Origin of the sequence: Streptomyces sp. NPDC001787 (assembly GCF_040297465.1) — a bacterium.
In the GTDB taxonomy this organism is placed as follows: domain Bacteria; phylum Actinomycetota; class Actinomycetes; order Streptomycetales; family Streptomycetaceae; genus Streptomyces.
In genome coordinates this window covers 56,521-114,191 of record NZ_JBEOZE010000019.1, presented here as the reverse complement: position 1 = coordinate 114,191, position 57,671 = coordinate 56,521, and the positions used below count along the sequence as shown (strand labels likewise).

The 57,671-nt window shown below is 71.6% G+C and carries 46 protein-coding genes (1 of these 46 running past the window's edge); 17 read left to right on the top strand and 29 right to left on the bottom strand.

The genetic code is table 11. The features are described 5' to 3' along the window. The 3 genes from ureG to ABT170_RS24745 form a co-directional block, all read left to right on the top strand. Positions 1–337, top strand: the 3' end of a protein-coding gene (ureG, locus tag ABT170_RS24755) for an urease accessory protein UreG (RefSeq protein ID WP_351870840.1). It extends 341 nt beyond the left edge of the window; only the last 337 of its 678 coding nucleotides appear in the window; its start codon lies beyond the left edge, outside the window; the stop codon is at positions 335–337. Beyond that, complete coding sequence (locus ABT170_RS24750) at positions 334–1,119, top strand: urease accessory protein UreD (RefSeq protein ID WP_351870837.1); 786 nt, start codon at positions 334–336, stop codon at positions 1,117–1,119. Before ureG ends, ABT170_RS24750 begins: the two co-directional genes overlap by 4 nt. A 156-nt stretch (positions 1,120–1,275) precedes the next feature. Continuing rightward, a complete protein-coding gene (locus tag ABT170_RS24745; RefSeq protein ID WP_329943096.1) occupies positions 1,276–2,856 on the top strand; it encodes an alpha/beta hydrolase in 1,581 nt (526 codons plus the stop codon). 107 nt (positions 2,857–2,963) lie between these two features. On the opposite strand, the gene ABT170_RS24740 is transcribed toward ABT170_RS24745, so the two are convergent. The 7 genes from ABT170_RS24740 to ABT170_RS24710 form a co-directional block, all read right to left on the bottom strand. Then, positions 2,964–4,016, bottom strand: coding sequence for an NAD-dependent epimerase/dehydratase family protein (locus ABT170_RS24740; RefSeq protein WP_351870834.1), 1,053 nt, complete (start codon positions 4,014–4,016; stop codon positions 2,964–2,966). 64 nt (positions 4,017–4,080) lie between these two features. Beyond that, complete coding sequence (locus ABT170_RS24735) at positions 4,081–4,791, bottom strand: lysophospholipid acyltransferase family protein (protein WP_351870831.1); 711 nt, start codon at positions 4,789–4,791, stop codon at positions 4,081–4,083. Positions 4,792–5,037: 246 nt separating this feature from the next. Beyond that, positions 5,038–5,208 carry a hypothetical protein gene (locus ABT170_RS24730; protein WP_266928956.1) on the bottom strand — a complete coding sequence of 57 codons (171 nt, stop codon included), beginning with the start codon at positions 5,206–5,208 and terminating at the stop codon, positions 5,038–5,040. 66 nt (positions 5,209–5,274) lie between these two features. Next, positions 5,275–6,225, bottom strand: coding sequence for a cytochrome c oxidase assembly protein (locus tag ABT170_RS24725; protein WP_329943099.1), 951 nt, complete (start codon positions 6,223–6,225; stop codon positions 5,275–5,277). A gap of 109 nt (positions 6,226–6,334) precedes the next feature. After that, on the bottom strand, positions 6,335–7,360 hold the full coding sequence (locus ABT170_RS24720; RefSeq protein ID WP_329943100.1) for a 6-phosphofructokinase: 1,026 nt from the start codon (positions 7,358–7,360) through the stop codon (positions 6,335–6,337). 140 nt (positions 7,361–7,500) lie between these two features. Beyond that, entirely contained in the window at positions 7,501–8,229 is a 729-nt protein-coding gene (locus tag ABT170_RS24715; protein WP_266928953.1) for a type 1 glutamine amidotransferase, read from the bottom strand. 34 nt (positions 8,230–8,263) lie between these two features. Then, a complete protein-coding gene (locus ABT170_RS24710; protein WP_266928952.1) occupies positions 8,264–9,502 on the bottom strand; it encodes a MurT ligase domain-containing protein in 1,239 nt (412 codons plus the stop codon). A 114-nt stretch (positions 9,503–9,616) separates the two neighbouring features. Here ABT170_RS24710 and def point away from each other — a divergent pair, with 114 nt between their 5' ends. Then, positions 9,617–10,162, top strand: a complete 546-nt coding sequence (def, locus tag ABT170_RS24705) for a peptide deformylase (RefSeq protein ID WP_329943101.1) — start codon at positions 9,617–9,619, stop codon at positions 10,160–10,162. A 120-nt stretch (positions 10,163–10,282) separates the two neighbouring features. On the opposite strand, the gene ABT170_RS24700 is transcribed toward def, so the two are convergent. Then, positions 10,283–10,933, bottom strand: coding sequence for a TetR/AcrR family transcriptional regulator (locus ABT170_RS24700; RefSeq protein ID WP_329943102.1), 651 nt, complete (start codon positions 10,931–10,933; stop codon positions 10,283–10,285). 173 nt (positions 10,934–11,106) lie between these two features. Here ABT170_RS24700 and ABT170_RS24695 point away from each other — a divergent pair, with 173 nt between their 5' ends. Beyond that, positions 11,107–12,336: an acyl-CoA dehydrogenase family protein gene (locus tag ABT170_RS24695; protein ID WP_351870825.1), complete on the top strand. Its 1,230-nt coding sequence runs from the start codon at positions 11,107–11,109 to the stop codon at positions 12,334–12,336. 76 nt (positions 12,337–12,412) lie between these two features. Here ABT170_RS24695 and ABT170_RS24690 read toward each other — a convergent pair whose 3' ends face one another. The 5 genes from ABT170_RS24690 to ABT170_RS24670 form a co-directional block, all read right to left on the bottom strand. Next, positions 12,413–12,901, bottom strand: a complete 489-nt coding sequence (locus ABT170_RS24690; RefSeq protein ID WP_329943104.1) for a glutathione peroxidase — start codon at positions 12,899–12,901, stop codon at positions 12,413–12,415. Between the two features lie 350 nt (positions 12,902–13,251). Further along, positions 13,252–13,797 (bottom strand): GNAT family N-acetyltransferase, encoded by a 546-nt coding sequence (locus ABT170_RS24685; protein ID WP_351870822.1) that lies wholly within the window; start codon positions 13,795–13,797, stop codon positions 13,252–13,254. A 59-nt stretch (positions 13,798–13,856) separates the two neighbouring features. Continuing rightward, positions 13,857–14,552: a hypothetical protein gene (locus ABT170_RS24680; RefSeq protein WP_351870819.1), complete on the bottom strand. Its 696-nt coding sequence runs from the start codon at positions 14,550–14,552 to the stop codon at positions 13,857–13,859. A gap of 92 nt (positions 14,553–14,644) precedes the next feature. Then, positions 14,645–15,517, bottom strand: coding sequence for an acyl-CoA thioesterase (locus ABT170_RS24675; RefSeq protein WP_351870816.1), 873 nt, complete (start codon positions 15,515–15,517; stop codon positions 14,645–14,647). A 64-nt stretch (positions 15,518–15,581) separates the two neighbouring features. After that, positions 15,582–18,095 carry a DEAD/DEAH box helicase gene (locus tag ABT170_RS24670; RefSeq protein WP_329943108.1) on the bottom strand — a complete coding sequence of 838 codons (2,514 nt, stop codon included), beginning with the start codon at positions 18,093–18,095 and terminating at the stop codon, positions 15,582–15,584. A gap of 138 nt (positions 18,096–18,233) precedes the next feature. On the opposite strand from ABT170_RS24670, the gene ABT170_RS24665 reads away from it, so the two are divergent. Both ABT170_RS24665 and ABT170_RS24660 read left to right on the top strand, forming a co-directional pair. Continuing rightward, positions 18,234–19,025: a metal-dependent hydrolase gene (locus tag ABT170_RS24665; RefSeq protein WP_266928939.1), complete on the top strand. Its 792-nt coding sequence runs from the start codon at positions 18,234–18,236 to the stop codon at positions 19,023–19,025. Positions 19,026–19,127: 102 nt separating this feature from the next. Beyond that, a complete protein-coding gene (locus tag ABT170_RS24660) occupies positions 19,128–20,663 on the top strand; it encodes an ATP-dependent DNA ligase (RefSeq protein ID WP_351870812.1) in 1,536 nt (511 codons plus the stop codon). Between the two features lie 93 nt (positions 20,664–20,756). Here ABT170_RS24660 and ABT170_RS24655 read toward each other — a convergent pair whose 3' ends face one another. The 6 genes from ABT170_RS24655 to ABT170_RS24630 all read right to left on the bottom strand — a co-directional run bounded on the left by ABT170_RS24655 (position 20,757) and on the right by ABT170_RS24630 (position 31,350). Beyond that, positions 20,757–22,118, bottom strand: coding sequence for an NAD(P)/FAD-dependent oxidoreductase (locus ABT170_RS24655; RefSeq protein ID WP_351870809.1), 1,362 nt, complete (start codon positions 22,116–22,118; stop codon positions 20,757–20,759). 171 nt (positions 22,119–22,289) lie between these two features. Continuing rightward, positions 22,290–24,071, bottom strand: a complete 1,782-nt coding sequence (locus ABT170_RS24650) for an ABC transporter ATP-binding protein (protein ID WP_329943111.1) — start codon at positions 24,069–24,071, stop codon at positions 22,290–22,292. Next, on the bottom strand, positions 24,068–25,948 hold the full coding sequence (locus tag ABT170_RS24645; protein WP_329943112.1) for an ABC transporter transmembrane domain-containing protein: 1,881 nt from the start codon (positions 25,946–25,948) through the stop codon (positions 24,068–24,070). Before ABT170_RS24645 ends, ABT170_RS24650 begins: the two co-directional genes overlap by 4 nt. Before the next feature lie 198 nt (positions 25,949–26,146). Next, positions 26,147–27,598 (bottom strand): Gfo/Idh/MocA family protein, encoded by a 1,452-nt coding sequence (locus ABT170_RS24640; RefSeq protein WP_329943113.1) that lies wholly within the window; start codon positions 27,596–27,598, stop codon positions 26,147–26,149. A gap of 319 nt (positions 27,599–27,917) precedes the next feature. After that, complete coding sequence (locus tag ABT170_RS24635; protein WP_351870805.1) at positions 27,918–30,848, bottom strand: FAD-binding and (Fe-S)-binding domain-containing protein; 2,931 nt, start codon at positions 30,846–30,848, stop codon at positions 27,918–27,920. Between the two features lie 58 nt (positions 30,849–30,906). Beyond that, positions 30,907–31,350 (bottom strand): MarR family winged helix-turn-helix transcriptional regulator, encoded by a 444-nt coding sequence (locus ABT170_RS24630; protein ID WP_329943115.1) that lies wholly within the window; start codon positions 31,348–31,350, stop codon positions 30,907–30,909. 105 nt (positions 31,351–31,455) lie between these two features. On the opposite strand from ABT170_RS24630, the gene ABT170_RS24625 reads away from it, so the two are divergent. Continuing rightward, positions 31,456–33,261, top strand: coding sequence for an ABC transporter ATP-binding protein (locus ABT170_RS24625; RefSeq protein ID WP_351870802.1), 1,806 nt, complete (start codon positions 31,456–31,458; stop codon positions 33,259–33,261). A gap of 384 nt (positions 33,262–33,645) precedes the next feature. Next, positions 33,646–34,497 (top strand): endolytic transglycosylase MltG, encoded by an 852-nt coding sequence (gene mltG, locus ABT170_RS24620; RefSeq protein ID WP_329943117.1) that lies wholly within the window; start codon positions 33,646–33,648, stop codon positions 34,495–34,497. A gap of 100 nt (positions 34,498–34,597) precedes the next feature. Here the strand turns inward: mltG and ABT170_RS24615 are convergent, their stop codons facing one another. The 6 genes from ABT170_RS24615 to ABT170_RS24590 form a co-directional block, all read right to left on the bottom strand. After that, the gene (locus tag ABT170_RS24615; protein ID WP_351870798.1) at positions 34,598–35,701 is read right to left on the bottom strand and encodes an NAD(P)-binding domain-containing protein; all 1,104 of its coding nucleotides are present in this window, start codon (positions 35,699–35,701) and stop codon (positions 34,598–34,600) included. A 76-nt stretch (positions 35,702–35,777) separates the two neighbouring features. Beyond that, positions 35,778–36,986: an LLM class flavin-dependent oxidoreductase gene (locus ABT170_RS24610; RefSeq protein WP_329943119.1), complete on the bottom strand. Its 1,209-nt coding sequence runs from the start codon at positions 36,984–36,986 to the stop codon at positions 35,778–35,780. After that, the gene (locus ABT170_RS24605; RefSeq protein ID WP_351870795.1) at positions 36,983–38,011 is read right to left on the bottom strand and encodes an ABC transporter substrate-binding protein; all 1,029 of its coding nucleotides are present in this window, start codon (positions 38,009–38,011) and stop codon (positions 36,983–36,985) included. Before ABT170_RS24605 ends, ABT170_RS24610 begins: the two co-directional genes overlap by 4 nt. 96 nt (positions 38,012–38,107) lie before the next feature. Then, positions 38,108–38,887: an ABC transporter ATP-binding protein gene (locus tag ABT170_RS24600; RefSeq protein ID WP_351870792.1), complete on the bottom strand. Its 780-nt coding sequence runs from the start codon at positions 38,885–38,887 to the stop codon at positions 38,108–38,110. Then, positions 38,860–39,759 (bottom strand): ABC transporter permease, encoded by a 900-nt coding sequence (locus ABT170_RS24595; RefSeq protein ID WP_351870790.1) that lies wholly within the window; start codon positions 39,757–39,759, stop codon positions 38,860–38,862. Before ABT170_RS24595 ends, ABT170_RS24600 begins: the two co-directional genes overlap by 28 nt. Positions 39,760–39,984: 225 nt before the next feature. Then, the gene (locus ABT170_RS24590) at positions 39,985–40,068 is read right to left on the bottom strand and encodes a putative leader peptide (RefSeq protein ID WP_350692898.1); all 84 of its coding nucleotides are present in this window, start codon (positions 40,066–40,068) and stop codon (positions 39,985–39,987) included. Positions 40,069–40,160: 92 nt separating this feature from the next. Between ABT170_RS24590 and ABT170_RS24585 the strand changes: the two genes are divergently transcribed. The 8 genes from ABT170_RS24585 to ABT170_RS24550 all read left to right on the top strand — a co-directional run bounded on the left by ABT170_RS24585 (position 40,161) and on the right by ABT170_RS24550 (position 48,186). Further along, positions 40,161–40,583: a YjbQ family protein gene (locus ABT170_RS24585; RefSeq protein ID WP_329943123.1), complete on the top strand. Its 423-nt coding sequence runs from the start codon at positions 40,161–40,163 to the stop codon at positions 40,581–40,583. Between the two features lie 393 nt (positions 40,584–40,976). Next, entirely contained in the window at positions 40,977–41,318 is a 342-nt protein-coding gene (locus tag ABT170_RS24580; protein WP_329943124.1) for a class I SAM-dependent methyltransferase, read from the top strand. 13 nt (positions 41,319–41,331) lie between these two features. After that, positions 41,332–41,580 (top strand): CDGSH iron-sulfur domain-containing protein, encoded by a 249-nt coding sequence (locus tag ABT170_RS24575; protein WP_329943125.1) that lies wholly within the window; start codon positions 41,332–41,334, stop codon positions 41,578–41,580. After that, entirely contained in the window at positions 41,561–42,631 is a 1,071-nt protein-coding gene (locus ABT170_RS24570; RefSeq protein WP_351870785.1) for an iron-containing redox enzyme family protein, read from the top strand. Before ABT170_RS24575 ends, ABT170_RS24570 begins: the two co-directional genes overlap by 20 nt. Before the next feature lie 300 nt (positions 42,632–42,931). Beyond that, positions 42,932–45,205, top strand: a complete 2,274-nt coding sequence (locus ABT170_RS24565; RefSeq protein WP_351870782.1) for a serine/threonine-protein kinase — start codon at positions 42,932–42,934, stop codon at positions 45,203–45,205. A gap of 139 nt (positions 45,206–45,344) precedes the next feature. Continuing rightward, entirely contained in the window at positions 45,345–46,028 is a 684-nt protein-coding gene (locus ABT170_RS24560; RefSeq protein ID WP_329943128.1) for a response regulator, read from the top strand. Between the two features lie 2 nt (positions 46,029–46,030). Next, a complete protein-coding gene (locus tag ABT170_RS24555; protein WP_329943129.1) occupies positions 46,031–47,551 on the top strand; it encodes an ATP-binding protein in 1,521 nt (506 codons plus the stop codon). Then, positions 47,548–48,186: a hypothetical protein gene (locus ABT170_RS24550; RefSeq protein ID WP_351870777.1), complete on the top strand. Its 639-nt coding sequence runs from the start codon at positions 47,548–47,550 to the stop codon at positions 48,184–48,186. The genes ABT170_RS24555 and ABT170_RS24550 overlap by 4 nt, the downstream gene beginning before the upstream one ends. A gap of 205 nt (positions 48,187–48,391) precedes the next feature. Here ABT170_RS24550 and ABT170_RS24545 read toward each other — a convergent pair whose 3' ends face one another. The 4 genes from ABT170_RS24545 to ABT170_RS24530 all read right to left on the bottom strand — a co-directional run bounded on the left by ABT170_RS24545 (position 48,392) and on the right by ABT170_RS24530 (position 57,640). Further along, a complete protein-coding gene (locus ABT170_RS24545) occupies positions 48,392–51,736 on the bottom strand; it encodes a S8 family peptidase (RefSeq protein WP_351870774.1) in 3,345 nt (1,114 codons plus the stop codon). Between the two features lie 482 nt (positions 51,737–52,218). Continuing rightward, entirely contained in the window at positions 52,219–53,088 is an 870-nt protein-coding gene (locus ABT170_RS24540; protein WP_351870771.1) for an NAD-dependent epimerase/dehydratase family protein, read from the bottom strand. A gap of 25 nt (positions 53,089–53,113) precedes the next feature. Then, positions 53,114–55,336: an FAD-dependent oxidoreductase gene (locus ABT170_RS24535; protein WP_351870768.1), complete on the bottom strand. Its 2,223-nt coding sequence runs from the start codon at positions 55,334–55,336 to the stop codon at positions 53,114–53,116. Between the two features lie 12 nt (positions 55,337–55,348). After that, on the bottom strand, positions 55,349–57,640 hold the full coding sequence (locus ABT170_RS24530; RefSeq protein WP_329943134.1) for a hypothetical protein: 2,292 nt from the start codon (positions 57,638–57,640) through the stop codon (positions 55,349–55,351). Positions 57,641–57,671: the final 31 nt, after the last annotated feature.

The following is a 57,671-nucleotide window of genomic DNA, read 5'->3' as shown; positions in this document are numbered from 1 at the left end:
GGGCCCGCTCGATCTGATCCTCGTCGAGTCCGGTGGCGACAACCTCACCGCCACCTTCTCCAAGGGGCTGGTCGACGCCCAGATCTTCGTCATCGACGTGGCGGGCGGCGACGACATCCCGCGCAAGGGCGGCCCCGGCGTCACCACCGCCGATCTGCTGGTGATCAACAAGACCGACCTCGCCCCGTACGTCGGCTCGGATCTGGAGCGGATGGCCCGGGACGCCGCCGAGCAGCGCGGTGAACTCCCCGTCGTCCTCACCTCCCTGACCTCCGCCGAGGGCGTCCGCCCGGTCGCGGACTGGGTACGGGCGCAGCTCGCCGCCTGGACCGCGTGAGCGTGCGGGCGACGGCCCGGATCGTCGCCGTCACCGATGCCAGGGGCGCCACCGTGCTCCCCGTGCTGGAGAGCGACGGGCCGCTCGCCCTGCGCCGCACCCGGGCCGTCAGCGGCTCCGGCGCCAGGGTCACCGTCGTCGGCGCGATGAGCGCGCCGCTGGGCGGGGACCGCCTCACCGTCGAGGCGCGCGTCGAGGCGGGCGCCCGGCTGACGGTCGACTCGGCGGCAGCCACGGTCGCGCTGCCGGGAACCGGGCCGGACGCCGAACCCGCCGGATACACGGTGGAGTTGGCCGTGGGGGAGGGAGCGGAACTGCACTGGCTCCCGGAACAGCTCATCTCCGCGTACGGCAGCGAGCTGCGTCTGGGGACCCGGGTCGAACTCGCCGCCACCGCGCGGCTGGTGCTGCGCGAGGAGCAGATCCTCGGCCGCCACGGGGAGGGCACCGGAGCGCTCACCACCCGGCTCACCGTCCGCCGGGCGGGCCGCCCCCTGCTCGACCAGCAGCTGGCCTACGGCCCCGGGGCGCCCGGCGGCTGGGACGGTCCGGCCGTCCTGGGCGGCCACCGGGCGGTCGGCCAACTCCTGGTGGTGGACCCGTACTTCGATACCGCCCCGGTCCGGCCGCGGCTCATCGGCGACACCGCCGCGCTCACCCCGCTGGCCGGCCCCGCCGCGCTGGTGACCGCCGTGGCCGCCGACGCGCGGCTGCTGCGAGGCGTGCTGGACGAAGCGCTGGACGACCTGCTGAAAGGGCCGCCGTCCCCTCGTGGGGCGTGAGTCCGCTCAGCGGGACCGGGGTCACCGGTTATTGGTTCGGTAAAGAAACACGCGTACGCACTGTTCTCAGGAACCCCACAGACGAAAGGATCCCGGGGAAGTCCCGATGAACTGCGTTGCCACCGGCGGCGCATCGGATAATGGGGGAGGTTCCACTTGAGACGCACAGCAGTGCTCGGCTCGGCCGGCGCTCTGGTCGCGGGCACGCTCATAGCGGGCGCGATCGCCGCACCCGCGGCCACTGCCGACGGACGCCACCACAGCGGCGGCTCCGAGGCGCGCGGCGTCAGGATCGCCGCGGAGCGGGCGGCCGCGGCCGGGATCGACTGGACGGACTGTCCGGCCGACTGGGCGATCGCCCGGCCCATCCAGTGCGGATGGGTGACCGTACCGCTCGACTACGCGAAGCCGAACGGCAAGAAGATCAAGCTCGCCGTCGACCGCCACGTCAGCACCGGCACGAAGGCGGAGCGCCAGGGAGCGCTCCTCTACAACCCCGGGGGCCCCGGCGGCTCGGGCATGGCGTTCCCGAAGCGGATCGTCAACAAGAACCCGCTGTGGACCAAGGCCGCGGCGGCGTACGACTTCGTGGGCTTCGACCCGCGCGGTGTCGGTCACTCCGCGCCGATCTCCTGCGTCGACCCGCAGGAGTTCGTGAAGGCCCCGAAGGCCGACCCGGTCCCCGACAGCGAGGCCGACAAGCGCGCCCAGCGCAAGCTCGCCGCCGAGTACGCGGACGGCTGTGCCGAGCGCAGCGGCGACATGCTGCCGCACATGACCACCCCCAACACCGCACGGGACCTGGATGTCATCCGCGCCGCGCTCGGTGAGAAGAAGCTCAACTTCCTGGGCGTCTCCTACGGCACCTACCTCGGTGCGGTGTACGGCACGCTGTTCCCGGACCATGTGCGCCGCATGGTCGTCGACAGTGTGGTCGACCCGTCGAAGGACAACATCTGGTACCAGGCCAACCTGAACCAGGACATCGCCTTCCAGACCCGCTGGAACGACTGGAAGGCGTGGGTCGCCAAGAACGACGCCGCCTACCACATCGGCGACACGCCCGAGAAGGTCGAAAAGGCCTGGCTCAAGCTGCGCGCGGCAGCCAAGAAGAGCCCGATCGGCGGCGTCGTCGGACCCGCCGAGCTCATCAGCTTCTTCCAGAACGCGCCGTACTACGACTCCACCTGGGCGCTCGTCGCCCAGACCTGGAGCGACTACCTGGGCGGAGACACCCAGGCGCTGATCGACGCCGCCGCCCCCGATATGTCGGACATCGCGGGCAACATCTCCTCGGAGAACGGCAACGCCGTGTACACGGCCGTCGAGTGCGCGGACGCCAAGTGGCCCACCAGCTGGCGCAAGTGGGACCGCGACAACACCAGGCTGCACAAGGACTACCCGTTCATGACCTGGGCGAACGCCTGGATGAACCTGCCCTGTGCGACCTGGTCCTCCAAGCAGCGGACCCCGCTGAACGTCAAGACCGGCAAGGGGCTGCCGCCGGTCCTGATCGTGCAGGCCACGCGTGACGCCGCCACTCCGTACCAGGGCGCCGTCGAGCTGCACAAGCGGTTCAAGGGCTCGCGTCTCATCACCGAGAAGGGCGCCGGTTCGCACGGCGTCACCGGCCTGGTCAACCCCTGCGTCAACGAGCGGGTGGACACCTACCTGCTCACCGGGAAGACCGACCGGCGCGACGTGACGTGCACCCCGCACGCCACGCCCAAGCCGTAACGTCCCGGCACCACCGGGGCGGGCGGCCGGAGCGTTTCCCTCCGGCCGCCCGTTGGTCCCGTCCCCGACCCGACCCGGTCCCCGTCCCGCCCCGTCAGGAGCCGGTCTCAGGCCGTCCCGGCGTCGTACCGGGCCAGCCAGGCGTCCTCCGCCGCGTAGTCGAAGAGCCCCGTGCCGTAGTTCCGGGCCATCTTGGGGAAGGCGTCCGTCCACTCCCGCCCGGACAGCCGCGCGGACAGCCATTCGACCGTCCCGGGAAGCGACTCGGCATAGCCCGTCACCGGGCGGTAGCCCAACTCGCACTCCGCCGCCGACATGTCGTACACCACCGGATGCTCGATGCTCCACGGGCTGTCCCCGACCCCGTCCGCGCCGGGCGCCCCCGCCATCAGCACGGTCTCCGTCTCCACGCCCAGCACCTCGTCGACCGCCGCACCGATCTCCGCGACCGTCGGGGCCTGCGGGTCGCCCGCGTTCAGTACGCGTGAGCCCGGCCGCGACGCGGCCAGCCGGATCAGCTCGGCCACATTGGACGCGTGGACCGGATGGAAGACACTCCTCCCGCCGAACGACAGCACCCGGCGCCTGCGGCCGTCCAGCACCCGCTTCACGAAATACAGCTCGCGCGGGGTCCGGCAGTACGGTCCATGGATCGCGCCCGCCCGCAGCAGGGTCACGGGCAGCTCCCCGCCCGCCGCCAGCAGCAGACTCTCCAGCTCGACCTTCCGCGTCCCGTACGTCGTGTCCCCGGGTGCCACCGTGCGCTGTTCCTCCGGGATGGGCACCGGATAGACCGGGGCGCCGTCGGGTTCCCCCTGGGTGTCGAAACCGCGTCCCCGCTCGTCCTCGTACACCGCACCGCTGGAGATGACGACCGCCGAACCGATCCGCCCGGCCAGCCCCGTCAACTGCCGGGCGTGCGCCGCGTCGAACGCCACCATGTCCACCAGGACGTCGCACCCCGGGCCGAGCGCCGCCGCGAGCGCGCCCTCCTCATTCCGGTCGAGGCGTACGGTCCGGATGCCGTCCGCCCACCGCTCGTCACGGCCTCCGCCGAGCGAGGCGGCGGTGACCTCCCAGCCGTCCTCGGCCAGGGCCCGTACGGCCGCCCGCCCGATCTGTCCTGTCGCTCCGAGTACCCACGCGTTTCCCTTGATCATGGGAGGAACGCTAGGCGCGTTCGGGTGTGCCGGCGGGCGGACTTCGCCGCTCGCGAATTCGCCGTCAGCGTCGCAGTTTCGGGAACCTTTTCGGCTGCGCCGGCTGCCCGGCCTTCACCTTGGCCGCGTACTCGTCCACGTACTCCTGGCCCGAGAGGCCCAGGATCGCGTACATGATCTCGTCGGTGACCGCCCGGATCGCCGCCTTCTGGTCCTCCAGGCCCGCGTAGCGCGAGAAGTCCAGCGGCTCACCGAACCGGATCGTGACCCGCCTGATCCGGGGAACGACCTGACCGGGCGGCTGGATCTCGAACGTCCCGACCATCGCGCACGGAATCACGGGCACCTGGGCCTTGATCGCCATCACCGCGACCCCGACCTTGCCCTTGTACAGCCGGCCGTCGTGCGAGCGGGTGCCCTCCGGGTAGATCCCCAGCAGCTCCCCCTTGCCCAGCACCCCCAGACCCTCACGGATCGCCGCCCGCCCGGCGTCCTTGCCCGACCGGTCCACCGGAATCTGCCCCGCGCTGCGGAAGAACGCGGCGGTCAGCCTCCCCTTCACGCCCGGCCCGGTGAAGTACTCGGCCTTCGCGAGGAAGGTGATACGACGCTTGAGGATCGCCGGCATCAGGAAGTGGTCGGAGAACGACAGGTGATTGCCCGCGACGATGGCCGCGCCGTCGGCCGGAATGTGCTCCAGACCCTCGATCCGCGGCCTGAACAGCAGCCGCAGAATGGGCCCCAGCACGGCATACTTCAGGACGTAATAGAACACGGAGGGTGTGCACCTCGCTCTGCCGGGGACGGTGTCAGGGCTGTGGTACCAGGTCGTCGTGGTGCGGAGGACCGTCGCTCCAGGGTCCCCGGTGGCGCGGAACGACTGTACTCACCGGTCACTCCCAGCTCCTGCCCCTGGCTCCGCGGGGCATGTCTCCCACCCCGACGGGGGATGCCGCCCGGAGACGGCCCGCGGCCGGGCGGTGCGGCGCGCACACCCGAGTACCGCCCGCTCCGGAGCAGGTCATGGCCGGTCCGGAGTGTCAGGGGTGGCGAGCATCCCGAGCGTGATGAGACCCAGCACCACCCACCCGAACCAGAGCCAGCCGTTGCTCCCCAGAGCCACCGTGTACGCGGTCACCGCCACCAGTGCTCCGACGGTCATGACTCCCATGGTCTTCGTCGATCCGGACATGAGCGCACGCTCCTCATCGGCCGGGCGGCCGTTGAGCCCATCGTCACCCCGTGGACAGGCCCCGCGCTACTGTCCGCGTGCCTGCAAAGACGCGAGATACGCGTTGTACGCGGCCAGCTCCTGGTCGCCGTCCCGGTCGGCGGCCCGGTCCGCGCGCTTGGCGACCCGCTGCTCGGAGCGGTACCACTGGAAGACCAGCGCGATGAGCACCAGTACCGAGGGGATCTCGCTGAACGCCCACGCGATGCCGCCTGCCCAGCCCTGATCGCTCAGCGCCTCGATGCCCAGCGAGGCCGGCGGGTTCCGGTAGGTCTCCACCATGGGCGTGGTCGCCATCATCAGGGCGATACCGAAGAACGCGTGGAACGGCATGCCCGCGAACAGCTCCAGCATCCGCATCACATAACCCGGCCGGTGCGGACCCGGGTCGACACCCATGATCGGCCAGAAGAACACCAGGCCGACGGCGAGGAAGTGCACCATCATCGCGATGTGACCGGGCTTGGATTCCATCAGGAAGTCGAAGAGCGGGGTGAAGTACAGCCCGTAGAGGCTGGCGATGAACAGCGGAATCGTGAATGCCGGATGCGTGATGATCTTCATGTACCGGCTGTGCAGCAGCATGAGCAGCAGTTCGCGCGGCCCGGTACGGCCCCGTCCCGCCACCGGCAGCGCCCGCAGCGTCAGCGTCACCGGAGCGCCCAGCAGCAGCAGGATCGGCGACAGCATGCTGATCACCATGTGCTGCACCATATGCACGCTGAACATGACCATGCCGTAGTCGTTGAGCTTGGTGCACATCACCAGGGCGATGCTCAGCACACCGACGACGAAGAAGACGATGCGGTTGACCGGCCAGCCGTCACCGCGCCTGCGCAGCCGCACCACGGCGTATCCGTACAGGGCGAGGGCGAGGACGCAGCCGGTCAGGAAGAACGGGTCCGCGGAGAATTCGAGCCCACGGCCCAGCGTGAACGGCGGCAGATCCATGTTCATGCCGTGCCCGCTGTGATCCATCTGTTCACTCCCGATGGGGACGTCCCCGTTTCGTGCCGGTTGTCCGGTCCAGAGTAGAACTGCCCCCGGCCGCGGTCGCGGCCGGGGGCAGTTACTCGGATCGTGCCGCTCAGAGCACGCACTCCGCCTCGGCGTAGCGCTCGGCGGGAACCGTCTTCAGCGTCTCCACGGCGGCCGCCAGCGGCACCATGGTGATGTCCGTGCCGCGCAGCGCCGTCATCATGCCGAACTCGCCCCGGTGCGCCGCCTCCACCGCGTGCCAGCCGAAGCGGGTGGCGAGGACGCGGTCGTACGCGGTGGGCGTGCCGCCGCGCTGGACATGGCCGAGTATCACCGGCCGGGCCTCCTTGGAGAGGCGCTGCTCCAGCTCGATGGAGAGCTGTGTGGCCACTCCGGCGAAGCGCTCGTGACCGTAGATGTCCTTGGCGCCCTGCTCGAACTCCATGGAGCCCGCGCGCGGCTTCGCGCCCTCGGCGACCACGACGATCGCGAACTTCTTGCCCGCCGAGAAGCGCTTACCGACCACGTCGGTCAGTTCGTCGATGTCGAAGGGGCGCTCGGGGACGACGATGGCGTGCGCCCCGGCGGCCATGCCCGAGTGAAGGGCGATCCAGCCGGTGTGCCGCCCCATGACCTCGACGATCAGTACGCGCTGGTGCGACTCGGCGGTGGTCTTCAGCCGGTCCAGCGCCTCGGTGGCGACCCCGACGGCCGTGTCGAAACCGAAGGTCACGTCGGTGGAGGCGATGTCGTTGTCGATGGTCTTCGGCACCCCGACGATCGGCAGACCCGCCTCGGAGAGCAGATGGGCCGCCTTCAGCGTGCCCTCGCCGCCGATCGGGATGATCGCGTCCAGACCGAGCTCGGAGACATGGCCCCGGGCCCGCTCCACACCGTCACGCAGATGCGCGGGCTGGACCCGGGAGGAGCCGAGGATGGTGCCACCGAGCGCCAGGATGCCGCCCACCGCGTCCAGATCGAGCTTGCGGTAGTCGCACTCCAGCAGTCCCTTCCAGCCGTCGTGGAAGCCGATGACCTCGTCGCCGTGGTCGACCACCGCGCGGTGCACGACGGAACGGATGACTGCGTTGAGGCCGGGGCAGTCGCCGCCGGAGGTGAGCACACCAATTCGCATTGCCCGGGAAACCTTTGCAACGTGGGCCGACGACCGGACCACGTCGTCCGGTTGGATCCCCGCCACCCTACCGGCGCAGGGTGGCGGGACCGAACCGGATGTCCGCCTGCTGGACTTCGCTCAGTTGAGCAAAAAACGCCTCAGGCGGGCTGCGTCGCCGAAGCGATGCGCTCGGAGCGCAGCGCGTCGTACCAGCGGTCGTCCGTCGGCGGCAGCGCGTTCACATCGAGGGCCAGCTTCAGCAGCAGGTCCGCGATCAGCGGATTGCGGGCCATCACCGGACCGTGCATGTACGTGCCGAAGACGGTGTCGTTGTACGCGCCCTCGGTGCCGTCCCCGGTCCCGTTGCCCCGGCCGAACTGGACCCGGGCGAACGGACGTGCGGTGGGGCCGAGGTGGGTGACGCCCTGGTGGTTCTCGAACCCGGTCAGGGGCGGCAGCCCCAGATGCGGGTCGATGTCCGCCAGTACGTCGCCGACGCACCGGGCGCCCTCGCCACGGGTGGAGACCACGTCGAGCAGGCCGAGGCCGGCCTCGCGCTCACCGAGGTCGTTGACGAACTCGTGCCCCAGGATCTGGTAGCCCGCGCACACCGAGAAGATGATCGCCCCGTTGGACGCGGCCCGGCTCAGCCCGCCGTCCCGGCGCAGCCGCTCGGCGGCCAGCCGCTGCGGCCGGTCCTCGCCGCCACCGATCAGATAGATGTCGCCGGAGGTCGGGACCGGCTGGTCGCTGCGCACGTCGACGCGCTGCACGTCCAGACCGCGCTGCCGGGCCCGGCGCTCCACGACCAGGGCGTTGCCCTGGTCGCCGTACGTGCTGAGCAGGTCGGGGTAGACCCAGACCAGACGCAGACCGTTGTTGCTCATGCTTCGTCCTCTCCGGAGGTGGCCGGGGCCGGGGTCAGTTGCCGACACGACGGCGCAGATCCTGGAAGGCGGTGTAGTTGGCGATGACCTCGATACGGCCGGGCGGAGACAGCTGGACGGCCTCGTCCAGGGTCTCGCAGACACGGAAGTCGAGACCGGCGACCTCAAGCCGGACCGCGAGGTCCAGCTTGCGGTCGCCGAGCACGAAGATCGGGTGGCCGGCGAGCTGCGTGTAGTCGACGTCCCACAGCCACGAGGTGTCCGTGCCGTCCGCGCCCCGGGCGTTGACGGAGAGGATCACCGGGGTCGGCGGCGGATCGATCAGGGAGAACGTCTCCAGCCAGCCCGCCGGGTTCTTCGCCAGCAGGAGCCGCAGCTCACGGCCCTGGAAGGAGACCACGTCATAGCGGCCCGCGACGGCCTGCACCTGGTACATGCGCTCCAGGGCGACCTGCGGCGGCACCCCGAAGACGGCCGCGACGGCGGCCGAGCTCGTGGCGTTCGCCTTGTTCGCCCGGCCGGGCAGCTGGAGGTGGATCGGCCACGCCGAACCGTGCGGGTCCAGCACGTAGTCGCCGTTCAGCGCCCAGCTCGGGGCGGGGCGGCGGAAGCCGCACTGCCCGCAGAACCAGTCGTCCCCGGGGCGCTGCATCACACCGCCGCAGGACGGGCAGGACCACGCGTCGTCCTTCCACGCCTGGCCCGCCGCCACCCACACCACATTGGGGGAGGAGGACGCCGCCCACACGATCAGCGGGTCGTCGGCGTTGGCGATGATCACGGCCTTCGAGCCGGACAGTCCCTCGCGCCAGTGCTCCGCGAGCATCCGGGTCTCCGCCGCGCGGTCCAGCTGGTCGCGGGAGAGATTGAGCAGTGCGATCGCCTTGGGCGTCGTGTCGCGCGCGACACCGGCGAGGTACTTCTCGTCGACCTCGATCACGCCGTACTTCGCGTCCGAGCCGCCGGCCAGTGCCGAGGTGATGCCCGCGGGCATGTTCGCGCCCAGCGCGTTCGACACGACGGGCCCGGCGGCCCGCAGTGCCTCGGCGATCAGCCGGGTGGTGGTCGTCTTGCCGTTCGTCGCCGACACGAGGATCACGTCCAGGTGCTGCGCCAGCCGCCCCAGCAGGTCGGGGTCGAGCTTGAGCGCCACCCGGCCGCCGATCACCGATCCGCTGCCGCGCCCCGCGGCGCGCGACACCGCCGCCGCGGCCTTGCCCGCCGTCACGGCCAGCTTGGCCCGCGGCGACAACGGCTCCGTGTTGCCTGCCATCGTCCTAGATCCTCCTTGCATCGGTCCACGCCCAGCCTATCGATGTCCGCTGCGACGGCCGCACCGCGGCACCACGGGAAGTCCGTGGCCGCGGCGGAACGTACGCTTGCCGCCATGCGAAACCGCCCGATCCCCGGCAGTTCCGGACTCATCCGTGCCATGAGTCTGCTCGGCGACCCGGTCCTCCACAGCGTCTGTGAGGACGTCACGGACTTCGGGCCCTCGCTCGCCGGGCTGGTCGAGGACATGTTCGCCACCATGTACGCGGCGCAGGGTGTCGGGCTCGCCGCCAATCAGATCGGCGTCCCGCTCAAGGTGTTCGTCTACGACTGCCCGGACGACGACGAGGTCCGGCACCTGGGACACATCGTCAACCCGGAACTGGTCGAGGCGGACGGCATTACCGTACGCGGACCGGAAGGGTGTCTTTCACTTCCGGGCATCGAGGCGGGCACGCCGCGCTTCGACCGCGCGGTCGTCGAAGGGGTCAGTGTGACCGGCGAACCGGTGCGGATCACCGGCACAGGGTGGTTCGCCCGCTGCCTCCAGCACGAGTGCGACCACCTCGAAGGCATGGTCTACACCGACCGGCTGACCGGCCTGCGCCGCTCCAGGGCGCTGCGGGCGGCCCGGCGGGCGCCCTGGGGCAGCGGCGCCTGAGCCGGGGCGCGCCGTACGGAGGGCGTGCGTTCGGGGCGGGCGGCCGGGGCGAGAGGCAGGGGGGGGCGGGAGCGGCGGGCACGCGGACGGCGTGCGGGCGGGCTTCGGCGGCGCCGGAGGTCAGAAGCCCGGCCCGCCGGGCCGGTCGCCCGCCGCGGCCAGCCGGCCCCACAGCAGATCGGCCAGGCTGCGCACCAACTGGGCGCGGGAGCAAGGCCGGTCGCCCAGCCACCAGTCGCCCGCGGCGTGCATCATGCCGACGATGCCGTGGCCCCAGATGCGGGCCACCTGCTCGCTGTCCGGCCCCAGGTCCACCCGTTCGGCGATCACCTTGCCGAGTTCCTCGCCGAGGCGGCGCAGCAGCGGGGCGGAGTGCCGGCCGACATCGAAGCCCTGCTCGGGGGAGGGCGCGGCGTCGTCGGACGGGTGCATCAGGAAGCGGTAGACCTGCGGGCGGGCCTCGATCGCGGCGAGATAGGTGTCGAGTGTGGCCTCCACCCGTTCGCGGCGTTCGGCCGGTGCGTCGAGGGCCGCCCGCAGCGCGCTGAGCAGGGCGTCGGTGTGCCGTTTGGCGAGTGCGCGGTAGAGCCCGCCCTTGTCGCCGAAGTGCCGGTAGAGGATGGGCTTGGTGATTCCGGCCTCGGCGGCGATCGCGTTCATCGATGCCTTGGGGCCGTCCCTGAGCACCACTCGGTCCGCGGCCTCCAGCAACTCGCGGCGGCGGCGTTCGGCCGCGCTCCGCTGTCGCTCGGCCTGTCGTGCGGTCTCCATGCCGTGTCTCTCCCCACCCCTGGCCTTGCATTTCTTCACGCCCGGGCAACGTAACACCCTGCCCCGCGGGCGTGCCGGGCGGCTTCCGGGCGGTTGACAGTGGCTACTTGCCGGTAACAGACTGTTGTTACCGCAAGTAACGCATGTTTTCGCAGCAGCGCATGGAGGGGAACATGGCCGAGTTCACGCTTGAGCTCAACGACGACCAGAAGCAGGTCCGTGACTGGCTCCACGGCTTCGCCGAGGATGTGATCCGTCCGGCCGCTTCGGAGTGGGACGAGCGTGAGGAAACGCCCTGGCCCGTCATCCAGGAGGCGGCCAAGGTCGGCATCTACTCCCTCGACTTCTACGCCCAGCAGTTCTTCGACCCCACGGGCCTCGGCATCCCCATGGCCATGGAGGAGCTCTTCTGGGGCGACGCGGGCATAGCCCTGTCGATCGTCGGTACGGGCCTGGCGGCCGTCGGCGTCCTCGCCAACGGCACCGAGGAGCAGATCGGCACCTGGATCCCGCAGATGTACGGCGACCCCGGCGATGTGAAGGTCGCCGCCTTCTGCTCCTCCGAGCCCGACGCGGGCTCCGACGTCGCCTCGATGCGCACCCGCGCCGTCTACGACGAGGCCAAGGACGAGTGGGTCCTCAACGGTACGAAGACCTGGGCGACCAACGGCGGCATCGCCAACGTCCATGTCGTCGTGGCCGTCGTCGACGCGGAGCTCGGCTCCAAGGGGCACGCGTCGTTCATCGTGCCCCCGGGCACCGCCGGGCTCTCGCAGGGGCAGAAGTTCAAGAAGCACGGCATCCGCGCCTCGCACACCGCCGAAGTGGTCCTGGAGGACGTGCGGGTGCCCGGACACTGCCTGCTCGGCGGCAAGGAGAAGCTCGACGAGCGTCTCGCGCGGGCCCGTGAGCGGGTCAGGGCGGGTGGCGGCGAGCGGGTCAAGAACGCCGCCATGGCCACCTTCGAGGCGTCCCGTCCGGCCGTCGGCGCCATGGCCGTGGGCACCGCCCGTGCCGCGTACGAGGTCGCCCTCGACTACGCGAAGACGCGCACCCAGTTCGGCCGCCCGATCATCGACAACCAGGGCGTCGCCTTCCAGCTCGCCGATATGCGCACGCAGATCGACGCCGCGCGGCTGCTGGTCTGGCGCGCCTCCTGGATGGCCTCCGCCGGCAAGCCGTTCACCTCGGCGGAGGGCTCCATGTCGAAGCTCTACGCGAGCGAGACCGCGAAGAAGGTCACCGCCCAGGCGATCCAGATCCTCGGCGGCAACGGCTTCACCCGGGAGTACCCGGTGGAGCGGATGCACCGGGACGCGGCGATCTACACCATCTTCGAGGGCACCAGCGAGATCCAGCGCCTGGTGATCGCCCGGACCCTCTCGGGCATGCCGATCCGCTGAAGCGGGCCGTGCGGGCCGGACGGCCCGGCCGCGGACCGCGCGGGGCACCTGCCCCCGCGCGGCCCGCGGCGTCGGGTCAGGCCGGGAGCTGGGCCTCGATGGCCGAGACGACCTCGGGGGCCTCCGGATCGGTGCCGGGACGGATCCGGGCCACCGGCACACCGGCCGGTGAGATCAGGAACTTCTCGAAGTTCCACTGCACATCACCGGCCTCGCCCTCCGCGTCCGCGAGCGTCGTGAGTTCCGCGTACAGCGGGTGCCGGCCCTCCCCGTTGACGTCGAGCTTCTCCATGAGCGGGAAAGTGACCCCGTACGTCGTCGAGCAGAACGTCCGGATCTCCTCCGCGCTGCCCGGCTCCTGGCCCGCGAACTGGTTGCAGGGCACGCCGACCACGGTGAAGCCGCGCTCCCCGTACTGGTTCTGGAGCCGCTCCAGGCCTTCGTACTGCGGGGTCAGTCCGCATTTGGAGGCCACGTTCACCAGCAGGACGGCCTTGCCGTCGAAGGCGCCCAGGGTGGTCGGCTCGCCGGTCAGGGTGTGCAGCGGGATGTCGTGCAGCGTCATGCGATCGCTCCTTGTTTCCAGTGCGCGGTTGTTCATCCGGACGCCCGAAGGTCCATGGGAACGAAGCCGACGGCCCGCCCCCTCGGGGCCGGCGGCCTGCTCATCGGCCCGACCGCGCGGGGCGAAAGCCCTTTCGGCGATGCGCGGATGAGGCAGTGCGGCGGCCAGGGGTACCTCCAGGGCTTGGGCGTCCACCAGGGACGATACCCAGACTGCGGCGCTGGGATTCTGCCGTTCCGGCAGTCGCCGACACCGCCGGATCTGCGGAGTCCGGCCGGCTCCCGGGCCGTCGTGCGCACACACGCCCCGCCGGCCCGGGAACATCCCCCTCGTGAGGAAGGACGGTTCGCCTACGAGGACGCCGACGGGCTCACGGGGGCGCCGATCTCCCGGTAGTAGTACGTGGTCGGCTTCAGGGCCCCCGAGGGTTCGGCGGCGTACCCCGGCACCGAACCGCACGCGGTCCAGCCCGCCGCGCGGTAGAGCCGCTCGGCGGAGCTTCCGCTCTCCGTGTCCAGGACCAGCAGCGTCACCCCGGATCCGGCCGCCCACTCCTCGACGGCGGCGAGCAGCGAACGGCCGACCCCCCGGCCGCGGGCGGAGGGCCTGACCATCAGCTTGGCGACCTCCGCGCGGTGCCGGGCGTTCGGCAACGGCGCCCGGACCAGAGCGACGGTGCCCGCCACCCGCTCCCCGTCACGGGCGATCCAGACGCGGAGGCCGCCCGTGTCGACGGCGGCGGCCCGCTCGCGCCACCAGGCGGCGGCGACATCACGGTCCAGCGGCGCGAGGAATCCCACCGACGAGCCCTCCTCGACGGTCTCCACCAGGAGGGCGGCCAGTTCATCGGCGTACGTGACCAGTTCGGGGCCGGACACGGGGACGATCTCGGTCATGGAGCTGAGGTCCTTTCACAGCAGGACGAGGGCGGGGACGGCGGGCCGCCCCGCGGTGTCTACTTCTTCCTGTCGTCCCAAGGATGGCCGAGCCAGCCCTCGAACGTCGGCACCAGGGCCACCAGCGCCGCACCGAGCCGCCAGTCGCACCACGGTGCGTGCAGATGGAGTTCGTCCTTGTCCGAGCGGAACCCCAGCGGTGCCTCCCCGCCCGCGCGCCACACGATGCGCCGGGGGCCACGGGCGACGTCGCCGCCGCCGCCGAGCAGGGCGAGCGTGGCGATGACCGTCTGGAGGGGGAGCAGCAGCCACCAGACGTACCACCAGAAGATCCGGCCCTTGTAGCCGACCGCCTCCGGGCAGCCGGGCTGCGTCACCGTCCAGCGTGTGCGCAGTCCCTTGCCGGACAGGGCCTTCTCACGGACGAGGGTGCCGATCGGCTCGCCCCGGTCGCCGAGCACCCGATACGTTCCCACGCCGCCGCTCACCGACACGGTGACCAGGGTGGCCAGCCGCTGCCGCCGGTCCGGATCGGCCCACAGGACGAAGGAGCGCACCCCGCTCCGCCGGGCCGCGAGGTACTCCGGTATACCGCCGGGCGGCAGGTCCCGCTCCACATGGGCGACCGTACGGAGCCCGTCCCGCTCGTCCCGGAGGTTGATGACCCTCTCCACCGGAGCGGGCGGCCCGCCCGTTCCCGGAGCCCGGTCCGCCGTGTCCCGGGGGACGGGGATCATGGTCAGTACGCCGCTCACGCGCCCACTCCTCGTGTTCTGCCACTGGGCCTCGAAGGGTAGACCGGACGGTGCCGCGGGCGGCGCGGGCACCGGCACCGGGCACGCACCGGCTACGCGCCCAGGCGCCGGAACAGCCCCTCCTGCACCACGGACACCAGAAGCCGGCCCTCACGGTCATAGATCCGGCCGCGCGCCAGACCCCGGCCACCCGTCGCGATGGGCGACTCCTGGTCGTACAGGAACCATTCGTCCGCCCGGAACGGCCGGTGGAACCACATCGCGTGGTCCAGCGACGCCATGTCGAAACCGCGCGGGCCCCACAGCGGTTCCACCGGGATCCGGACCGCGTCCAGCAGCGTCATGTCACTCGCGTACGTCAGCGCGCAGGTGTGCACCAGCGGGTCGTCGCCCAGAGGGCCGACCGCCCGCATCCACACCGCGCTGCGCGGATCCGCGTCCTCGATCTCCTCCCGCGTCCAGCGCAGCCGGTCGACGTAGCGGATGTCGAAGGGCTGGCGCCGGGCCATCCGCTCCAGCGCCTCCGGCAGCGCGCCCAGATGCTCACGGACCTCGTCGGCGACGGTGGGCAGCTCCTCGGGATCCGGCACCGTGCGGGCCGGCGGCAGCTGGTGCTCGAAGCCGCCCGCCTCGGGGCGGTGGAAGGAAGCCGTCAGATTGAAGATCGTCCGGCCCTCCTGAACGGCCGTGACCCGGCGGGTGGTGAAGGACCGTCCGTCCCGCACCCGCTCCACCTCGTACACGATCGGAACCCCGGGGCGTCCGGGCCGCAGGAAGTAGGCGTGCAGCGAGTGCACCGGCCGCTCCCCGTCGGTGGTCCGGCCGGCCGCCACCAGCGCCTGCCCCGCGACCTGCCCCCCGAAGACCCGCTGCAGGGACTCGTGCGGACTGCGGCCCCGGAAGATGTTGACCTCGATCCGCTCCAGGTCGAGGAGGTCGACCAGGCGCTCGGCCGGATTCGTCATGCCGTTCGTCTCCACTCCGGGGCCCGCCCCGCCGCCGCGGCGGCCCGCCTCATCACGTGCGTACTCACAGCTGGCCCACCGCGGTGACCCGGACGACCGCCCGGCCCTCCTCGTCGGAAGCCGCCAGGTCGACCTCGGCCCGGATTCCCCAGTCGTGGTCCCCGTTGGGGTCGGCGAACGCCTGCCAGACCCGCCACAGACCGTGCTCGGGGTCCTCCTCGATCTTCAGCAGCTTCGGCCCGCGGGCGTCGGGGCCGGTGCCGAGATCCTCGTACTCGTCCCAGTACCCGTCCATCGCCGTGCCCCAGGCGTCCTCGTCCCAGCCCGAGTCGGCGTCCATCTCGCCCAGCTCGCGGACCCGGTCCAGCGCGGCCAGCTCCACCCGGCGGAACATCGCGTTGCGCACCAGCACCCGGAACGCGCGGGCGTTGGCGGTGACCGGCTTGACCTCGTCGGCCCGCTCCTGCGCCTGCTCGGCCGTCTCCACCTCGGGGTTGGCCAGCTGCTCCCACTCGTCCAGCAGACTGGAGTCCACCTGACGCACCATCTCGCCGAGCCAGGAGATCAGATCCTCCAGGTCCTCGGACTTCAGGTCGTCGGGGATGGTGTGCTCAAGGGCCTTGTACGCGCTCGCGAGATACCGCAGCACGATGCCCTCGGTCCGGGCCAGCTCGTAGTGCGAGGTGAACTCGGTGAAGGTCATGGCCCGTTCGTACATGTCCCGGATGACCGACTTCGGCGACACCGGGTGGTCGCCCACCCACGGATGGCTCGTGCGGTACACGTCGTAGGCGTGCCACAGCAGCTCACTCAGCGGCTTCGGGTACGTGACGTCCTGGAGCAGCTCCATCCGCTCCTCGTACTCGACACCGTCCGCCTTCATCTGCCCCACGGCCTCGCCGCGCGCCTTGTTCTGCTGGGCGGCGAGGATCTGCCGGGGGTCGTCCAGCGTCGACTCGACGACGGAGACCATGTCCAGCGCGTACGAGGGCGACTCGACGTCCAGCAGGTCGAAGGAGGCCAGGGCGAAGGTGGACAGCGGCTGGTTCAGCGCGAAGTCCTGCTGGAGGTCGACGGTCAGCCGCACGATCCGGCCCTCGGCGTCCGGCTCGTCCAGCTGCTCCACCACACCGCCGTCCAGCAGCGAGCGGTAGATCGCGATCGCCCGGCGGATGTGCCGCAGCTGCGCCCTCCGCGGCTCGTGGTTGTCCTCCAGCAGACGCCGCATCGCCTCGAAGGCGTTGCCCGGACGGGCGATCACCGCGAGCAGCATCGTGTGGGTGACCCGGAAGCGGGAGTTCAGCGGCTCCGGCTCGGACTGGATGAGCTTGTCGAAGGTCGTCTCCGACCAGGCGACGAAGCCCTCCGGGGCCTTCTTGCGGACCACCTTGCGCTTCTTCTTCGGGTCGTCGCCCGCCTTCTTGACGGCCTTCTCGTTCTCGATGACGTGTTCGGGCGCCTGCGCGACGACGAAGCCCGCCGTGTCGAAGCCCGCCCGCCCGGCCCGGCCAGCGATCTGGTGGAACTCACGGGCGCGCAGCGTACGGACACGGGTGCCGTCGTACTTGGTGAGCGCGGTGAACAGCACCGTGCGGATGGGGACGTTGACGCCGACGCCGAGGGTGTCCGTACCGCAGATCACCTTCAGCAGACCCGCCTGGGCGAGCTTCTCCACCAGACGCCGGTACTTCGGCAGCATGCCCGCGTGATGCACACCGATGCCGTGCCGTACGTAGCGCGAGAGGTTCTGGCCGAACTTGGTGGTGAAGCGGAAGCTGCCGATCAGGTCGGCGATCTTCTCCTTCTCCTCCTTCGTGCACATGTTGATGCTCATCAGGGACTGTGCCCGCTCGACGGCGGCGGCCTGGGTGAAGTGCACGATGTAGACGGGGGACTGCCGGGTGTCGAGCAGCTCGGTGAGCGTCTCGGTGATCGGGGTGAGGCGGTACTCGTAGCTCAGCGGGACCGGCCGGGTCGCGGAGCGCACCACGGAGGTGGGGCGGCCGGTGCGCCGGGTCAGGTCCTCCTCGAACATCGAGACGTCACCGAGCGTCGCCGACATCAGGACGAACTGCGCCTGGGGCAGTTCCAGGATCGGGATCTGCCAGGCCCAGCCGCGGTCCGGCTCCGCGTAGAAATGGAACTCGTCCATCACGACCTGGCCGATGTCGGCGTGCTTGCCGTCGCGCAGCGCGATGGAGGCCAGCACCTCGGCGGTGCAGCAGATGACCGGGGCGTCGGCGTTGACCGAGGCGTCACCGGTGAGCATGCCGACGTTCTCGGTACCGAAGAGCTTGCACAGGTCGAAGAACTTCTCCGAGACCAGCGCCTTGATCGGCGCGGTGTAGAAGGTGACCTTGTCCTGGGCCAGCGCCGTGAAGTGCGCACCCGCCGCGACCAGGCTCTTCCCGGAGCCGGTGGGGGTGGAAAGGATCACGTTCGCCCCCGAGACCACCTCGATCAGCGCCTCCTCCTGGGCCGGGTAGAGGGTGATGCCCTGCGTCTCGGTCCATGACGAGAAGGCCTCGAAGAGGGCGTCCGGGTCGTCGGTCGGGGGCAGCTGATCGATTAGGGTCACGCCCCCATCTTGCCTGTCTTCCGCCCCGATGAGGGAACCGGAGGACCGCACGAAGATCACGGACGATACGCTTTCCACTCAACTCGGCCGCGCCGCAACGGCGATGGCCGCACCACCGTACTGGGGGCGGGAACGACCATGATGGGACCGGCACACTCTCTGTCAGGGGCAGCGGCCTGGCTGGGGGTGGGCGCGGCGGCAGCCGCCGCAGGCCATGCGATGCCCTGGCCCGTCCTGGTCGTCGGCGCACTGATCTGCGCGGGCGCCGCGCTCGCCCCCGACCTCGACCACAAGTCCGCGACCATCTCGCGCGCCTTCGGGCCCGTCTCGCGCGGCCTGTGCGAGATCGTCGACAAGCTCTCGCACACGGTCTACAAGGCGACCAGGGGCCCCGGTGACCCGCGCAGGAACGGCGGTCACCGGACACTGACCCACACCTGGCTGTGGGCGGTCCTGATCGGAGGCGGCGCCTCGGTCGCCGCGATCACCGGCGGCCGCTGGGCGGTGCTGGCGATCCTCTTCGTCCATCTGGTGCTCGCGGTCGAGGGTCTGCTGTGGCGGGCCGCCCGGATGTCCAGCGACGTCCTGGTGTGGCTGCTCGGCGCCACCAGCGCCTGGATCCTGGCCGGCGTGCTGGACAAGCCGGGCAACGGCTCGGACTGGCTGTTCGACGCCCCCGGCCAGGAGTACCTGTGGCTGGGGCTGCCCATCGTGCTGGGCGCCCTCGTCCACGACATCGGCGACGCGCTCACCGTCTCGGGCTGCCCGATCCTGTGGCCGATCCCCCTGGGCCGCAAGCGCTGGTACCCGATCGGACCGCCGAAGGCCATGCGCTTCCGGGCCGGCAGCTGGGTGGAGCTGAAGGTGCTGATGCCCGCCTTCATGGTGCTCGGGGGAGTGGGCGGGGCGGCCGCGCTCAATTTCATCTGACGACGCGCTGCGGGGCGCGGCCGGGGTGTGACCCCACGGCGCGGGGCCCGGGGCACGCGTTCTGCGCGGGCGGTGCGCCCGGTGGCGTAGCACGATGTAGTCATGCTGCTCGCCCGGCTCGCCCATGTGTCCCGCGCGGTCGCCGCCACGTCCGCGCGGACGGCGAAGGTGGCGCTGCTGGCCGAACTGTTCCGGGACGCCGGACCGGACGACGTGCCGATCGTGATCCCGTACCTCGCGGGCAGGCTGCCGCAGGGGCGGCTCGGCATCGGGTGGCGCACGCTGGGCGACCCCGTGCCGCCCGCCGCCGCCCCCACCCTCACCGTGGCCGCGGCCGACGCCCGGCTCACCGAGATCGGTGCCCTTACCGGTCCCGGCTCCCGCGCCGCGCGCCGGGAGGCCCTGCGAGCACTGTTCGGCGCGGCCACCGCCGACGAGCAGCACTTCCTGCGGGCCCTGCTCACCGGTGAGGTACGCCAGGGCGCGCTGGACGCCGTCGCCGTGGACGCCCTGGCGCGCGCCGGCGGAGCGCCGCCCGCCGGGGTACGCCGTGCCGTGATGCTCGCCGGGTCGCTCCAGGACGTGGCGCGGGCCCTGCTGGCGGACGGGCCGGACGCGCTCGGCACCTTCCGGCTCACCGTGGGCCGCCCGGTCCAGCCGATGCTCGCGCACACCGCGCGCTCGGTCACCGAGGCCGTCGGGCGGCTCGGGCCGTGCGCGGTGGAGGAGAAGCTCGACGGCATCCGGGTGCAGGTGCACCGTGACGGCGACCGGGTCAGGGCCTACACCCGGACCCTCGACGACATCACCGGCCGGCTGCCCGAAGTGGTCCGTGCCGTGGCCGGGCTCCCGGGCGACCGGTTCGTCCTCGACGGAGAGGTGCTCGCCCTCGGGGCGGACAGCAGACCGCGCCCGTTCCAGGAGACCGCTGCCCGTGTGGGCTCCCGGCGCGACGTGGCCGGTGCCTCGGCACACGTCCCGGTCGTCCCGGTCTTCTTCGACGCGCTGTACATCGACGGCGAGGACCTGCTCGACCTGCCCCTCACGGCCCGGCACGCGGCGCTCGCCCGGCTGGTCCCCGAGCCGCTGCGGGTACGGCGGATCCTGGTGCCCTACCCCGACGACGAGGCCGCGTGCCAGGCGGCCGAGAGCTTCCTCGCCACCACCCTGGAGCGTGGCCACGAAGGCGTCGTCGTCAAGGGCCTCGACGCGCCCTACGGCGCGGGCAGACGGGGGGCCTCCTGGCTGAAGGTGAAGCCGGTGCACACCCTGGACCTGGTCGTGCTGGCCGCCGAGTGGGGACACGGCAGACGCACCGGAAAGCTCTCCAACCTCCACCTGGGCGCCCGGCTGCCGGACGGCTCCTTCGCCATGCTCGGAAAGACCTTCAAGGGACTCACCGACACGATGCTCGGCTGGCAGACCGAACGGCTGCGCGAGCTGTCCACCGGCGACGACGGATTCGTGGTCACCGTGCGACCGGAGCTCGTCGTCGAGATCGCCTACGACGGACTCCAGCGCTCCACCCGGTATCCGGCCGGTGTGACGCTGCGGTTCGCCCGGGTGCTGCGCTACCGCGAGGACAAGCCGCCGCAGGAGGCGGACACCCTGGAGACGGTCCTGTCCCGGCGGCCGTGACACCGGGCGTACCCCGGGGTGCCGGGCGGCGGGACACCGCACGGCACCGCGCCCCGTCGCCACGAGGGGGCGCGGCCCACCGCCGCACGGCGGTCAGCGGCCGGTCACCGCCGGCCGGGTGTGCTCCCTGATCTGCTCCGGTGTCAGATACGCGTCCGTGTACTCGAAGTCCCGCAGTGTGGCGGGCTTGCGGGACTGGAACCCGGTCCGTACGAAGTCGTCACCGGCGACGGCGTTGAGCATCCAGTTCGTCAGGACCCGGGTCTTGGCGACATTCGTCCGCAGCGCCGACCAGTGGTAGCCGCGCGCCACGGCCTGCGCGGGCAGCCCCTTCAGCTCGATGCCGAGCGGCTTGGACACCGCGTCCCGGCCACCGAGGTCCACGACCAGCCCGAGATCCTTGTGGACGTAGTCCCGCAGCGGAAGGCCCCGCAGCGACGCGACGAGATTGTCCGCGAGCGTGCGGCCCTGGCGCATGGCGTGCTGGGCGGTCGGCGGACAGACCGCACCGTCGCCCTTGGCCAGGTCGGGCACCGCGGCCGCGTCGCCGAGCGAGAACACCCCGTCCGAACCGGGCAGCTTCAGCTCGGGAGTCACGGCGAGCCGCCCGCGCACCGTCTCCGCTCCGAGCGTGGCGATCAGCGGGCTCGCCGCCACCCCCGCCGTCCAGATCAGGGTGCGGCAGGGCAGCACCCGGCCATCGGTGAACGTCACCTGCTCCGGTCCCGCCTCGGCGACCGACACTCCCAGCGACACCTCGATCCCGCGCCTGCGCAGCACCTCCATGGCGCTGCGCCCCAGCGCGTCGCCGAGCTCCGGCATGAGGGCGGGCGCGATGTCGATCAGATGCCACTTGATCAGCTTCGGGTCCAGCCGCGGATAGTGCCGGACGGCGCTCGTGGTGAGCCGCTGGAGACAGGCGGCGGTCTCCGTGCCCGCGTACCCGCCGCCGACCACGACGAACTGCAGCCGGGAGGCCCGCTCCGCCTCGTCCTGGCTGGCGTCCGCCAGATCGAGCTGGGCGATGACATGGTCGCGGACGTACGCGGCCTCGGCGAGGGTCTTCATGCCCCGCGCGTTGTCCAGCAGACCGGGAATGTCGAACGTCCGGGTGACGCTTCCCGCGGCGAGCACGATGTAGTCGTAGGGCTCGTTCACGATCTCGTCGGTGATCTTGCGGATCACACAGACCTTCGCCGCGGTGTCCACCCCGATGGCCCCACCGGGGATGATCCGCGTGCGATGACGGCTGCTGCGCCGCAGCGACACGGCGACCGACTGGGGGGTGAGCACGCCGGCGGCGACCTGGGGCAGCAACGGCAGATACAACTGGTAGGAGAACGGTGTGACGAGAGTGATCTCGGCTTCCCCCGGGGTGAGCCTGCGCTCCAGACGGCGTACGCATTCGACACCGGCGAAGCCGGCGCCGACAACGAGAATCCTGGGTGGTGCCACGGTATGCGTCCCTTCTCGGGCCTACGCGGTCCTGTGCTCGCCTGCCCCGCGTTCCGGGCCGGTCACCCCTCATCCTCACCGGGCGCCGCGGAATGCGCCTCCCGGCGCAGGGGAAGGGGCGGCCCCCCGGGATGAGGGAGCCGCCCCGGCACCGTGGTACGGCGACGCGCGTCAGCCGTGCCAGGACCGCCACAGCGCCGCGTACGCGCCGTCCGCCGCCACCAGGGCGTCATGGCTGCCCAGCTCGCTGATCCGGCCGTCCTCCACGACCGCGATCACATCCGCGTCGTGGGCCGTGTGCAGCCGGTGCGCGATCGCCACGACCGTACGGCCGTCCAGCACCCGGGCCAGCGAACGCTCCAGATGGCGCGCCGCCCGCGGGTCCAGGAGCGAGGTCGCCTCGTCCAGCACGAGCGTGTGCGGATCGGCGAGGACCAGCCGGGCCAGCGCGATCTGCTGGGCCTGCGCCGGGGTGAGCGCCAGACCGCCCGAACCGACCTCCGTGTCCAGACCCCCTTCGAGCGCCCTCGCCCACCCGTCCGCGTCGACCGCCGCGAGCGAGGCCCACAGCTCCGCGTCCTGTGCCCCGTCGCGGGCGAGCAGCAGGTTGTCGCGGAGCGAACCGACGAAGACATGGTGCTCCTGGTTGACCAGGGCCACGTGTTCACGCACCCGCTCCGCCGTCATCCGGGACAGCTCGGCGCCGCCGAGGGTCACCTCCCCGGTCCGCGGGGCGTAGATCCCGGCCAGCAGCCGGCCGAGCGTCGACTTGCCCGCGCCCGAGGGGCCGACCAGTGCCAGGCGCGTGCCCGGGGCGACATCGAGCGTCACCGCGTGGAGCACGTCGACCCCGGCCCGGTACCCGAAGCGCACCTCGTCGGCCCGCACCGCGCGGCCGTCCGGTCCGACCCCGGCGTCCCCCGCGTCCGGCTCGATCTCCCGTACACCGACCAGCCGGGCCAGTGACACCTGGGCCACCTGGAGCTCGTCGTACCAGCGCAGGATCAGACCGATCGGATCGACCATCATCTGGGCCAGCAGCGCCCCCGTCGTCAGCTGTCCGACGGTGATCCAGCCCTCCAGGACGAACCACCCGCCCAGCAGCAGCACGGCGCCGAGGATCGTCACATACGTGGCGTTGATGACCGGGAACAGCACGGAGCGCAGGAAGAGCGTGTACCGCTCCCACGCCGTCCACTCCTTGATCCGCCGGTCGGAGAGCGCCACGCGCCGTGCGCCCAGACGGTGCGCCTCCACGGTCCGCCCGGCGTCCACGGTCTCCGCGAGCATCGCGGCGACCGCCGCGTATCCGGCGGCCTCCGAGCGGTACGCCGACGGGGCCCGCCGGAAGTACCAGCGGCAGCCCAGGATCAGCACCGGCATGGCGACCAGCACGGCGAGCGCGAGCGGCGGCGCGGTCACGGTGAGCGCGCCGAGCAGCAGCCCGGCCCACACCACCCCGATCGCCAGCTGCGGCACGGCCTCGCGCATCGCGTTGGCCAGCCGGTCGATGTCCGTGGTGATCCGGGAGAGCAGATCCCCCGTACCGGCCCGCTCCAGGACGCCCGGCGGCAGCCCGACCGACCGCACGAGGAAGTCCTCGCGCAGATCGGCGAGCATCTCCTCACCGAGCATCGCGCCGCGCAGCCGCATGGAGCGGGTGAACAGCGTCTGGACGACGAGCGCGATCGCGAACACCGCGGCGGTGCGTTCCAGATGCAGGTCGCTCACGCCGTTCGACAGGTCCTCGACCAGCCCGCCCAGCAGGTACGGCCCGACGATCGAGGCGATCACCGCCACCGCGTTCACCGCGACGAGCACGACGAACGGCTTGCGGTGGCGCCGCAGCAGGTCCCGTACGTAGGTCCGCACGGTCGTCGGTGTACCGACCGGCAGGGTCGTCGCCGACTCCGGGGCGGCCGGGTCGTACGCCGGTGGTGCGACGCCGATCATGCCCTCTCCTCGATTTCCTCGATCGTGTCGATCGCCTCGGTGTCCGCGATCCCGTCCAGCGCGGCCGACGCCGCGGCTTCGTCGTCGGTCTCACGGGTGACGACCGCCCGGTAGTGCGGTTCGGCGCGCAGCAGCTCGCGGTGGGTACCCACGGCCATGACCGTGCCCTCGTGGACCAGGACCACCCGGTCGGCCAGGTCCAGCAACAGCGGCGACGAGGCGAACGCGACCGTCGTACGGCCCCGGCGCAGCCGCTTGATGCCTGCCGCGACCCGGGCCTCCGTGTGCGAGTCGACAGCCGAGGTCGGCTCGTCGAGCACCAGCGCCTCCGGGTCCGTGACCAGGGACCGGGCCAGCGCGAGCCGCTGCCGCTGGCCACCGGAGAGGGACCGTCCCCGCTCGGTGATCCGGGTCCCCATCGGGTCGCCCTCCGTGTCGGGCGATGCCTGGGCCAGCGAGGCCAGCACATCACCGCACTGGGCCGCCTCCAGCGCGTCCCCGGCGGCCACCTGACCGGACGAGGGAATGTCCAGCAGCTCCCGGAGCGTGCCGGACAGCAGCACCGGATCCTTGTCCTGCACCAGTACGGCGGTCCGCGCCGAGTCCAGCGGCAGCTCGTCCAGCGGTATGCCGCCGAGCAGCACCGAAGGGGCCGTCGCGACACCCGCGCCGAAGTCCTCGCGGCTGTCGCTCCCCGTGTCCTCGCCGGTCTCCGGACCGGTCTGGACATGCCCGCCGAGCCGCTCGGCCAGCCGGCCCGCCTCGTCCGGATCACCGCAGACCACGGCCGTGAAGAGGCCCTGGGGGGCCATCAGACCGGTGACGGGGTCGTACAGATCGCCCGAGGGGACCTGGTCGTTCCCGATCGTGGCGGGCTGCGCGCTGCGGTGCAGCGACAGCACCCGGACCGCGCGCTGCGCGGAGGGACGGGAGAAGGAGTACGCCATGGCGATCTCCTCGAAGTGCCGCAGCGGGAACAGCATCAGCGTCGCCGCGCTGTACACCGTGACCAGCTGGCCCACATCGATCTTCCCGTCGCGGGCCAGCGCCGCCCCGTACCAGACCAGTGAGATCAGCAGAACTCCCGGCAGCAGGACCTGGATCGCCGAGATCAGGGCCCACATCCGCGCGCTGCGCACGGCGGCCCTGCGGACCTCCTGGGAGGCGCGCCGGTAGCGGCCGAGGAAGAGTTCCTCACCGCCGATGCCGCGCAGGACCCGCAGACCGGCGACCGTGTCGGAGGCCAGCTCGGTCGCCCTGCCCGCCTTCTCGCGCTGGACGTCCGCGCGCCGGGTGGCCCGGGGCAGCAGCGGCAGTACGGCCAGTGCCAGCACCGGCATGGCGATCGCCACCAGGACGCCGAGGGAGGGCAGATAGATCACGAGGCCGACGCAGATCAGCACGAGTGCGGTGGCGGCGGCGGCGAAGCGGGAGAGCGCCTCGACGAACCATCCGATCTTCTCCACATCGCCGGTGGATACGGCGACGACCTCGCCCGCGGCGACCCGGCGGGTCAGCGCGGAGCCCAGCTCGGCGGTCTTGCGGGCCAGCAGCTGCTGGACCCGGGCGGCGGCGGTGATCCAGTTGGTGATCGCGGTCCGGTGGAGCATGGTGTCGCCGACCGCGATGAGCACGCCGAGGACCACGATCAGCCCGCCGGACAGTGCGAGCCGCTCGCCGGAACGGTCGATGACGGCCTGGACGGTGACACCCACGGCGAGCGGGAGTCCGGCGATCGCCAGCTGGTGGAGCAGTCCCCAGGAGAGGGACTTGAGCTGACCGGCGAGCTGATTGCGCCCGAGCCAGTACAGGAAGCGTGGGCCTGAACGGACATCGGGATCGCCAGGATCCGAATACGGAAGATCGCGAATGTGCATGACGTCCCAGGGCTCTGAGGGGTGGGATCCACGAAGGATCCCGACGTACGGTGCGGGGGAGCAAACGGTGCAATGCTCGCTTCCGGCACCGGCCCGGGGCAACTGGTTTTCCGCTGGGGGGACGTTGGGCGGTGGTCGGGTTCGCGCCCACCGGCCGGGGCCGGGGTTCCGCACCGGTCGGCGCGGAACCCCGTGCCGTCACCCGGCGGTCTTCTCCGAGTCCATACCGGAACGGGCCTTCTTCCACTCACCGCGGGTGAAGTCCGGTATCTGCTGCGGGGCGCCCTTGGCCTTGATGGACAGATGGCTGAGCGGAACGGGCGCCGTCCAGGTCGCCGCGTCGTACACATCGAAGTCCGGGACGAGCCCGAGCCGCATGCACTGCATCAGCCGGAACACCATCATGTAGTCCATACCGCCGTGACCACCGGGCGGGTTGGCGTGCTCCTTCCACAGCCAGTGGTCCCATTCGGCGTACTGGGAGAAGTCCGCCCACTGGTCGTTGGTGTGGTCGGGCTCGATGTAGATGCGGGCCGGGTAGTCCTCGAAGACGCCCCGGGTGCCGCCGAGGCTGTTGATGCGTGAGTAGGGGTGCGGCGTCGACACGTCGTGCTCCAGCCGGATGACCCTGCCCTTGGCCGTCTGGACCAGGCTGATCGTCCGGTCGCTCTCGATGTAGGTCTCCTTCCAGCTGGGATCGCCGGCCGGCATGTGCTCCTTCCGGTAGGCCGCGAGACCGAGCGCGGGGGACCCGACGCTGGTGATGCTGACGGCGCGGTCCCCGCGGTTGATGTCCATGTAGTTGGATACCGGACCGAACCCGTGGTTGGGGTACAGGTCGCCGCGCAGCCTGGTGTGCCAGAGCCGGCGCCAGGGCCCCTCGTAGTAGTCGGGGTCGAACATCAGGCCGCGCAGATCGTGGTTGTACGCGCCCGCGCCGTGCAGCAGATCGCCGAAGAGACCGGCGTGCGCCATGCGCAGGACGCGCAGTTCGTTGCGGCCGTAACAGCAGTTCTCCAGCTGCATGCAGTGTCGCCGGGTGCGCTCGGAGAGGTCGACCAGCTCCCAGAGCTGGTCCAGCCGCAGAGCGATCGGACACTCCACACCGACATGCTTGCCGTTGAGCATGGCGGTCTTCGCCATCTCGAAGTGGAAGTCCCAGGGCGTCGCGACGTAGACGAAGTCGATGTCCCCGCGCTCGCAGAGGTTCTCGTAGTCGTCCTCACCGTTGGTGTAGACGGCGGGCGCCGGCTGACCGGCGGCGGTGACCTTGGCGGAGGCTCTCTCGGCCTTGGCCTTCACCGGGTCGCAGACGGCCATGACCTGCACGCCGGGAACGGCGAGGAAGAGATCGATCATGCTGCCGCCGCGGTTGCCCAGGCCCACGATGCCGACCCGGACGGTGGAACGCCCGTCGAAGGGCACGCCGGCCATGGTGCGGCCCTTGCGCGCGGGCGCGGCGGCGGTGTCCTGACCGGGGAGCGCGGCGGCCGGCCCGGGGGAGGCGGCGGACGCCGCGCCGGCGCCCAGGCCGCCGAGGCCGAGTCCGGCACCGGCCACTCCCGCCGTCGTCCGGAGCACGGAACGACGGCTCGGCGAGCTGTCGTTGGTGTCCTGCGGTCCGTTCCCGTGCTGTGCGTCGTCGTTCATCGAGCCTCCCGGTGGGATGGGGGTTCTGACGGTGCGCGTGCGGATCCGGGGCCCCGGCTGTGCGGCGGGGCCCGAACCTCGGTATGGACCTTGGACGTTGAGGCTCGGGGTGCGCAAGGGATGCAATTGGACTCTCGCGCCGAAACCATGGACTTTCGTCCCGGCGGCGAGCGGCGGGCGGCAGGAGGCCGGGCCGCGCCGCGCCGGTCCGCACCGGGGCGCGGGCAGCGCGAAGCGGGCGGTGCCGCCCGGTCATGTCACAGGGAGCGCTACGGACGGTCGCCCGGTCCCGGCTCGCCGCCGGGCGACCGCCGTCGGCTCAGGCGGACGGCCGGGTGGCCCGCTCCAGCTCCATCAGTACGGAGTGGTACTGCCGCCCGGTCGCCCGGTCCATTCCGATCTCGCACATCCGGTTCGCCGACAGATAGGCGTCGTACTCCCGGCTGTTGACCTCGGCGGCCTCCTTCGCGGTCGCCGAAGCCGTCAGCTCCTTGTGCAGCATGCCCCGGTCGCCCGCGAAGGCGCAGCACCCGGCATCGTCGGGGATGACCACCTCGTCGGCACAGGCCTCGGCGAGCGTGCGCAACTGCGCCACATCTCCCAGGTGTTCCATCGAGCATGTCGGGTGCAGGACGGCGGAGCCGGTCCTGCGGAGCACCGTCAGCTCCGGCAGCAGCTCGTCGGCAGCCCAGACCAGGGAGTCGAGAACGGTCAGCTCCCGGTGGAGCTCCAGGTTGTCCTCGGTGAGATACGGCACCACCTCATGCGCGATGCCCAGCGTGCAGGACGAGGCGTCGACGACCAGCGGCAGCTTTCCGCCCGCCGTCCATCCCCACGCCGCCTCCACGATGCGGTTGGCCATCACCGCGTTGCCCGCGTCGTACCCCTTGGAGTGCCAGATCGTCGAGCAGCAGGTCCCCGCGACGTCCTCGGGGATCCACACCGGCTTCCCGGCCCGTGCCGACACGGCCACCACGGCCTCGGGCAGGGAGGGCTCCCGCTGCCGGTCCGGCCCCGAGAAGATGCGGTTCACACACGCCGGGTAGTACACCGCGCTCGCACCGACGCGTGTTGTCGCGGGCAGCTTGCGGGCGGCGGCGCCGGGGATCTCCGGCAGCCATTCCGGTACGAGGTCGGGGCGCACGGCCTTGCGGGCCAGCCCGGTCACGGACTCCAGCAGCCGGTCACCGATCTTGTCGGCCGCCGCGACGGCCAGCCGGGCCGAGGCCTCCACCGTCTTGAAGTTCTTCGCGGTGAGGGCGGCGATCCGCTCCTCGCGCGGCGAGTGCCGGCGGTGACGGAAGTCCTTCATCATCGCGCCCGTGTCGATACCGACCGGGCAGGCCAGCTTGCAGGTGGAGTCGCCCGCGCAGGTGTCCACGGCGTCGTAGCCGTAGGCGTCGAGCAGGCCGGTCTCCACCGGGGAGCCGTCGGGCTGACGCATCATCTCCCGGCGCAGCACGATCCGCTGGCGCGGCGTGGTGGTCAGATCCTGGCTGGGGCAGGTGGGTTCGCAGAAGCCGCACTCGATGCACGGATCGGCGACCGCCTCCACCTTCGGGATCGTCTTCAGCCCGCGCAGATGGGCCAGGGGATCGCGGTCGAGGACGATACGGGGAGCCAGGATCCCGGAGGGGTCGATGACCTGCTTGGTGCGCCACATCAGCTCTGTCGCCCGCGGCCCCCACTCCAGCTCCAGGAACGGCGCGATGTTGCGCCCGGTGGCGTGCTCCGCCTTGAGCGACCCGTCGAAGCGGTCCACGACGAGGGTGCAGAAGTCCTCCATGAACGCGGCGTACCGCTCGACGTCGGAGGGCCGCGCGGCGTCGAACGCGAGCAGGAAGTGCAGATTGCCGTGGGCCGCGTGACCCGCGACGGCGGCGTCGAAGCCGTGCTCCGCCTGGAGTCCGAGCAGTGCCTCGCACGCGGCGGCGAGCTGCGACGGCGGGACCGCGAAGTCCTCCGTGATCAGTGTCGTACCCGAGGGGCGGGAGCCGCCGACCGCGGTGACGAACGCCTTGCGGGCCTTCCAGTAGCCGGAGATCGTCCGGGTGTCCCGCGTGAACTCATTGGTGACGGAGGCGGCCGGTGCGACCAGGTCGAGGTCCGCGACCACCTCGCCCGCCGCCCGCTCGTAGGCCTCCTGCCCGGCCTCGTCCGGGGCACGGAACTCCACGAGCAGCGCGGCGGTCTCCTTGGGCAGCGCCGCCCAGTCCGTCGGGACTCCCTGGACGCTGACCGAGGCGCGCAGGGTGTTGCCGTCCATGAGCTCCACCGCGATGGCGCCCGCCTCGTTGAACCGCGGAACGGCGGCCGCGGCGGCGGTCAGCGACGGGAAGAAGAGCAGTGCCGTGGAGATCCGCCGGTCCAGCGGCAGCGTGTCGAAGACGACCTCGGATATGAAGCCGAACGTGCCCTCGGAGCCGACCATCAGCCCGCGCAGGATCTCCACGGGGGTCGAGCCGTCGAGGAAGGCGTCGAGGCGGTAGCCGTTGGTGTTCTTGATCTCGTACTTGGCGCGGATCCGGGCGATGAGCGCGGTGTCCGCCTCGATCTCCGCCTTGAGGGCCAGCAGGTCCTCGCACAGCTGCGGCTCGGCGCGGGCCAGCGCTCCGTCGGCGTCGGGATCGGCCGTGTCGACGACCGTGCCGCTGGGCAGGACGAAGGTCAGCGAGGCGACGGTGCGGTACGAATTGCGGGTCGTCCCGGCCGTCATCCCGGAGGCGTTGTTGGCGACGACCCCGCCGATGGTGCAGGCGATGGCGCTGGCCGGGTCGGGGCCCAGCAGCCGTCCGTGCCGGGCGAGCGTGGCGTTCGCCCGCATGACGGTGGTCCCCGGCCGGATCCGGGCCCGCGCGCCGCCGTCCAGGACCTCGATCCCCGTCCAGTGCTGACGTACGTCGACGAGGATGTCCTCGCCCTGGGCCTGGCCGTTCAGGCTGGTGCCCGCGGCCCGGAAGACGACGTCGCGGCCCTTGTCGTGCGCGTACGACAGGATCGCCGAGATGTCGTCGATGTCCTCGGGGACCAGGACGACCTGCGGAAGGAACCGGTAGGGGCTCGCGTCGGAGGCGTACCGCACGAGGTCGGAGACCTTCCACAGCACCTTGCCGGCGCCGAGCAGCGCGGTCAGCTCGGAGCGCAGCGGCTCGGGGGTGCCCTGCGCGTTCCGGTCGGGCACCCGGTCGGGTGAGGGCTCACGCACCGTACCGGGACGAAGGGCTTCCGGGTTCGGCTCCAGCAACGGCATGTCAAAGTCCCATCAGGCAGCTCGGCGCGGTACCCCGCGCCCGTTCCCTTTCAGCATGTCAGCAGTGCCGCTCGGGCATTCCGTCGACCAGGGCTGACAGCAGTCCGCCGAGCACCTCGCGCTGATCGGCGGTCAATGGGGCCAGGATCTCCTCTGCGGCGGCCCGGCGCGCGCTGCGCAGGGAGCGCAGCGTGGCGCGCCCCTCGTCGGTGATCTCGATGCGCACCACCCGGCGGCTGTCGGGATCAGCGGCACGCCGCACCCGGCCGGCCGCCTCCAGGGCGTCCACCAGGGTGGTCACGGCCCGCGGCACGACGTCCAGGCGCCGGGCGATATCGGCCATCCGGGGCGCGGCGTCGTACTGCGCGACGGTGCGCAGCAGCCGGAACTGCGCGGGGGTGATGCCGGCCGGCTCCAGCTGGCGGCTCTGGATGCGGTGGAGCCTGCGCGTCAGCCGCAGCAGTTGCTCGGCCAGCAGGCCGTCGGAGTCGGGGGAGTCCATGCGGGAACAATATCAGGACTCCGTTCATTGTGAGTATAGGTAACAATGAGCTATGCTCTTCGAATCCTGACATGCGTCTGTGTCTCAAGCCCGGCGAAGGAGCACATGAAACCCGACGTACCTACGTGGACACCCCCGCCCGGGGATGCCGCCCAGCCGCCCGCCGAGCTGCGCCGCATCTTCCGGCTCTTCCGTCCCTACCGCGGCCGGCTCGCGCTGGTCGGGCTGCTGGTCGGCGCCTCGTCACTGGTGTCGGTCGCCTCCCCGTTCCTGCTCCGCGAGATCCTGGACACCGCGATCCCGCAGGGACGCACGGGGCTGCTCACGCTGCTCGCCCTCGGCATGATCCTCACCGCCGTGATGAACAGCGTGTTCGGCGTCCTGCAGACCCTGATCTCCACCACGGTCGGCCAGCGGGTCATGCACGATCTGCGCACCGCCGTCTACACCCAGCTCCAGCGGATGCCGCTGGCCTTCTTCACCAGGACCCGCACGGGTGAGGTGCAGTCCCGCATAGCCAACGACATCGGTGGCATGCAGGCGACGGTCACCTCCACCGCGACGTCGCTGGTTTCCAACCTCACCGCGGTCATCGCCACCGTCGTCGCCATGCTGGCGCTGGACTGGCGGCTGACCGTGGTCTCCCTGCTCCTGCTGCCCGTGTTCGTCTGGATCAGCCGCCGCGTCGGCCGGGAGCGCAAGAAGATCACCACGCAGCGCCAGAAGCAGATGGCCGCCATGGCGGCCACGGTCACCGAGTCCCTCTCGGTCAGCGGAATCCTGCTGGGCCGCACCATGGGCCGCTCGGACTCCCTCACCCGGGGATTCGCCGAGGAGTCCGAGCGGCTGGTCGACCTGGAAGTGCGCTCCAGCATGGCCGGACGGTGGCGGATGTCGACGATCGGCATCGTCATGGCGGCCATGCCCGCCGTCATCTACTGGGCCGCAGGTCTCACCCTCCGGTCCGGTGGCACGGCCGTCTCCATCGGCACGCTGGTCGCGTTCGTCTCGCTCCAGCAGGGCCTGTTCCGTCCGGCCGTGAGCCTGCTGTCCACGGGTGTGCAGATGCAGACCTCCCTCGCGCTCTTCCAGCGGATCTTCGAGTATCTCGACCTCGACGTGGACATCACCGAGCCCGAGAACCCGGTCCGTCTGGAGAAGGTCCGCGGAGAAGTCGCCTTCGAGGACGTCGACTTCAGTTACGACGAGAAGAGCGGCCCGACCCTCACCGGCATCGATGTGAAGGTGCCGGCGGGCGGCAGCCTGGCCGTCGTCGGGCCCACCGGCTCCGGCAAGTCCACCCTCAGCTATCTGGTGCCCCGCCTGTACGACGTCACCGGCGGCCGGGTGACGCTGGACGGCGTCGATGTGCGGGACCTGGACTTCGACACCCTCGCCCGCGCGGTCGGCGTGGTCTCCCAGGAGACGTATCTCTTCCATGCGTCGGTCGCGGAGAATCTGCGCTTCGCCAAGCCGGACGCCACCGGTGAGGAGATCGAGGCCGCGGCGCGTGCCGCGCAGATCCACGACCACATCACGTCCCTGCCCGACGGGTACGACACGCTGGTCGGCGAGCGCGGGTACCGCTTCTCGGGCGGCGAGAAACAGCGGCTGGCGATCGCCCGCACGATTCTCCGGGACCCCCCGGTGCTGATCCTCGACGAGGCGACCAGCGCCCTGGACACCCGTACGGAACACGCTGTGCAACAGGCGATCGACTCCCTCTCGGCGGGGCGCACGACGATCACCATCGCGCACCGGCTCTCCACGGTCCGCGACGCGGACCAGATAGTCGTCCTGGACGGCGGCCGAACGGCCGAGCGCGGTACGCACGAGGAGCTGCTCGGCCGGGGCGGGCGCTACGCGGCCCTGGTCCGCCGCGACGCCCAGCCCGTCCCGGCGGTGTCATGAGCTCCGGCGGTGTCATGAGCTGCGGAAACGGCAGCGCCGCCGCTCCCGTGGGACGGGGAGCGGCGGCGCCGGTGGTGCGATGGTCAGACGAGCCAACCCACGAAGTGGACGATGCCGGCAAGCAGGTTGGTGAGGAAGTTCATCTGGTGCTTCTCCTTGTTGCGTGATGCATATGTGGGACTGCGCAGTCGCGGTCTGCAGCCCGTTGCCTGCGCTCTGTAATCATCAGGCCCCGCACCGGAGTTGAGCAACGAAAATCGATACGATCACACGTTCCAGCGAACACCCGCTCCCTTGTTCGTGCGTTCTGTCTGTTCGGGCGCTGTTCGTGTCGTCGATGCCGAGGTCCGGGACGAGGGCGGCGGTGCGGGTTACCGTGCCCGCATGGTGAACGAGTCCCCGGACGTTCGGCCCCGCCGTGGAATGCGTCCGACGCGACGCGGACGGCTGGTCCTCCTGGTCGGCGCGGTGCTCGTCGTGGCGGCGGCCGTACTGATTCCCCTGCTGCTGATCAGCGGATCGGAAGAGAAGAAGCCGCAGCCGCGCACACTCCTGATTCCCGAGGGCCGACGGGCCTCCCAGGTGTACGAGGCCATCGACAGGGCCCTCGGTGTCGCGGCAGGCACCACCGGGAAGGCGGTGCCGACCGCGGGCCTCGCACTCCCGGCCGAGGCCCGGGGCAACCCGGAGGGGTACCTCTTCCCCGCCACGTACCCCGTCGATTCCGGCACCACCCCCGAGAGCCTGCTGCGCTACATGGTGGACACCGCCCTCAAGCGTTTCGGCGCGGACCACATCACCGCCGGGGCGCAACGCAACAGCGTCTCCGTCTACCAGACGGTCACGATCGCCAGCGTGGTGCAGGCCGAGGCCGACACCGGGACCGACATGGGCAAGGTGGCCCGCGTCGTCTACAACCGGCTGGCCCGCGACATGCCCCTCCAGATGGATTCCACGCTCAACTACGCGCTGAAGCGTTCCACCCTGGACACCACGACCGGGGACACCCGGATCGACAGCCCGTACAACAGCTACGAGCACAAGGGACTGCCGCCGACGCCCATCGGCAATCCGGGGGAGCAGGCCATGAAGGCGGCGATCAGCCCGACGCCCGGACCCTGGCTGTACTTCGTCACCGTCAAGCCGGGCGACACCCGCTTCACCGACAGTTACGCGGAGCAGATGAAGAACGTCGAGGAATTCAACCGCAACCGCCGCGCCGCCACGCCGGGCTGAGCTGTCACGACGGTCCGAGCCGTCACGGCGGGCCGCCACGCCGGGCTGACCAGTGCCCCGCGGGAGCGGGAGTACGCAAGCCGCTTCCGGACGGCTCGGGTCAGGCGGGAACGGCCGCCGGGGCCTCCTCGCGTCCGGCCCCGTCCAGCAGGCGCCGGACCGACCGGACCGCCGCCCGCCCCGCCCGGTTGGCGCCGATGGTGCTGGCGGAGGGGCCGTACCCCACGAGATGCACGCGCCCGTCCCGTACGGCCCGGGTGTCCTCGGCCCGGATGCCGCCTCCCGGCTCGCGGAGCTTCAGCGGCGCCAGATGGTCGACGGCGGGCCGGAAACCGGTCGCCCAGAGAATCACATCGGCCTCGACCGTCCGCCCGTCCTCCCAGGCCACCCCGGTCGGCGTGATCCGGTCGAACATCGGGAGCCGGTCGAGAACCCCTTGTTCGCGGGCGCGCCGGACGGCATCGGTGAGCGGCAGGCCCGTGACGCTCACCACGCTCTGCGGCGGCAGCCCGCGCCGTACCCGCTCCTCCACCATCGCCACGGCGGCCCGCCCCTGCTCCTCGCCGAAGGGCCCCTCCCGGAAGACCGGCTCCCGCCGCGTCACCCAGTACGTCGCGGCGGCGACCTCGGCGATCTCCATCAGGTGCTGAGTGCCGGAGGCGCCGCCACCGACGACGATCACGCGCTGACCGGCGAACTCCCAGGGCCCCGGGTAGTCCGCCGTGTGCAGCTGGCGCCCCAGGAAGGTTTCCTGCCCCGGGTAGCGCGGCCAGAAGGGCCGGTCCCAGGTACCCGTCGCGTTGATCAGCGCACGTACGGCGTAGGTGCCCTCGGAGGTCTCGACGAGCAGCCGCCGGCCGTCCCCCTCGCGCACGGCGCTCACCTCGACCGGGCGGTGCACCCGGAGCCCGAAGCGGTGTTCGTACGCCTCGAAGTACTCACCGATCACCTCGGACGAGGGCCGGCTGTCGTCGGCACCCGTCAGCTCCATCCCGGGCAGCGCGTGCATCCCGTGGACCTTGCCGTACGTCAGTGAGGGCCAGCGGAACTGCCAGGCGCCGCCCGGACGGGGCGCGTGGTCGAACACCACGAAGTCCCGGTCCGGCTCCAGGCCGGAGCGCCGCAGATGGTATGCGGCGGACAGCCCCGCCTGCCCGGCGCCGATCACGGCCACGTCCAGCTCGCGCACCCCAAATTCGTTCACGCTTCTACTAACTGCGGGGGGTTCCTGGATCTTCCCGCCCGGAGGATCCAGGAACCCGGCTCCGGCATCCCGCGGCTCAGCGCCCCCCGGCCACCAGCAACGGTGCCCCGCCCGGCGCGGATGCCGGACGGCCACGGGCCCCGGGAACCCCCAGCAGCGGGGAGGCCGGGACGGTCGACAGCAGCCCGCGGGCCGCCAGCTCGGGAGTCACGCCCTCACCGAACCAGTACGCCTCCTCCAGATGCGGATAGCCGGAGAGCACGAAGTGCTCCACGCCCAGCGCGTGGTACTCCTCGATCCGGTCGGCGACCTCCGCATGGCTGCCGACCAGTGCCGTACCCGCACCGCCCCGCACCAGGCCGACGCCCGCCCAGAGATTCGGCGAGATCTCCAGGTTGTCGCGCGAGCCGCCGTGCAGCGCCAGCATCCGCCGCTGCCCGACCGACTCGCTCCGGCCCAGTGCCTGCTGCGCCGCCGCGACCGTCTCGGGGTCGAGATCCCCGAGCAGCCGGTCGGCCGTCGCCCAGGCCTCGCGCGAGGAGTCCCGCGAGATGGTGTGCAGCCGGATCCCGAAGCGCACGGTGCGCCCCTGTTCCTCCGCCAGCCCGCGAATCCAGTCGGTCTTCTCCTTCACGGCGGCCGGCGGCTCGCCCCAGGTGAGATAGACATCGGCGTGCGCCGCCGCCACCGGCCCGGCCGCCGCCGACGAGCCGCCGAAGAAGATGTCGGGCAACGGGTCCGGCGGCAGGGCCGTCAGCCCGCCCTCCACCTGATAGTGCTCCCCGTCGAAGTCGTACGGGCGTCCGCTCCACGCGCCCCGCACCACCGAGAGGAACTCCGCGGTCCGGGCGTAGCGGCGGTCGTGGTCGAGATGGTCCCCGAAGCGCCGCTGCTCCGTGGAATCACCACCGGTCACCACATTGAGCAGCAGCCGTCCCCGTGTGATCCGCTGGTAGGTCGCGGCCATCTGGGCGGCCAGCACCGGCGAGATCACCCCGGGCCGGAACGCCACCAGGAACTTCAGCCGCTCGGTGTGCTGGGCCAGTGCGACCGTGGTGAGCCAGGCGTCCTCGCACCAGGTGCCGGTGGGCGTCAGCACGGCCTCGAAACCCAGCTGCTCCGCGGCCTTCGCTATCTGCGCCAGATACTCGATGTCGGGAGCGCGCACCCCGGACACCGGCGTGATCCGGTCGCGCCCGATGCCGCCGTCCGTGTAGGCGTGGCGGTCGACGAGGGTCCGGCCGTCGCCGCCGGTGGGCAGGAACCAGTGCAGATGAACGTTCACGAGGAGGCCTTTCGGTACGAGCGGGGAGCCGCGGACGACGGGGGGAGGCCGCGGTTGAAACGGGTGTCGACGTAGTCGGCGAAGGAGAAGCGCCGGGGGATCAGCTTCAGCTCGGCGAAGGTGTCGGCGATCCGCTGCTCGGAGGCGATCGCGGCCGCGTCGACGGCCACCGGGACGCGGGTTCCGTAGGAGAGCCTCACGGCGTCCAGCGCCACCTCGTACGGCAGGCCCGTCTCCTTCGCCCAGACCCCCGCCCAGGCCTCCGGGTGCTCGAAGACCCATTTCTGCGCGCGCTGGAGGCGGACGAGCAGATCCCCGATGGCCCTGGACTTCTGCTCGTCCTTGAGGGCGCCGGGCGAGGCCACCTGGAATCCGAGCCCGTTGACCACTCCCTCACCCGTGGTGAGCACCCGCGCGTCGGCGGTCCGCAGGATCTGCGAGGTGTACGGGTCCCAGATCGCCCAGGCGTCCACCTTGCCCCGGCTGAACGCGGCGAGCGCGTCGGCCGGCTGGAGGTACTTCAGCTCCACGTCCGGGATGCCGAGTCCGGCCTTCTCCAGCGAAGCCACCAACTGGTAGTGCGCGGAACTGCCCTGGGCCACGGCGATCGACTTGCCCCGGAGCTGGGCGGGCCGCCTCAGCGGGGAGTCCTCGGGCACCACGATGGCCTCGCCCGCCGAAGAACCGTGGGTGGCTCCCACCACGACGATCTTCGAGCCGGAGCCCGCGGCGAAGACGGGAGGTGTATTGCCCACTCCGCCCACATCGACCGCCTGGGCACTGACGGCCTCCAGAAGGGGCGGGCCGGAGGTGAAGGTCGACCATGCGATGCGGTAGCCGAGATCGTCGAGCTCACCGGAGGCCCGCAGGATGGCCTCGTAACCACCTTTCTGATCACCGACATCGAGGACGAGACGGCCCTTGCCGTCGGTGCTGTCCGAGGTGGTGGCGGAGGAGGCGCCGCCGCAGGCGGCGAGCAGCAGGGTGAGGGGCAGGAACAGCGCGGGCAGGGTACGTCGTCTCATGATCACTCCGAAGAGGTCCGTCCGGGGGTGCGCCGGGCCGTACGGGGACGGGGAAGAGGGAGGGGGAAGAGGGAGGGAGCGGGGGCGGGGCGGGGCTCAGACGGCCTTGTGCGCTGCGGCATCCGGACCCTCGACACCCAACTCGGCCAGGAGCCGGGAGCGCAGAGCGGCGAACCCGGGGGCGCCGGCATCGCGTGGCCGGTCCAGGGCGACCGGAGCGTCGTACGCGATCCCCCCGTCCCGCATCACCAGCACCCGGTCGGCGAGCAGCAGCGCCTCGTCCACGTCGTGGGTGACCAGCAGCACCGCGCAGCCGCGCCGCTGCCAGAGTTCGGCCACCAGGCGCTGCGCCCGGATCCGGGTCAACGCGTCGAGCGCGCCGAACGGTTCGTCGAGCAGCAGCAGGTCGGGCTCCCGGGCCAGGGCTCGGGCCAGGGACGCGCGCTGGGCCTCCCCGCCGGAGAGCGTCCTGGGCCAGGCCCCGGCCAGCCTCCCGAGTCCGACCTCCTCCAACGCCCGTTCCGCGACCGCTCGTCCGGGCTTTCCGGGCAGTCCGAGCAGGACATTGCGCCAGACCCGCTTCCAGGGCATCAGCCGGGGTGTCTGGAAGGCGACGGCCCGTCGGCGGGGCACGAGAACGGTGCCGTCGATCTCCCGGTCGAGACCGGCAAGCACCCGCAGGAGCGTGGACTTCCCGCAGCCGCTGCGCCCCAGCAGGGCGGTGAACTCCCCGGCCCGCAGGGTGAGATCGAGACCGTCGAGGACCGGGCGCCCGTCGAAGACGCGGGTCAGCCCCGCGACCCGTACGGCGGCATCCGGTCCCTCGGGCCGGGCGGGGATACGGGTGGTCACTGGCCCGTGAAGGTCGGTCGCCATTGCAGCAGCAGCCTTTCGAGAGTCCGGACGACGGCATCGGCGGCGAGGCCGAGGAAGGCGTAGACGACCAGGCAGACGACGATCACATCGGTGCGGAAGAACTCCCGGGCCTGGTTCATCAGGAAGCCGATCCCCGCGTCGGCGTTGACGGACTCGCCGAAGACGAGCGCCAGCCAGGCGGTGGCGAGGGAGTACCGCAGTCCGGTCATGGCCCCGGGCAGTGCTCCCGGCAGCACCACATGACGCACCATGGCCCACCTGCTGAGCCCCAACGACTGGCCCGCCTCGATGAGTTGGGCGTCCACGCCCCGTATGCCGGCATAGACGTTGAGGTACAGATGGAAGGTGACCCCGAGTGCGACGAGCGCCACCTTCGGAGCCTCACCGATGCCGAGCCAGATGATGAAGAGCGGTATCAGCCCCACCCACGGGACGGTGCGGAGCATCTGTACGGTCGCGTCCACGAGGTCCTCGCCCAGCCGGGACAGCCCCGAGACCAGCGCGAGCGCCGTTCCGGCCACTCCGCCGAGCAGCAGACCGGCGGCCACCCGCTGGAGCGACACCGCCATGGCGGAGGGCAGTGTCCCGTCAGCGATCAGACCGGACCCGGCCCGCGCGATGGTGCCGGGCGAGGCGAGCACATCGGGGTGCAGAACGCCCGTGGCACTGAACACCTGCCACAGGGCGAGCAGCAGCAGCGGACCGACCGTTCGGCGCAGCCGGCGCGGAACGGACCGCAGACGCGTCCCGCGGGCGGACGAAGGGAGTACGGGTTCGAGATCCGGCGGACCGGCCCTCGGGCCGGAGGACGCGACCGGATCGATGGGCGGGCCTGGTGGTGGGGCGGAAGCGGGGGCATGGCCGAGGGTCATGAGGGCTCCACGAGCAGTCCACGGACAGGGGCGGGGAACAGCGGAACGGCGCCACCCGCGTCCTACGCACCCGCACCCCCGCTACGGCGGTGGCACAGGCATCACGCCACGGTCCCGGCGGACCGGGACCCGGTGGGGGCATGTAGGGCGAAGGGGCGCGCACCCGCTCGGAGCGGTGGAACGGAACGCCCGGTCAGAACGGGCGGAACATGCGCTGGGAGAACGTCAGCAGCCGCGGCGACACGCGGCGGAGGCCACCCGCAGCAGGTCGATGTGACCGCGCGAAGTGAGCAGAGCTGATCGGAACATGTCGCTGAACGTAGCGACGCGCTGCGGAACCGGTCAATGGCGTCTCGGCACGTGGACGTGCCGTCTTGCCGCTCGGGCGGGAGGATGAAGCCATGGCCGACAGCTTCACCACCAGTGTTCTGCACATCACCACCGGCTCCACGGAGACCGTCACCGACCTGACCCATGACTGCGAGGTTTTCCTCACCCGCACCGCGAACGGCCGGGACGGTCTGCTGAACGTCTTCGTGCCGCACGCCACCGCGGGAATCGCCGTCCTGGAAGTCGGCGCGGGCAGCGACGACGACCTCCTCGCGGCCCTGCACACATTGCTGCCCGCCGACGAACGCTGGCAGCACCGCCACGGCAGCCCCGGCCACGGCCGCGACCATGTGCTGCCGGCCCTCGTCCCCCCGCACGCCACCCTGCCGGTCATCGCCGGACAGCTGGCACTGGGGACCTGGCAGTCGGTGTGCCTGGTCGACACGAACACCAGCAATACCGACCGTGACGTCCGGCTGAGTTTCCTGGGCTGACCAGGATCGTTCGCGAGGGTCCCGGAGCCGTCCGGTTCTTGGTGGCTCTGAGCGATCGAACGGGGGGCGCGTCGCAGGGTGAGGACCTGGATGTGCTCGAACAGCCATCGGGCCGTGCGCTCGGGTGACGCCAGGTGCCGGGCGCGCACTGCCACCCGTCTCGAAGGGGATTCGAGAGGCGGACAGCACGCGCGGACCTGCCATCCCGTGCACCGGCATGCCACCCCGTGCACCGGCGTGCGACGGCGGGCACGGGGCAGGCGGGGCAGGGGGCTGAGAGCGCCGTGAAGTGGCGGCGGACCACCGGCGGACCGAACCTGAATGGGCGGGGCACCCGCCCGGCGAGACGAGCAGAGACATGAACCTGGCTGTCCCACCTCGTGGAGGTTTTCGATGACAACGGTGTGCCCGGGGCGTGGACACGCACGGTGGATCGCCCACCACCACGTCGGGGCGACGGCCGGCGACCGGCCCGGTGAGGCCGCCGTGCGGCACGCCCGGGACGCGGGGCGCGGTGGACGGCAGGCACTCCTGGTGTACTCCGGACTCCGCGATGTCGAGGAGACGTTCCGGAGGCTCGCTGCCACCGGTCCGCGCCGCTCGGCGACGGACCGGGCCCGCGTACCCTGCGGTCCTGCGGCACTCCGACGACCGCCGCGGCTGCGGGCCCAGGGCCTGACGGGCGCCGACGAAGACGCAGAGGAACCGGTGGTCGTCCGTGCCGAACGCAGCTGACCGTGCCAGGCGTATGACCGTTGTCCGCGATGGTCCGATTCTGATCGACGGGCCGGTGGAGATCGTCCAGGAGGACGGCACGATCGCCGCTTCCGACCGGTTCGTCGTCGCCGTCTGCGCCTGTCGGCGCAGCCGCGCGTACCCCTGGTGCGACACCAGTCACCGCAGACGTACGAAGCCCTCCGGCGCCGGCCGCCGCGAGGACTGCGACCGGCCGTCCGGCAGCGACCCGAAGGGCTCCCATGACGGTGACCCCCACTGACCACAGCCCTGCCGGCCCGGCCGTTCCCACCTCCCGGGGACCGCTGTCGGCAGGTCTGTTCGCAGCCCTCGCCTCGCCGCGGCAGGCACCTCCCGGGGTGGACGAGGCCGCAGCCGCCGACCCGTACGGGGAGGATCTGCAACTGGCCCTCTACGTACTCTACGAACTGCACTACCGGGGCTTCGCCGACGTCGCCGAGGACCGTGAGTGGGACCCGGTGCTCATGCCGTTGCGCCGGGCGCTCGAACAGCGTTTCCTCGGCGCTCTGCGGGCAGACGTCCCTTCCGGACGCTCGACGGACGTGGTCTTCGGTGAACTGCTGGCCGAACCCACCGACCCACGCGGCGGTATCGCCCACCATCTGGAGCAGGAGGGAGAGCTGTGGCAGATCCGCGAACACGCGGCTCTGCGCTCGCTCTACCACCTCAAGGAGGCGGACCCGCACGCCTGGGTGATCCCCCGGCTGCGCGGACGGGCCAAGGCCGGCATGGTCGCCATCGAGTACGACGAGTTCGGCGCCGGGCGGGCCGAGGACATTCATGCCCAGCTCTTCACCGAGCTGATGGATGACCTCGGTCTGAACACCCGCTACGGCCACTACGTGGAGGTGGCCCCCGCCCCCGCCCTCGCCGTCGTGAACGTCATGACGCTGTTCGGCCTCCACCGAGCCCTGCGCGGAGCGATGGTCGGCCATTTCGCCTGCGTCGAGGTCACCTCGTCGCCCGGATCCCGTCGGCTCGCCGCGGCGATGCGCCGCACCGGTGCCGGACCCGCGGCCGAACGCTTCTACACGGAGCATGTCGAGGCGGACGCCGTGCACGAACAGGTCGTACGCCGGGAGGTGATCGGCGGGCTGCTCGCCGAAGAGCCGCACCTGGACTCCGAGGTGGCCTTCGGAGCCGACGCCACGGTGCACCTGGAGCGCCGACTGGCCTCTCATCTCCTGAACACCTGGCGGACCGGAAAGTCGGCGCTGCGCAACGGCGTCGGTGCCGCCGGCCCGTGCTCTCGCTCTCGTCGGCACCCTGTCATCGCGCCCGACGCCCCGTAGGGGGCCTGTGCGCCCCTGCGCGGGCTCGGGCGGTTGTCCGCCGCGGGAAAGGAGCGCGCAGGCGCCGCGCCGGGAGGTCTCCCGCTCTCCCGGGTTCTCGGCCCGCCGCTGTGTGCTGCGACGATCCAGGGATCTGCGATCATCGTCAGGGCCTCGTCGTGTGCGGCACGGGAGCGGCCCCGGGCTCCTTGTTCGTCACCCGCTTCGCTCTGCCGTACTGCCCTGCGGCTAGTTTGTGTGCGGAACAGGTACGCGGGCCCGTGGTGGCAGAGACGCACGGGGAACGGGAGGTCGGGAAGAGTGTCGCTGCGCGGAGGTGATCCGGTCGAGATCGGTGGCTATCCACTGGAGGCTCGGCTCGGCTCGGGTGGCATGGGCACGGTCTTTCTGGCCCGTACGAGTTCGGGGCGGCCTGTCGCGATCAAACTGATCCACCAGCAGTTCGCGGGGGACGACGAGTTCCGCATCCGTTTCCGGCAGGAAGTGGCGGCGGCGAGGCGGGTGAGCGGCGCGTTCACCGCCGCCGTGGTCGATGCCGCCCCCGAGGCCGACCAGCCGTGGATGGCGACGACCTATATCGAGGGGCTCACGCTGGCCCAGCACATCGCCGCTGAGGGCCCGCTGGACGGCGCGGAGCTGAGAAGGCTCGCGATCGGGCTGGCGGAGGCGCTGCGCGACATCCACCGGGTGGGGGTCGTCCACCGTGACCTGAAACCCTCGAACGTCGTGCTCTCGCCCGAGGGCCCACGCGTCATCGACTTCGGCATCTCGCGCGCCGTGGACCAGCAGACGCTGACGATGACGGGGCGGGTCATCGGTACGCCGCCCTTCATGTCGCCGGAGCAGTTGCAGGCGCCGCGTGGTGTGGGGCCGCGGTCCGACGTCTTCTCGCTGGCGACGCTGCTGGTCTACGCGGCGACGGGGCACGGGCCCTTCGACGCGGACAGCCCCTATATGACGGCGTATCAGGTGGTGCACGAGGAGCCGTCGCTGGGCGCGGTGCCGGTGGCTCTGCGCGCGGTCGTCGAGTCCTGCCTGGACAAGGAGCCGGAGGGACGTCCCTCCGCGGACGAACTCCTCGTACTGCTGCGGGACCTGCCGGCCGACCTCGGCGGGACCGCCGCGAACGGGGTTGTCACGGGCCGCACCCGCGACATGAACACCCAGCATCACGTCGCGGCGGAGGACACCCCGGTGCCGGCGACCGCTCCGGCCGCCACCCCGGTACCGGCCACCGCACCGGCCACCGCTCCGGCTGGTCCCGCGACCGGGAGCACCGGTACCCCCGTCGGCCGCCGCCCGCACCGCCGATGGCGCCCGGTGCTCGCGGCCGCGGTCGCGGTGGCGGCGATCGGCGGGGGAGTCGCCGCGCTGAAGGTGGGCGACCTCGGGGGGAGCGGCGGCGACAAGGGCGACAGCGTCGCGGCGCCGGGTGCCGCACTCCCGGACGGCTTCGAACCGTGGCGCAGGACCGTGCACGGCGGTCGCGAGGACATCCCCGACGAGCTGCGCTGCCTCGCGCACGGCGACGCGCTGTTCTGCGGTGGCGGCAGCGTGGTCGCGACCCGTATCGGCGCCCTGGACGGCGCGCCGGTGTGGACGGTGAAGAGCCCGGGTGTCCCCGTCCAGGGCATGCACCTGGTGGGGGCCACCGACGACACGGTGCTCGGCTACCGCTTCGCCGCCCAGGACGCCCCGCAGGACCCTCCCAGCGAGGTGGTGGCCCTCGACGCGAAGAGCGGCCGGGAGCTGTGGTCCGTGCCGTCCGGCGCCCAGTCGCAGGCCGTCACGGGCCGGACCCAGGACGCCCTCGTGGTCGGCTCCGCCGTGGTCACGGTCGACGCCTTCAACTCCCGCTTCGAGGCCCGGGACGCGCACAGCGGTGAGGTCACCTGGACGACGTCGTTCCCCGCGGGCGAGCGGTGCGCTCCCGTCCCCCTGGACGCACAGCTCCTCGCGATGTGCGCCACCGACGAGGAGCTGGATGCCTCGGAGGTGTACCACTCCACCCTGCACACGGTCGACCGCGCCTCGGGGAAACTGGGCAGTCCCATCGCGGTCGACGGCCCCGCCGTGCCGATGGGTGTCGCCGACGGCGAACTCGTGCTCCTTCAGCGGCACATGGAGGGAACGGCGCCGGCCGGCTACGACGGGGTGGCGCGGGTCGACCCGGCCTCCCGGAAGGTCACGTACTCCCGGCTGGCCAGGGCATTCGAGGGAACGCCCGGCATGGCGGACGGCACCGTCTACGTGAGCGGACAGACCGGTCTCATCACCGCGCTCGACCCCGCGACCGGCCGGAAGAAGTGGTCGCGCCAGACGGCCGTGGAAGGTGCGTCGGGCCCCGTGGCGGGAGCCGACGCGCTGTACTTCAGCTCGGCCACCGGCCGGGTGGTCGCGCTGTCGCCGGACGACGGCAGGGCCCTGTGGACAACGGATCCGCAGGCCGACGGTCTGACGGGCGAGCAGGGCGCGAGCCCGCGCGTCACCGTCGCGGGGCGTGCGGTGATCGTGGCCGCGGCCGAGAACACTGTCTTCGCCTTCGACGCGCGGAAGCCGCCGGCATCGGGCTGACCCGGCGTCACCGGACACCGGCCGCCTTCCTGCCCGGACGGGGTCATCCGGTCCTCGGCGTTCCCCCGCCCCTCCGCCGTCCTGCACGACTCCCCGTCCTGCACGACTCCCCCTTCCCCATGACTCCGGAGACACCGCCATGCCACGCGTCCTCCTCGTCGAAGACGACCCCTCCGTGCGCGAGGGCGTCGAGATCGGGCTGCGCCGGCGCGGGCACGAGGTCCTCGCCGCCGCGACCGGCGAGGCCGGTCTGGAGGCACTGGGTGCCTTTCGCCCCGATCTCCTGCTGCTCGACCTGATGCTCCCCGCCATGAGCGGTGTCCAGGTGTGCTGCCGGGTACGCGAGACCAGCCAGTTACCGATCATCATGCTGACCGCGCGCGGCGACGACGTCGACATCGTCGTCGGCCTGGAGGCGGGTGCGGACGACTACATCGTCAAGCCCGCCCGTACCGAGGTCATCGAGGCCCGCATACGTGCGGTGCTGCGCCGCATCGACAGTCCGGCCGGCGCGAGGCCCGCCGTCGAGCACCACGGCGAACTCGACATCGACCGCGCCGGCCACACCCTCCTCAAGTCGGGCGAGCGGGTGGCCCTCGCGCCCTCCGAACTCAAGCTGCTGCTGTACCTGTCCGCGGCGCCGGGACAGGTCTTCAGCCGGCAGCGGCTCCTGGAAGAGGTCTGGGAGCACAGCTACCACCATGACGTCCGTCTGGTGGACGCCTGTGTGCGCCGGCTGCGCGCCAAGATCGAGGACCCGTCCCGCAGCCCCCGCTACATCCAGACGCTGCGGGGCTTCGGCTACCGTTTCGGACCCCTGTGAGGATGCCCGGAGCGACCGCCGCGTTCGGGCTGCGCACCCGGCTGGTGATCGCGTTCCTGCTGGTGGCGGCGGTCAGCGCGGTGACGACCGCCGCGTTGACCTATCGAGAGGCACGCAGCGCGGTCCTCGTGCGTGCGCAGGACACGGCGGTCGCCTCCTTCCGCGAGGAGGCCGAGCGGTTCGTCCCCGGCCTGCCGCTGGACCCGGATTCGCTGAAGTGGGACCTCTACGACATCGCGGCGCGCGCCAAACCGCATCCGTGGATCGTCTTCGCCGAGTACGGCTCGTTGCGCGCCTCCTCGGGTGACCGGCCCGTCTCCGGCGTTCTGTCCGCGGAGCTGCGCCGCGCGGCGCTCACCTCGCCGCACGGCAGCTTCGAGCGGGTCGTCAGGGACGGGAAGGCGTATCTGACGATCGGGATGCCGGTGATGACCCGGGTCGTGGCGGGCGGCGGCGCGGTGCCCAGTGGCCTGGTCCTCTTCGCCGTGATGCCCATGACGAACGAGGAGGTGGACATCGACGCCCTGGTGACCGCCGCCCGCCACGGGGCGCTGCCGGGACTGGTGGTGGCCCTGGTGCCCGCACTGCTCGCGGCGCGCAGCGTGCTGCGCCCCGTCCGCGAACTGCGTCGCGCCGCGAACTCCATGGGCGGCGGGCAGCTCGACACGCGTATCCCGGTGCACGGCCGGGACGAAATGGCCGACCTGGCCAGGACGTTCAACGAGTCGGCAGCCCGCCTCGAACGCTCCGTGCAGGAGTTGCGGGACGCCGGGACGCGGGCCCGGCGCTTCGCCTCGGACGTCTCGCACGAGTTGCGCACCCCGCTCGCCGCGATGCTCGCCGTCACGGACGTGGTGGACGAGGACGCCGGGACACTCGCCCCGGACACCGCTCGGGCGGTGCGCCTGATCAGTGCCGAGACCGGCAAACTGGCCGTACTGGTGGAGGACCTGATGGAGATCTCCCGCTTCGACGCCCGTGCGGCGGAGCTCAACGCCGACGAGGTGGACGCGGCGGAGGCCGTGCGCAGCACCCTGTCCGACAGACAGTGGCTCGGCCGGGTCCGCGCGGAGCTGCCCGACGGTCTGCGGATCCGCCTCGACCCGCGCCGCTTCGATGTCATCGTGGCCAATCTGGTCGGCAACGCCCTGCGCCACGGTGCCGAACCCGTCACTGTGCGGCTGTCGGCACACGGGGGCGTGCTGATCACCGAGGTGCGCGACAGCGGCTCCGGGATCGCGCCGGACGCGCTGCCGCACATCTTCGACCGTTTCTACAAGGCGGACGCCGCACGCTCCCGCTCGATCGGCAGTGGTCTCGGACTCGCGATCACCGAGGAGAACGTGCAGCTGCACGGCGGCACGATCCGCGCGGACAACGCGCCCGGCGGCGGCGCCCTGTTCACCGTGGAGCTGCCCTTCGACGGGCCCGCGTCCCGGAGCGGCACACCGGAGGTTCCCCCGCCCGCGCACGGGGGCACGAGGCCGGCGGACGGCCGCGACCGGACGGAGGCCACCGCGTGAAGAGGCCGGTGAACCACGGGCGTCGAGCGGGCCGGCTCGCCGCCGCGCTGCTGGTGCTCGCCGGTGGCCCGCTCGCCGGCTGCGGTATCCAGGAGACGGCCGTGATCGAGGCCGGCAGCCCGGTTGTCGCCGATCTGCTTCCCCCGCGCGAGGGGCGCGTGCTGGTGTTCTTCTTCTCGCCCGGCAACGAACTGCTGCCCGTGCCACGGGTCGTCGCATCGCAGTGGCGCGACGGCGCCGCTGTTCCCGCAGGCCCGGACGAGCCGTACGGACGGGCCGGCCCCGGGGGTCCGCCCCCGGCGGGTGAGGACGAACCCCTCTCGCCCTTCGCGGCCGTCACCGCCCTGCTCGCCGGACCGGACAGGGCCGAACGGCGGGCCGGGCTCCGTAGCGCTCCCTCGCTGCCCCGTACGGCATCGGCCGTGGTCCGGATCGTGCGGGACGGCCCCACCGTCGAGGTCGAGCTGCGCCTGCGGGTGACAGGGCTGACCGCCCCCGCCCGCGACCAGATCGTCTGCACGGCCGCGTACGCGGCCGATGCGCAGGGAGCCGTGTCCGTACGTCTGGTCGGGCGGGAAGGACGCCTCGCCCCGGCCGACTGCCCCGTCCGACCGGTGCCGGCGCCGGCACGCTGAGCCGCGGCGGAGGCCGAGCGAGCAGGCCGGGCACCGGCGACGAGGAGACCGATCGGGCCGTCCGGCGGACCGCACAGGAAAACAGCGGCCCGCCGGAACCTCCGTTCCGGCGGGCCGCTCTCCTCAACTCACCCGGGGCCGTACGCCGCCGGTCGGGGTCTCACCCGATCGTGCGCCGCCCGTGGGCTCTGGCCCCGGGTTCGCCTCACTTTCCGAAGAAGGCGTTGTGGATCGTGACCGTCGACCGGTTGCCGGCCTTGTCGGTCACGACGGCCTTCAGCGAGATCGCCTTGTCCTTCGCCGGGGCGCGCACCGTGATCTTGTCCGCGCTGACCGGGACGGACAGCCACGTCGTTCCGTCGTACGACACCTGGACCCGCAGGGTCTTCAGGTTGGCGCCGGCCGCCGCTCCCTGTACCGCGACGGGGAAGGTCTGCTTGCCCCCCGCCGGGACGGTGGAGTCCGGCGCGAGCTGCGGCAGGAAACGGACCGTGGAGACCGGCAGCTCGGCCGGGCTCGCGGTGTGGGCCGAGTCGAAGGTCCACGAGGCGTCGATCCGGGTCCCGGTGCGGTTGATCGTCCGGTTCCGGCTGATGGTGGTCGACACCGTGTACGTGGCGGAGTCCGCCGGCAGCGTGAAGGGCTCCTCGTCGATGGCGGCGTTCTTGCGCACGTACAGCTCGCCGTTGCGGTGGATGGTGGTCTCGGCACTGGCGTACCGGGCGAACCCGGAATGGCCTGCCCCATCACTGACCAGCGGGAACGCGCCGTAGATGTCGTCGCCGTCGCGTACGATCCCGTCGCCCGCGTTCATCCGCGGACCCGGAACACCGATGTTGAAGTCCTCGGTGTACGTCTTCCCCGCCACGAACCGCTGCGGCGCGCCGAGTTCGTACGCCGAGTCCAGGGAGCGGTAGCCCGTCGGGTCCTTCTCGCCCAGGACACCCGCGACGATGTTCCAGGAGGCTCCGTCGGCCGTGGACAGATAGACCTTCCGCGTGCCCGGTGCGGGCAGCAGGGAGTAGGGGGCGTCGACGCCGCCGCCGTAGTCCAGGATGCCGTGCGCCGCGATGACGGCGTCGAGGCCGGGTACGGAGGAGCCGATCCTCGTCTTCACCAGGGCCATGTCCTTGGCCGCGTAGGTCTTGCTGTAGCCGGTGGCCAGCTCGCGGACCGGGCCGCCGGTGAGGACGTTGTATTCGCTGGTGCCCTGCTCCCAGTTCGCGGACCACTGCTGGGCGAGGGCGCCTTCGTCCATCCTGGGACCCTGGTACGCGGTGCGCAGGTTGTCGAAGCCGCTGAACTCGCCGCCCTCGATGATGAAGGTCTCGGGCGTGCTCAGGGTGTACATCATTCCGGCGCGCGTGAAGCGTGCGGCCGCGTCCGGCACCTTGAAGTCCACGGGCCGGGTGGTCCGGGCGTCCAGGGTGACGGTGGTGGGACCGGTCACCGAGAGCTGCGGGTTGTTGATCAGGTCGGCGCCCTTGTGCGGGGCCGCGGGGTCGACCAGCATGTCGGCGGCGAGGCTGTAGGTGCCGCGCGGCAGCCGGACCGTGGTGGAGCCCGAGGACAGGTCCGGGAAGAACCGCTGGCCCGCCGCGGATTCGCGGTAGCCCTTCAGGTCGGCCTGCCAGCCGGTGCTGGGCGCACCGTCCCGTCCGATGGTCTTGAAGGTGACCTCGTACGACTCGCTCTCCCGCTCCACCGCCACCGCGGTGCGCACGGCCTGGCCGCCTCCGGACGCGACGACGGTGGCCGAGTACGAGCCGTCGACCGTTCCGCCGAGCCGGGTGTCGGCCGTCAGGTCCACAGCGGCGGTGCCGCCCGCCGGGACCGTGACCCGCTGCGCTTCGAGGCTGAAGAACCCGGCCGGGGCGGGCTTTCCGTCGCCGCCGAGGGGCGCCTCCAGCGACAGGTCCAGCGTCACCTCGGCGGTGCCGTTGTTCCTGTACGTCACCTGCTCGGTGACGGGTGTGTCGTCGGTGTGGGGCCACTGCTGGGTGCCCAGACTGACCGAGCCCGGCTCGGAGACGAGGCTCTGGTCGATCGCCCTGTCGACGGCGAGCCGGCCCGCGCCCTGCTGGAAGACCGTGTGGGAGCCGCCCTTGGCCGAGCCCGTCAGGACGGCCTTGATCTGTGCGCCCGTCCAGGTGGGGTTCTTCTGCTTGAGGATCGCCGCGGCGCCCGCGACGTGCGGGGTCGCCATCGACGTACCGCTCTGGCTGACGTAGCCCGGGGGGCTCTGGTCCGGGACGCCGGCCGCCGCGGCGGCCGTGATCTCCACGCCCGGCGCGGTGATGTCGGGCTTGACGGCGTTGTCCCCGGTGCGGGGTCCGACGCCGGAGAAGTCGGCGATCAGGTCGTCGTCGTCGACGGCGCCGACCGTCAGGGCCGCGTCGGCGCTGCCCGGCGAGGCGACGGTGCCCCGCGCCGGTCCGCTGTTGCCCGCGGCTATCGCGAACAGGACGCCCTTCTCCGCGGAGATCTTGTTGACCTGGGCTTCCAGCGGGTCGATTCCCGCGGTGTCGGGGCTGCCCAGGCTCATGTTGACGATGTCGGCACCCTGCGCGACGGCCCAGTCGACCCCCGCGAGGATGCCGGAGTCGTCACCGACGCCGTGGTCGTCCAGCACCTTGGCGCTGATCAGCCGGGCCCCGGGCGCCACGCCCTTGAACCGGGCGTCCTTCGCTCCCGTACCGGCCGCGGTGGAGGCCACATGCGTGCCGTGTCCGACACGGTCCTTGGCGTCCGGGGAGGCGCTGAAGTTCTGCTCCGCCACCACCCGGCCCGCCAGATCCGGGTGGGTGGCGTCGATCCCGGTGTCCACGACGGCGATCTTGACACCCGTGCCGTCGTACGAGCGGGCCCAGGCCGCCGGGGCGCCGATCTGACCGGTGCTGTGGTCGAGCGACGCCTTGCGCACGCCGTCCAGCCAGATCCGCGCGATGCCGGAGGTCGTGGCCGCCGAACCGTCGCGCTGCCGACGGGTCAGGGCGTCCCACAGCGTGCCTGTGCTGTCGGTGGCAGCCGCGGTGGTGACGGCATCGGCGTCGAGGGCCGACAGCGTCCGGCGGACGGTGGTGCCGTCGGACGAACGCACCCCGGCGCGGGCGGACTTGGCCGCCGCTCCCCGGTAGCCGACGATCACTTTGAGCCCGGCCCGGTTCGCCTTGCGGCTCTCCGGCCCGGCGAGTGCGGTGATGTCGAACAGCCGCTGGTCCAGCGTGCCGTCGGCGATCAGCCGCCGGGCGTCACGCGGCACCACGTAGGTACGGCCGCCGTAGGTCTGGGTGAAGAAGGGGATGTCCTCCCGGCCCTTCGCCCGCTGGATACCGCCGACCCGGCCGCGGGAGTCCACGAGGACCCGGTCGCCGGTGATCAGGGTGACGGTGTGCGTGGCACTGCCGGCTGTCCCCGAGTCCTTGGCGCTGACCGGGGACGCCGTGTCCGGGCCGCCGGGCCGCGCCGCCGCCGGGCCGGTCATGCCCGCGGTGAGGACGACGGCGGCCGCGGCGACGACGGCGTACGCCTTCTTTGATCGTTTACGCAAGATTGCCCCTGCTCAGGAGTGGATCGGGCGGGCGAGGGCCCGGCCCGCACCGGGGCGTGCTCGAATATGCGTACGACCCCGGGGCTCTGAAGTATGCCGAGGCGGTTCGAAGGCACTCAATGATCGTTGTGTAACAGCTGGTTCGGCCCGGTCCGGCCCGCTCGCGAGGGTCTGTCCGCCCCGGACCGGCGGGGTCCGGTGGACGCGAACGCGGGCCGGACCGACCGTCAGGTCAAGGGCGGTGTCCGGACGGACGCGGCCGGCCGCCCCGGGAACGGGGCGACCGTCCGCCCGCCGGCCGGCGCGTCGAGCCGTCCGGCGTCGTCGTCCGGCGTCGTCGTCCGGGAAGAAGGCCGGCCGATGTGTCCGGCCGATGTGTCCGGCCGATCCTCAAGACGCCTGGCCGGGATCGTCACCGCGACCTCGGACAGCGCCTGACGAGCGGGTGCGGATGAGGCGGTGGCCCGGTGGCCGCCGCGGCCTCAACTCGGGCCGGACGCCCCGCCGCCGCCGAGGAGGTTGTGTGCCGTGAATCCGAGCAGCCGGCGCGCGGCCGAGGTGTCGACCGGCGCCGTGCGGCCCGGCAGCGGGCGCCGCAGCACGGTGGTGGGGTGGTAGCGCCGCAGCAGTTCCTCCGTGGGGTACGGCACGATGATCTCGGGGGCGCAGAGGTGTACCGCGTGCGCCGCACGGCCGGGTACGTCCAGGGCCAGCAGGGCGGCCCTCGCCGCGTCGTGGACCTCCAGGTAGGTCCACAGCTCCCGCGCCCCGGCGCCGGGGTCGGCCGTGAGGCGGGCGGCCTGCGCGTGCAGCCGTTCCTCGAAGCCGCCCACGAACGGATAGCGCAGGCACACCACGCTCATCCCGTGCCGCCGTGCCATCATCCGCGCCGTCAGCTCGTCGACCTGCTTGGAGAGGCCGTAGGGGTCGGCCACCTGGGAGGCCATCGCCTCGTCGACCGGTGCGTACGCTGGATGCGGATCCTCGGCGTCCGTCCAGGGCAGGCCCGTGACCCCCCAGGAGCTCGCCACCGCCGCGTGCCGGATCCCGGCCAGACCGGCCTCCTCCAGGACGGTGAAGGTGGCGAGGCTGTTGCCCCCGAAGACCTCAAGTGCGGTGTTGCGCGCGGGAGTGGGGATGGCCGCCAGATGGATGACCGCGTCGGCGCCCTCCAGGGCCGCCCGTACGGTCTTCGGGTCGGTCGCGTCGCCGGTCACGACCAGGCGCGCCGCGAGGTCGCCGGGATCATCGAGGACCAGGGCGTTCGCCTCGATCCCGCGCTCGGCGAGCAGCGCGAGGACCGCTCGCCCGATCCGCCCGGCGGCCCCGGTGACCATCGCTCTGACGACCATCCAGTCACTCCCTGCGTCGGTTCTTCTACTCGTAGGCGCGCACGGCGACGATGTGCGCCGACGCCGCCCCGTTGGTGGCTTCGACGACGATCCGGATCGCCGATGTGGTCAGCGGCTCCGCCGGCGTGTGCGTCAGCCGTCGCCGCCGATTCTGCGCCACATGGGCGATTTCGCGCCAGTTACCGTCGGTCTCCCGTGCCTCGACGCGGTAGTCGCGCAGGAGGGTGGGGAGGGTGTCGAAGGGGGTGCGGTGGTGGTGCAGGTTGATCAGGTCCTCGTTGACGTCGTCGTCGGCGATGACCTCGATCCGGCTCAGGGTGACGGGTTCGGGCCAGGCCAGCTCCAGCCAGGGGGAGGGGGCGTCGGCCAGTGGCGCGGAGACCCACATGTGCGGTCCCGCGTACGGGCGGGCGTAGCCGTCGACGACCCTGGCGGGGGAGTAGGCCGCGCTCCGTCCCGCGCGGAAGCAGAAGGTGCGGCGCAGCAGACCCTTGTCCGTCCACTCGCGCAGCAACTGCGGTGATTCGTCCGACGGGCGCGGCGGGACATGGGTGAAGCACAGAACGCCGGGGGTCGGCCGGTCGGAGCGGTGCAGGGCGAGGGCGTCGTTGGCGCGGACGACCAGGAAGGCGTTGCGCGGGGTCTCGGGAGACCAGTCCAGGCCGGTCCTGAGCCACTGGCGGGCACCGGCGGCGACGGGCAGGGTGGTGGAGCCGACGAGGCGGCGCGGGACGTAGTTCTGGCCGAGTTCGGGGTCGTACAGGTCGATCACGATCTCGGTGTCGCGGTCGGCGTCGATGAGCAGTTCCACCCCGCAGAGGTCCGGGTCGGCGGGGAGGACGAGTCCCGCGTCCGCCGTGAGCGGCCATCGCTCGTCGGACTCCTCGACCGCCAGGCCGCTCAGGGTGGACGACGCCGTGACCGTCGCCCGCAGGGCCAGGTCGTCCGGGTCCGTCGAGGCGAGGCCGATGAGCGAGGCATCCTGGCGCAGCAGCGCCCGGTGCAGCTCGGGTACGGGGAGTTCGCGCGGGGTGACCTCCCCGGTGGCGCAGAGTGCCGCCGCCGTACCGGCCGCCTGGCCGATGGTGGCGCAGGTCGCCATGACCCGGGTCGAGCCGAAGGCGACATGGCTGGCGGAGATGTTGCGCCCGGCGAAGAGCAGGTTCTCGGTGTTCACCGAGTAGAGGCTGCGGTACGGAATGTGGTAAATGCCGTCCGCGTAGAGCTGTCTGGCGCCCGCTTCGGTGGCATACATGCCCTGCGGCGGATGCAGATCGATCGACCAGCCGCCGAAGGCGACCCGGTCGGCGAACTCGGTCTGGCCGAGGATGTCGCCCTGGTGCAGGACGTAGTCGCCGAGGAAGCGCCGGTACTCCCGCTTGCCGGGGACCGAGCCCACCCACTCCAGGGTCATGTTCGCCGCGTCGAACTCGCCGGAGTTCTTGATGTGGTCCCAGATGCCGTAGATCACCGACCACAGTTCGTCGCGGATGCGCTCGTTGTCGTGGACGGTGTCGAGCTCGCCGCCGAACTCGATCCACCAGTACGCGCAGCCGTTGTCGCCCGCCTTGATGATGCGGCGCTGCGGGATCGAGGTTTCGGTGATGTCCTTGGCGAAGTCCGGCGGCACGAACTTGACCGGGCGGCCGGCGTCCTTCGTGTAGAAGAGGAGGGTCGAGCCCAGCGTGATGCCGTCGGCCGTCTCCGGGGCCCATGCCTCGTCGTACTCGGCGCGGGATTCCCGGCCGATCCGGTGGTGGGCGCCCGCCAGGTGGCCGATCAGGCCGTCTCCCGTGCAGTCGAGGAAGTGGGAGCTCTCGAAGCGTATCCGCCGCTCCGAGCCCATCATCCAGCCGGTGACCGAGGTGATCCGCCGGGCCTCGTCCGGGCCTTCGGCGTCGACCTCGCGCACGTCGGTGTTGAGGTAGAGCGTGATGCCGGGCTCGGCGCGCACGGCGTCCAGGACCACGGCATCCCAGTAGTAGGGGTTGCCGTCCGGATTGCGGAACTGGTTCTCCACGAGCAGCTCGCCCATGATGCCGCCCTCACGGGCATGGTGATTCTTGCCGTGGCCGGTCGCGCCGCACACCCATACCCGGACCTCGCTGCTCGCGTTGCCGCCGAGCACCGGCCTGTTGTTGATCAGCGCCACGCTCCGGCCCAGCCGGGCCGCGGCGATCGCCGCGCACACCCCGGCCAGGCCGCCGCCGACGACGGTGATGTCGTGCCGTGCGGTTTCGTTCCTCATGTCGTACGTCACTTACTTCCAGTCGGGATTGGCTGCGAGGCCGTAGTAGACGCGCGGGGCACCGTCGAGGGTGAGGGTGACCTTGCCGCCGGAGGCCTTCAGAGTGCGTTCCTGGCCGATGCAGTTCAGTTCCCGCACCGTGCCGTCGACCATGCCCGAGTGGGCGACGACCGCGGTCCTGGTCGTCCAGGTGTCGACCCAGGGCTCCGGCGACGCGTACCAGGGATCCTCGCCGTGCTCGGTGTTGAGGGTGTAGCCGTCCTTGCGGTTCCAGATGACCGACACCGGTCCGCCGGGGGTGGTGAAGAGGAGCCCCTTGATGTCCTTGTCCGCGAAGGAGAGGTGCCGGACGAACTCCGCCTCGTCCAGGACCCGGGCGGCGGTCGCGAAGGCCAGGAGCGAGGGCTTGGCGCTGGTGTCGCGGTTCATCAGGCCGTAGTGGTACTCGGCGTTGGCCGGGTCGGCCTCCTGGGGGTGGTGGATCGTCGAGTCGTGCAGCTGGTACCAGTTGACGGCCCGCACGTTCTCGGCCTTGGCGAGAGCGAGCGTGAGCAGCGTGTTCTCCGCAGCGTGCCGGTAGGTGTCGCTCCACCACGCGTTGGGCCGGGTCGGCGCGTACGCCTCCGTGAGCCACAGCTCCTTGTCGCCGCCGTACTCCTGGAGGACCTGGTTCGCCTTGCGCAGCGCGCCCAGGAAGTTCCAGTACGTGCCGGCCGAGCCCTGCGTCCACTCCTCCGGCGGCGGGGCGAAGTCGGGCGTGAAGTTGCCCCGGCCGGGGTGGAAGGCGAAGGCGTCGATGAGGTCCCAGCCGCCCGCGTCATGGAAGTTCTTGGTCCATACGTAGTCCATGCCGCCGAGGCCGGCGTTCATGACCTTCATCCGCGAGCCCGCCGCGTCGAGGCGCGTGGTGACCTGGCGCAGACCGTCCCGGACATAGGCGTCGGCGCCGCGGCCCGACATCCAGGGCTGGTTGACCTCGTTGCTCACCTCGAAGTACTCGGCCTCGGCGTCCAGGGCCTTGGCGACGTTCGTGTCGGCCCAGGCCGCGATCTGCGCCGGACTGCCGCCCACGGGGATGCCGCTCAGCTCGACGTTGTGCCCGATGCCGTTCGCGTCCAGGGTCGCGGTGTCGATGCCCGGGGCGCCCGCGTAGGCGATCCGGATCCACTTGATGCCGAGTGTCCTGACCAGATCGAGTACGGCCTCCCTGCTGGGCTTGAGCAGCCAGGGGTAGTTGGCGAGGCCGAACATCGACTCCTTGCCCGCCTTGTACGTGAACTCCGGGAGCACGCTCAGATTCGTGCGGGCCAGTGCCCTGTCACTGCCGCTGACCGCTTCCACCTGGGTGAACACGATGTTCTGCGAGGGCGAGGTCACGGGGAAGGAGGCATCCCAGGCGGCGCCCGGCGCCAGGCTCTTGCAGAGCGTTCCACCGGCGAGCTTCTTGCCGCCGAAGTCCCGTGCCCACCAGGTGAGTTCCACCGACCTGGTGGTGGCGGATCCGTTGACGACCTGCGCCTTGAGCGTCATCGTCTGCCCGGCCGCCTTGTAGAGGTTGAACGGCTGGTCGGTCCACACCTCCACGCCGAGGGGCCTCTTGGCGGCGAGCGCCCCCGCCCCGCGCGGCCGCAGATCGCCGAGGACCAGATCGGCCTCGGTGACCGCGGTGCTCGCGCCGGTCGAGGTGCCGGGGGAATGGATCCAGGTGGCGTTCGTGTTCGCGGGGTTGGTGGAGGGGAGGCAGAAGAAGCCCTTCGATCCCGCCCATGTCTCCACGTACGCGCCGCCCGCGTTCACCTCGTACGGGATGCCGCCCCGGGCGTCCCGCTCCCAGACGGTCAGTGCCTCGTACGACTCCGCCGCGCTCGCTTCGTACACCGTGCGGGAGAACATGAAGCCGGCCGGGGTGAGCGTGCTGGAGCCGCCGACCTCCCACTTCATGTGCGCCTTGCGAGGGGTGACGTCGAAGGTGCCGCGCACCGTGATTCCGGCGGTGCCGCTCGCCATCGTGTACGTGACCTGGATCGCGGGCCGTCCGTCGGGGAGCGTGATCCGGGCGGGCGTACCGCCGAAGGTGCGCTGCTGGCCGAGCGCGGAGTCCTTGAACATGAAGTGGCTGAGCAGGACGCGGTCGGTGCCCGCGCCGTCCCGTACGAGGACGCTGCCGTCGCCGCGTCCGACCAGGGTGATGCCGTCGGCCTCGATGGTGACCGGGTCGGCGGCGTGTGCGGGTACGGCCGGCAGCAGCGCGGCGCCGGTGGCGACGGCCGTGCCCTGGATGAATCTGCGACGGGCGACTGACATGGAGGTGCCCTTCTCTTGGTCGGGGTGTCCG

Bases quoted from the DNA above. Each gene is read 5' to 3' on its own strand.
- ABT170_RS24575 (WP_329943125.1), top strand. From the start codon at position 41,332: ATGACCGTTGTCCGCGATGGTCCGATTCTGATCGACGGGCCGGTGGAG.
- ABT170_RS24640 (WP_329943113.1), bottom strand. From the start codon at position 27,598: ATGAACGACGACGCACAGCACGGGAACGGACCGCAGGACACCAACGAC.
- ABT170_RS24625 (WP_351870802.1), top strand. From the start codon at position 31,456: ATGAAACCCGACGTACCTACGTGGACACCCCCGCCCGGGGATGCCGCC.
- ABT170_RS24725 (WP_329943099.1), bottom strand. From the start codon at position 6,225: ATGGATCACAGCGGGCACGGCATGAACATGGATCTGCCGCCGTTCACG.
- ABT170_RS24585 (WP_329943123.1), top strand. From the start codon at position 40,161: ATGGCCGACAGCTTCACCACCAGTGTTCTGCACATCACCACCGGCTCC.
- ABT170_RS24530 (WP_329943134.1), bottom strand. From the start codon at position 57,640: ATGTCAGTCGCCCGTCGCAGATTCATCCAGGGCACGGCCGTCGCCACC.
- ABT170_RS24650 (WP_329943111.1), bottom strand. From the start codon at position 24,071: ATGATCGGCGTCGCACCACCGGCGTACGACCCGGCCGCCCCGGAGTCG.
- ABT170_RS24590 (WP_350692898.1), bottom strand. From the start codon at position 40,068: ATGTTCCGATCAGCTCTGCTCACTTCGCGCGGTCACATCGACCTGCTG.
- ABT170_RS24710 (WP_266928952.1), bottom strand. From the start codon at position 9,502: ATGGCAGGCAACACGGAGCCGTTGTCGCCGCGGGCCAAGCTGGCCGTG.
- ABT170_RS24570 (WP_351870785.1), top strand. From the start codon at position 41,561: ATGACGGTGACCCCCACTGACCACAGCCCTGCCGGCCCGGCCGTTCCC.
- ABT170_RS24720 (WP_329943100.1), bottom strand. From the start codon at position 7,360: ATGCGAATTGGTGTGCTCACCTCCGGCGGCGACTGCCCCGGCCTCAAC.
- ABT170_RS24665 (WP_266928939.1), top strand. From the start codon at position 18,234: ATGATGGGACCGGCACACTCTCTGTCAGGGGCAGCGGCCTGGCTGGGG.
- ABT170_RS24535 (WP_351870768.1), bottom strand. From the start codon at position 55,336: ATGAGGAACGAAACCGCACGGCACGACATCACCGTCGTCGGCGGCGGC.
- ABT170_RS24595 (WP_351870790.1), bottom strand. From the start codon at position 39,759: ATGACCCTCGGCCATGCCCCCGCTTCCGCCCCACCACCAGGCCCGCCC.
- ABT170_RS24635 (WP_351870805.1), bottom strand. From the start codon at position 30,848: ATGCCGTTGCTGGAGCCGAACCCGGAAGCCCTTCGTCCCGGTACGGTG.
- ABT170_RS24540 (WP_351870771.1), bottom strand. From the start codon at position 53,088: ATGGTCGTCAGAGCGATGGTCACCGGGGCCGCCGGGCGGATCGGGCGA.
- mltG (WP_329943117.1), top strand. From the start codon at position 33,646: ATGGTGAACGAGTCCCCGGACGTTCGGCCCCGCCGTGGAATGCGTCCG.
- ABT170_RS24675 (WP_351870816.1), bottom strand. From the start codon at position 15,517: ATGACGAATCCGGCCGAGCGCCTGGTCGACCTCCTCGACCTGGAGCGG.
- ABT170_RS24695 (WP_351870825.1), top strand. From the start codon at position 11,107: ATGGCCGAGTTCACGCTTGAGCTCAACGACGACCAGAAGCAGGTCCGT.
- ABT170_RS24700 (WP_329943102.1), bottom strand. From the start codon at position 10,933: ATGGAGACCGCACGACAGGCCGAGCGACAGCGGAGCGCGGCCGAACGC.
- def (WP_329943101.1), top strand. From the start codon at position 9,617: ATGCGAAACCGCCCGATCCCCGGCAGTTCCGGACTCATCCGTGCCATG.
- ABT170_RS24740 (WP_351870834.1), bottom strand. From the start codon at position 4,016: ATGATCAAGGGAAACGCGTGGGTACTCGGAGCGACAGGACAGATCGGG.
- ABT170_RS24600 (WP_351870792.1), bottom strand. From the start codon at position 38,887: ATGGCGACCGACCTTCACGGGCCAGTGACCACCCGTATCCCCGCCCGG.
- ABT170_RS24560 (WP_329943128.1), top strand. From the start codon at position 45,345: ATGCCACGCGTCCTCCTCGTCGAAGACGACCCCTCCGTGCGCGAGGGC.
- ABT170_RS24645 (WP_329943112.1), bottom strand. From the start codon at position 25,948: ATGCACATTCGCGATCTTCCGTATTCGGATCCTGGCGATCCCGATGTC.
- ABT170_RS24690 (WP_329943104.1), bottom strand. From the start codon at position 12,901: ATGACGCTGCACGACATCCCGCTGCACACCCTGACCGGCGAGCCGACC.
- ABT170_RS24555 (WP_329943129.1), top strand. From the start codon at position 46,031: ATGCCCGGAGCGACCGCCGCGTTCGGGCTGCGCACCCGGCTGGTGATC.
- ABT170_RS24605 (WP_351870795.1), bottom strand. From the start codon at position 38,011: ATGAGACGACGTACCCTGCCCGCGCTGTTCCTGCCCCTCACCCTGCTG.
- ABT170_RS24660 (WP_351870812.1), top strand. From the start codon at position 19,128: ATGCTGCTCGCCCGGCTCGCCCATGTGTCCCGCGCGGTCGCCGCCACG.
- ABT170_RS24685 (WP_351870822.1), bottom strand. From the start codon at position 13,797: ATGACCGAGATCGTCCCCGTGTCCGGCCCCGAACTGGTCACGTACGCC.
- ABT170_RS24630 (WP_329943115.1), bottom strand. From the start codon at position 31,350: ATGGACTCCCCCGACTCCGACGGCCTGCTGGCCGAGCAACTGCTGCGG.
- ABT170_RS24730 (WP_266928956.1), bottom strand. From the start codon at position 5,208: ATGTCCGGATCGACGAAGACCATGGGAGTCATGACCGTCGGAGCACTG.
- ABT170_RS24580 (WP_329943124.1), top strand. From the start codon at position 40,977: ATGACAACGGTGTGCCCGGGGCGTGGACACGCACGGTGGATCGCCCAC.
- ABT170_RS24715 (WP_266928953.1), bottom strand. From the start codon at position 8,229: ATGAGCAACAACGGTCTGCGTCTGGTCTGGGTCTACCCCGACCTGCTC.